Here is a 56880-nt window from a genome sequence, read left to right as displayed (position 1 = left end):
GAGTGCAAGGCGGCGTTCACCGACGGGTGGTGGAAGGCGGTGGAACGCACCGGCTGGGGCCCCGTTCCCATGGAGGTCCGTCCGACGCTGTGTGGGGACTGTGACCTGCCATTCGAGTCGGACCTGGAGCAGGCGCGGGGTGTGAGCCGTCGGCAGGAGCAGCACGACCAGGAGCAGGACCAGGACGTGCCCAGGCCGAAGTCGGGCGGATGATTCTCACGCCTCCGCTCCTGATCCGAGGCGACGTCAGGCCGGGCGCAACCTCAAAGTCCGGCGGACGGTTAGCCGGGGGAGGGCGAGGAGGGAGCGCTCGCCGCGGCCGCCAGTCGGCCGCCGCGCGGCGACCTGGATCCGCTCCCTGCCCACGGGACCGGCTCCCAGCCCGGTTGGCTCCTGGCTCTGTGAGGACCTGCCCGAATCGATCGAGAGGGCGACGTCCTGCCTGGACCGCAGGACTGCGACCCCATGGAACCCGCCGGTGTGATGGTCGACGGCACTGCCGGCTTGGACGGAGAGACGCGCAGCAAGCTGGCCGGCGTGCCGTGTGAGGTCCAGGACGCCCCGTGGCTCACCCCGGGCGAGTGACCTCAGCGAGGCGTCCGTTCCGGCCGGTGCCGGAAAGACGACTTCGTGTCCGTCGGTAAGAAGGTGACCGGGACCCACGAGCATCAGGCCGGGGTCTACAGCGACAGCGCGGTCAGCCCGTGTGGAACACCGGCGGCATGCCGGCCCGCCGTTCAGCAGGGCTCGCCACTCAGTCCACTCCGTTCCGAATGTCGGAGGCGGTTTCGTCACCTCAAACCCACCGGATCTACGGGGCACACGTGAAGATCGGCGAGCTTCGGTTCCCGCAGGAGGGTACGTTGCTGGGGCATTGAAGGCGCTGCGCGTGGAAGGTGGTCTTCATGCGGCAGGAGAGGAGTAATGCGTTGGACTGGAAACTGACCGAGGAATTCGAGACGCCCGGCGGCGTGGTGCGCTGGGGTTCGATGGGTACGGGCGACCCGTTGGTATTGGTGCATGGCACGCCGTACTCCTCCTTCCTGTGGCGTGACATCGCTCCCGCGCTCGCCCGTAACCGCACCGTCTACTTCTTCGACCATCTCGGCTTCGGCCAGTCGGATCAGCACGAGGATCAAGACCTGAGCCTCGCGGCTCACGCGAGGAACTTTGCTCAGCTCCTCGACCAATGGGGACTGTCCTGCCCCAGTGTTGTGGCTCATGACATCGGCGGGGCAGTGGCGCTGCGGACCTTGCTCCTGGAGAAGCGGAGCTACCGGGACTTGACCCTCTTTGATGCGGTGAGCGGCGGAGAGTGGGAGCGTGGGCTCTTTCGGCTCTTCCTGGAGCACAAGGAGGTTTTTAGCGCGCTTCCTGACTACGCCCATGAAGCGCTCGTCGCAAGCCATCTGCGACACGCAACGCGCGCAGGCTTTCGGCCGGGCATCCTCGACGCGTTCCTCTCACCGTGGCGGGGAGAGGCAGGGCAGGCCGCGTTCTATCGTCAGTACACCCAGATCAGGCAGACGGACACAGCCGCCTACGAGCATCTTCTGGCAAGTGTGTCCATCCCGGTGCAGATCGTCTGGGGCTGCGAGGACCGTATCCTCCCTCCGGAGTACGCCGAGTGGCTGCACGAACGCATTCCGCATGCCGAACTGCACTGGATCGAGGGTGCCGGTCACCTTCTACAGGAAGACGCCCCAGGCCAACTGCTGGCCTGCCTCGCACCCGGAGTCGCCTCGGCCTGAACCACGAGATGGCAAGGCTCCAGTCCGCCTATCCGGCGTGTGTCACGGTTCTCGCTGCTCGCGGAGCGCAGGTGCCGGCCGACAGGCATCCGTCGGGACGCGTGGTCGTTCTCGAGGGGGTGGAGGCAGCACCAGGCAGTGTCCGGCGGATCTTGAGCACCCCGGGTGAAGACGGCAATGATGCCGGCCGGACGTTGCCTGGCTCCGGCATGGTCAGGCAACACCGGGTCCGGCGACAATGTAGGCACTTTCGGACCGGGCGTTATTCGCGTTCCGGGACTCTTGCGGTCTGAGCGGAGCGACACCATGGCATGGGTAGTAGGAACGGGCGCGCTCCTGGGGCTGCTGGCGATCGCAGCGGGAACCGTCACGCTGCGAACAGGGTGGATCATGCCCCCGGCGCGCCGCCACGTCACCAGGCCTCAACTCCACGGTCTCGGAGCCCTGCTCACGGGCACTTCCGTCGTACTGCAGAGCCTCTTCTACTTTCGAGTCCTGCCGAACGTTTCGTGGGAAGCTCGTTTCCTCGGTGGAAACGCCCTCCTGGTCTCGGGGCTGCTCCTGATTGCCCTCAGCCAGCTGCTACCGCTCCGCCGAAGCCAGGATCACCCCGATCCCACAGGCGTTTGAAGGGGGTCGGTAGCTCACGGCCGTAGCCACAGTCGGATCGCCGCCATGGTGATGGTGCCGTGGAAGACGAAGGCACTCTTGTCGTATCGGGTGGCGACGGCTCGGGAGTTCTTGAGCTGGTTGATCCTGCGTGCTGTTCGCTTCGACTCGGGTGGCGTGCTGACGCAGCCGGTCGACGGCCGGTGGTACCCGCAGGCGGACTTCGAGCAGCCCCCCGCTTCAGGCGGGCGCTGTCACAGCAGGTCGCTGCGCTGCGACAACTGGCTTTCTCAGTCCCGTTGGCCCCGTGCAGAGGTGGCAAGGTGGGCCGCGAATGCTGGCCGGCCGACATCGGTAACTACGGACGCGGAACACTCCGGCGAGTTTGTTGGGGCCGGTGCTCCACGTCCCGCAACTCGGTTGTCCCGAAAGCGTGTTGGTCGACGGACCGGGTACCGGTGAGACATGACTCGACTCGGCTTGGCCGTCTCGGAGCTCGCCCGGAACAGCAGGCCCGATGGGCCTCCGATGGTCCACATGGGCATTCCTGGCAGTGAGCCTTTTCCATCCTCACTTCGAGCTGGTCAGATGCAGGGTGAGGGCGGCCCGGACGAGTGCGGTGATGAGCGTGGTCGAGCACCGGAGCTTGCGGAGGAGTCTCCAGGATTTGAGGGTGGCTATGGCCTGTTCGACGAGTGCGCGGATCTGCGCGTGGGATCCTCGGCGACGTCCTCGACGTGAGCTGGGCGCTGAAGAGCGACGGCACGGTCAACACCACGTCGCTGAAGAACTTCCCCCGCCGCTCCCAGTACGAGGCCGCCGTGGTCGGCAAACAGGTCGTCGCCACGGCCTACGCCGAGCGCGCCGCGTACTCCTACTTCACCGGCTACTCCACCGGCGGCCGCCAGGGTTACGCGGAGGCGCAGCGCCACCCCGACGGCATCCTCGCCGACGCGCCCGCGGTCAACTGGGACGTACGGGAGGTGCTCAGGCCGACAGACCCTTCAGCGGCAGTCCCACCAACCCGTACGCCACCACCGCGAAGGCCGCCCCGACCGCGGGCGTCGTCCGGCGTTCACGCCACGAGCGGCCCAGGCAGGGGAGTACGGCGAGGAGCAAGGGTTCTCCGGCCCTGCCCCATCGGATCTGACCCACTCCGCCACCCACTTCGCGAAGGACGAGGCCCCGTGACCCGCAACTGAGTACCGAAGCATACGAACCTCCTTGGCCAGTAAGTCAGTTGCCCGCCGTGCCCGGCGCGTACCGCACCCGCCTCGGCACGGCCGGCGACCGGCCCATGACGGAGTTGCCGGGTGCACGGAACGGCGCGATGCTGGTGGCACAGGCCATTTCGAGAATTCCGCGACGCGCGATCGAAGGCCCGGCCGACCGCAGGGGATACGCACCGCGCCGACGCCCGACCGCACCCGTCGCGGATCTCGCCCGGTCGGCACCGACACCCAAGAACCGGTGGGTCATCACCGACACCCAAAAAGGGGTGTGCGTCATGATCGACGTCCGAACCCATGTCGTCGCCCTGTCGCAGCAGCTCGACACCCTCGCGGCCGCCCCCGTCGCCCCGGCACTCGACGCGGCCCGCAACCAGCTCATCGACGACTGCGCCGACCACCCCGCACACGCGCGACTCGGCGCCCTGCTCGACCACGTCCTCGCCCACGCCACATCCGACGGCACCGAGGCCGAACTGCTCGAGGAAGCGGCCAAGATGTGGACGGACGGCCTCGCCCTCTACGCCGAGATCGGCAGAATCCGCGGCGAGATCGAGACGGCCCTGTCCGACCCGTCGAGCCCCGAAGCCGCGTCGAGGTTCTGCGAGGCCACCCTGAACCTCCGCCACGCCACGAGCGATGCGAAGGGCACGTTCCTCCGGATGGACGGACTCGGCAAACGCCTGCGGACCATGGCCCACATCCCGCGCCACCCCCGCCAGCAGGACGAACCCGTGTCCCAGTGGGGATGGGGAGACATCTTCCTCGCCCGCCGGACCGACGCGCTCGTACGTACCGCGTTCGCCGAGGCCCGTACGGGAGACACCCGCGCCCTGGCCTTCGGCATCCTGTCCGGCTACGCGGCGAACGCCACGGGCTCCGTCTACCTCACCCAGGTCGTCGGCGGACCCCGCCGCTCCCACCGGCTCCGGGACCGCATAGCCCGCAACACCGTCGGATCGTGGTGCGGCGAGCGGTATCCGGAGGTACGGAGCTGTCGCGGGATCGCGGACTCCCTGCGCTTCGACAACGCACCGGAGGCGACTCTGCCGGGCGAGACGGCGGACTTCCTCACGAGGACGCTGGGGGAGACGTACGACCTGTCGCAGCTGAGCCCGGTGCCCGATCCGGCCCTGGGCTACGGGCGCCTGATCAGGCAGCTCGAACTCCTCGACACCTTCGTCCAGCCGCCCCCGCCGGCCCTGCCGCCCGCCTCGTTCGTCACGAAGCTCTTCGCCGACCCCGCGCACCCGCCGCAGCCGGCCGTCACCCCGGAGACGGCCACACCCCCGTACGCCCACGGGCCCGGGGTGAAACCGACCACCTACCACGGGTACGGCGGCGGGCAGGTGGGGCCGCCGACCGCGACGGACAGCACCGCCGACAGCGAGAGCGCCTGCGGCAGCTTCTGCCTGGCCGTGCTGGCGTTCCTCTGCTTCGCCGTACTGCTCGGAGGCCCGTGCTGGGACGAGTGGGGCAAGGAGAAGAGCTGCACGTTCTGGGACAAGCACGTGGCGGAGAACTGGCGGAACGCGTTCACCACCGATCTCAGCCAGGCCGAGAAGGACGCGCTGGCCTCGCAGAGCCAACCCCTCACCGGAAGCGGCTTCGCGGCGGCCGCCAGGGTGCCCCAACTCGACGAGCTGGTCTCCCAGTTGTTCGACCTGCACGTACGCCTGTGGGAGGCACTCGGCAAGGCGGGCGCCTACCTGTCCGGCTGCGGCCTCATCTACCCGGAGGGGCGGTTGGGCTTCCCGCTCTACCACCAGTTCCTCGCCGTACCGGGCGACACCCTGCAGCCGCACCGCCCCGAGAGGGACGACGTCCGCACGTTCTACCGGTATCCGCGGACCGAGATGGAGCACCCGGTCGACTACACGAAGACCGTTCCCGTGGGCGCCGACCCGGGCATCGTCCTCACGGCCACCGGCCCCGACTGCGTACGCAGGTGGGAGGACGTCGCCCGGGGCACGCCCGGCGACACGAACCTCGACCTCGACGCGGACCGGGGCACGGCCCACCCGTGCTGGTCCACCCGCGGTTCGATCGACGACGACCCGGTGGGCGTCGGCATCCTCGCCTACCAGGACCTGTGAGGACCCAGCCATGGACACCGATCGAGGCCGGAAGCAGCAGCCGCACGAGGGGGGCAACGACCGCCCCTACCTCTACATCCACAGCTACCCGCCGCCCGACCTGCCCGATGCGGGCGAGGACCACGGCGAGCGCCCGGTCCCCAACGGCGTCTGCTGGTACCTCTGTTCGGGAATCCAGCCGCTGACCGCGTTCCAGCCAGGACAGGACCTGACCGCCCAGGTGGCCATCGGCAACTGGCAGGGCGGGAACAGCCCCTCGATGGCGTACGTCGGCCTGTGGTGGTCCAAGCCGGTGAGCGGGCCCGTCATCCCCGACCCGTCGAAGTTCATGGGGTTCTCCCCGGTCCCGGTGCCCCCGCACGGCGGCCGGGCCGAGACCACCCCCCTCACCGCGCGGATCCCGGCGAGCTCGGGCAACCACATCTGCCTCCTGGCCAAGGTCTGGCACCCGCTGGACAACGTCGCCGCCGGAGGCCTCGCGGACCCCGTCAACGACCGCCACTGGGCCCAGCACAACCTGGCCGTCCTGCCGGCCGCCCCCGCCGCGCCGGAGCCCTTCGCGTTCCTCGCGACCAACCCGACGGACGACGACGCCACATATCAGATCGGCGTCCGCCCGATGCCCCCGGAGCTGTGGGGCAACATCCCCAACGACGAGCGCCTGCGCCCGGTAGAGGCCTCCGCCTGGCTGTCCCTGAAGGACACCGCCACCGGGGAAGAGGCCCAGGCCCAGAACGAACTGACCCGCACACTTACTCTGAGCCCGATGGAGCAGCGCCACATGGAACTGCTGCTCGTCGTCACCGACGAGGTGGGCAGCGAGGCCTTCGCACCCTTCCAGATCGCCCAGTACCGCGACGAACGGCCGGTCGGCGGCATCGCCGTGATCGTACGAGGCCAGGCGGGGCTCCCCTAGGATCGGCCCCCGGACTCGTACATGAGAGGGGGTGCGGGAGTGACGACCGAAGTGACGCCCGAACTGGCCGAGGCGATCCAACGCGGCTACGACCGGCGCGACCGGGCGGACATGGCCCCGACGATCGCCTACTTCCAGACGCTGCTCGCCGAACACCCGGACCACCCGGTCCTCGTGTACGAGGTGGGCGGCGCCTACGACACCGCCGGCCAGGAGGAGACCGCCCGCGGCTACTACGAGCGCGCGCTCGCTCTCGGCCTCGACGGCGACGTCCTGCGCCGGTGCCTGTGCCAGTACGCCAGCACCCTCAGATGGCTGGGCGAGCTGGACGCGTCGCTGGTAGTGCTCGACCGCGCCCGCAAGGAGTTCCCCGACTCCGATTCCGTACGCGTCTTCCGCGCCCTGACGCTCAACGACGCCCACCGGTCCGACGAGGCCGTAGCCGAGTTGCTCACCGTCGTCACCACCCACGCCGAGGCCACCGACCTCGGCCGCTGGGCACCCGGCCTGCACGGCCTCGCCCAGTGGCTCGCCGACGGCCGCCCCGAGGAGGAGGAAGAGTAGGAAGTGCCGGGCCGACGCGGCCCCCTACGGCAGGCGGATCAGAGCTGGGAGAGCTCGTCGATCAGGTCGTCCAGGCCCAGGGTGCCCTGAGAGAGGGCGGCCATGTGCCAGGCTCTCAGGTCGAAGGCATTGCCCCGGCGCTCTCCTTCGCCCTTTCCCAGCCGAGCAGCCACGCCCGTTCTGCTGGGGCCGCGCCGATTGCCGCGATCCGTCTTTTTCGCGTACCTTCGCGGATGACTCCAGCACCAGCGTCCGCCACAATCTGGCCCGCGCCGTCGCCGAACTCGCCGCAGGTCAGCACCATTCCGATCAGCGTTCGACAGTCCAGCGGTGGCGCCCCAGCCGCTGCGAGGATTCGACCCTCTTGCGGGCGACGCGGTGGGTGATGCCGCGCTCGCGTAACCATCGTCGCAGGTGGGCGTAGTCGTAGCCCTTGTCGGCGCGGAGTTTGCCGGGCTTGCGCCGTCGCCGGCCGCGGCGCGAGCGGATCGGTGGGATGCCCTGCACGAGCGGGATCAGGGCCTGGCTGTCGTGCAGGTTGGCTCCGGAAACGCCGACGAATATGGGCAGACCGGTTCGTTCCGTGATCAGGTGGATCTTCTATCCGTTAGCGAGGGATGACTCGCCGACGGAATGCTGGTACGCACCTGCGCGATAACGTCGGGACCTGGGCACGACTGCGTCTGTCAGTCCTGGGGGATTACGGCGACCGGGGCGGGGGAGTGGTGCAGTACGGCGTGGGTGACGTGGCCGATGCGTGGTTCGTGCGGCCAGTAACGGTTGGTTCGTCGGCCGACGGCGATCAGTGAGGCACGGGCGCCGGCGTCGATGAGGTGACGCGCCGGTGATCCGATTTCGTAGCGTACGGCCAAGGCTATTCGGGGGTACTTCGCCTTCCAGGGCGCGAGCTGGGACTGCAGCATGTCTACCCCTTCCGCTGTGATGTCGGTGCGCCACCGCAGGTCTCCGCCGATGCCCTGTACGTACCCGGCCGGTGGGTTCCAGCAGTGCTGGATCTCCACACCGGCCGAGCGGACGGCTGCCGCCTCGAAGGCGAAGCGCAGCACGCCGTCCGTGGTGGGGCCGAAGTCGATGCCGGCGACGACGGGAGCAACGGCAACCTGTTCCGCAGTGCCGCGGGCTCGTGCCGCGTGTTCCGCGGAGGTGCCAGGCGTGGCCGGGCCCGGTCGGACGAGGACGACAGGCCCGTGGGCGTGGGCGGCCGTTGCCATGGCGACCGAGCCCAGGAGAAAGCCCTTGAGCGCTCCGAGTCCGGCGGTGCCGAGGGCGAGGACTTCGGCATCTGCGGCGGCCCGGCAGAGCATCTCGGGTGGTGGGCCGGTAAGCCGGTCGGCTTCTATCGTCAGTTGTGGATACTGCTGGGCCAGCCGTGCCGCTGTTTCCCCGGGCAGCCGCCGCGAGCGCTGCTCAGGGGTTTCCGTGCCCGAGAGACGAGCGTGGGAGTAGGGCTGCCATTCCCAGGCGCTCACCAGGCGCAGCGGGCGCCGTCTCAGGGCGGCCTCGCGGGCGCCCCAGTCGGCAGCCGCGTCGCTAGCCGGTGTTCCGTTCAGTCCGACGGTCACTGGGCGATTCACGACGCACCTCCGTGAACGTTCATACGGCCGGGTAGTCCACGATCGCGGGCAGATGACTGTCGCGCATGGGCCGATGGGGGCCTCTCCGAGGCCATCCGACCCCAGTGCCCGGCTGCCGGGTGGTAGCGACGCCCCCGGTTGTCGGGACGTCGGCTCTCCCGACCAGCCGGTCACAGGCGTCGCTCCCGTCGCGATAGGGGCCCGAGAGGGCGCGTCAAGGGCCCGACCGGCCCTTCCAGGCCCCTTGCGGCGGTGTGACCGTTACAGGAGGAGCCTCTGCTGTGATGGAAGGTGGTGGGCCTGATGCGGTTGCCTTTGGTAGTCGGTGTCGATGGCTCGGACCCCAGTCTCGAAGCGCTCGACTGGGCTGTTGACGAGGCCGTCCGGCACGGTCTCCCGCTCCGTGTCGTGCACGCCTCCCTCTGGGAGCGCTACGAGGGAGTGGTGCCGGCCTGGACCGTCGAGCGCCCCACTGGCCAGGTGCTCGCGGAAAACATTGTCGCCGTCGCGGCCGAGCGGGCCCGTCGCCGTGCCCCGGACCTCGAAATCACCGCAGAAGTCCTGGCCGAGGACGCGGCGGGTGCGCTGCTGCGCGAGGGAACGCAGGCGGCAGCTGTCGTCGTCGGCTCCCGGGGACGCAGCGGGTTCAGTGACCTTCTCCTCGGGTCGGTCGGTCTCATCGTGGCGGCACGGTCGTACGGCCCGGTGGTCGTGGTGCGGGGAGACCGTTACGCCTTGGAATCGAGGCACGGTCGCGTGCTGCTCGGAGTCGCGGAGCACGACGTGGACTCGCCCACCCTTCACTTCGCGTTCCGCGAGGCGGCCGCAAGGGACGCCGAACTCGATGCAGTCTGCGTCTGGCGCCGGCCGTCACACGAACCCGCGCAGCACCCGCTCATGTCCGGCGGCGGGGCGGGTTGCTACGAGACGAGGGCCGCTGAACTGCTCGACCGGACACTTGAGCCCATGACGCGTGCCTACCCAGGGGTCCGGCTGCGCAGCAGCACGGCTGAGGGTCTGCCCCACCGGGTACTGACGCAACGGTCTGCCGCGGTCGACCTGCTCGTCGTCGGAGCGCGACGCCGGGAAGGGGTTGTAGGGCTGGAGCTGGGCCGGGTGGCCCACCGCTCGCTGCACCACGCCTCGTGCCCGGTCGCCGTCGTTCCGCACAGGGCTCCGGCGACAGACGCCGAAACGGGAGCGGAAGGAGACGCATGATGAGGGCGACCCGTGAGGGGCACGGAGCGGGAGATCTGGGGCGTCGCGCGGCCGCCCGGCGCGCCCAGCTCGGTCTGTCCCTGGAGGAAGTGGCAGACCGGGCGGGCTCCACGCCGAGCTACCTCGCCTACGTGGAGGAGCAGGTGCCTTCTCCGGGACCTGCTTTCCTCGTCCGGCTCGCGGATGCACTGGAGACGACCGTGCAGGACCTTGCCGGGTTCAATACGGACCTGCCGCAGGGCGGGTCGGCACCGGGCCACCACCCGCGGATGGAGGAACTCGACGAGGCCGAGTGCTGGGCACTGCTCGACGGCCACGGTGTCGGCCGTATCGCGATGGCGGGGACCGAAGGCCCCGTCGTCTTCCCCGTGAACTACCAAGTCGCAGACGAGCGGATCGTGTTCGTGACCGCCGCCGAGTCGGGACTCGCGCAGGCGTCATCGGCCGGCACCGAAGTCGCCTTTGAGCTGGACCGGCTGGACGAGGCATTCAGCCAGGGGTGGAGCGTCCTGGCCGTCGGCTCGACCCGTACGCTCCCGGCCGGGCCCGAGTCCGAACACGTGCGGAGCATCATGATCTCCGGACCCTGGGCAGGGGACAGTCGTACGACAGTGGTGACGCTCTCTCCGCGACGGCTCACCGGGAGGCGGATCCTGGTTCCCGGCGCGCCCGGTACTGCCACGTCCGCCCAGAGTACGGACGGAGGCTGACGGCTGGCCCAAGACAGCGGCCGAGGCCCTCGGACTCGGGGTCCGAGGGCCTCGGCGTGTCGTCGTGCCGTGTCGATCACGTGAGCGGCACGATCACGACCGGAGCGGGGCTGTGGTGGATGACGGCTTGGGCGACGTGCCCGAGGTGCGGTCCCAGCGGCAGCCGGCGGGAGCGACGGCCGACGACGACCAGTTCGGCGTCGCGGGACGCCTCCACCATCTGGAGTGCGGGCGACCCCACAACCGCCTTGGCGGTGGCCTCCACCTCCGGGTACCGCCGGTGCCACGGCTCCATCAGGTCAAGCAGCGTACGGGTCAGGTGCTCGCTCTGGTCCACGCCGAGCGCCGGGTCCATGAGCGCGGCATAGCCGTACGAGGCCGGCAGGGTCCAGCTGTGCAGGAACCGCAGGTCCAGCTTCCGGCGAGCGGCCTCCTCGAAGGCGAAGGCGAACAGCGCATCGGGCGCGCGGTCGACGTCGACGCCCACGAGCATGCCGCCCGGCGGAGCGATCCGTTCGTCCTGCGCCCGCACCAGCACGACCGGGTTCAGAGCGGCACCGACGATGGCGAGCGAGACCGAACCCGCGAGGAAGCCGGCCGTCCTGCCGAGCCCCCGCGATCCGAGGACCGTGAGGTCCGACGCGTTCGCGGCAGCCGTCAGCTCCTCGGCCGCCCGCCCCTTGCTCTGCGCGACGGAGACCTCCATACCTGCATGCTCGGCGCGCAGGCGGTCTGCGGTTGCCCGGAGCAGTCCCCCGGCACGTTCGGCCGCCTCGGTGAGCTGCGCCAGCGGGATCTCCGGGTTGGCGGGCAGTTCCTCGATGTGTATCAGGGCGAGCGGCACCTGCCGCACCCTGGCCTCCTCGGCCGCCCACTCCACGGCGGCGAGGCTCTCATCGGAACCATCGAGTCCGGCGATGACCTGTGCTGTCATGACGCACCTCCTCGTGCGGGGCCACACAACTCAGCCTGCCTGCCCCTCCGCCCGGCCAGCAGGGCCGAGCAGGTCTCGATCGGGCCCGAACGGCCCATCCCCGCCGATCCACGGCGCTGCGAACGTGGAACCTGCCGTTACCCAGAACCGACAGGCGGCCCCGGGGCGCACCGTCGAGGAGAAGCCATGAGCAGCGCGATATCCGCTCGTACGGGTCGACTCCGTGGGCCGGCCACAGACGTCGTAGTGGGCGTCGACCCCCGCAGGCCGTCCGTGCCCGCCCTGTTCTGGGCCGCCGACGAAGCCGCCCGGAGGGGCGTCCGGATCCGCCTGGTGGCAGCGGTGCAGGGCGGCCCCCACCTCATGGGCGACGGCCTCCCCGGGCACAGCGCCCGGCGCGCCCGCGCCGCGTCGGCCCTCGCCAACGCCGAGGACTTCGTACGTGAACTCCACCCCGACCTGTCACCGGCGACCGAACTGATCGAGGGGCCGCCGGTCACCGTGCTGTCCGAACGGGCGGCGGACGCGGCCCTCCTCGTGCTCGGCGCACGCCGCCCGCACCGACCCGCCGAGGCCCTCACCGAGGGCTTGGTGGTGCCGTCGCTGGCGGGGCGCGCGGACTGCCCCGTCGTTGTCGTACGGGCCCCGGAGCACACACAGGTCCATCCCCGTGTGGTCGCCGTCGCGGCGGACGACACCCCCGAGGGCCGGGCCGCCGTCGCCTTCGCCGTGCGGGAGGCGCAGCTGCGCCGGGTCCGCCTCAGGGCCGTACGAGTACTGCCGCCCTCCGCATCGGCTCGCGGTGACGAGGGCGCAGCCCGGCGGAGGCTCTCCGATTGCGAACGGACCTGGAAGGAGCGTCACCCCGGGCTCGACGTCGTTGCGGAAGTCCTGAACGGGCGGCCGGTAGAACAGCTCGTACTCGTCTCGCAGTCCGCTCTCGCGCTGGTCGTGGGCCGTCCACCGGGCGGCCCCGGTACCGCTGAGCGGATCGATCCGGTGATCCAGGGCCTTCTGCGCCACGCGGAGTGTCCGGTCATCACCGTACCGACGCCGCTGGGGGCCGACCGGCCCCCGACCGAGCCGGCACCGGGGTTGCTCAGCCCCTCGTGAATGAGCCGTCCGGCCCCCCGCCCGACCCCGCACGGTCGCTTGCCCGGCCAGGGGCCCGTGGAACGCTGGAGGTGCAGGGCACGGAACCATCCCGTCCCGTGCCCGATCCGCAGGCCGGGAGCCCTCGGCCGGAACAAGGGGCAGTGCCATGGCCGAACACAGGACAGGACACAGCAGACACCGGTTCGCTCCGGACTTCGACGACTGGTTCGGCAGGGGATTCCCGGGACTGCCCGGCTGGCGTCCTGGCAGCGCACCGCACTCCATCCCGGTCGAGGTCACCCAGCGGGACGGCGTGTACGTGCTGCGCGCCGAACTGCCCGGGATGGCACCCGAGGACATCCACGTCAGCGTGGATGACAACCTCGTCACCGTGAGCGCGGAGCACGACGAGACGGACCAGGACAAGGAGCACTCGGAGTTCCGCTACGGGTCGTTCCGCCGCACCGTCCGCCTTCCCGACGCGGTCCCGGCGGACCGCATCGACGCCACCTACACGGACGGCCTCCTGACCGTCCGTGTCCCGATGCGGGGCCTGGAGCAGAAGCCCGGACAGACCGTTCCTGTCAGGCGCGGCGATACGGAGGACACGAGAGGGGCAAAGTGACGGCGGACCCGTGCTGACCACCCGCGCGAGCGGGTGACGACGATGAACGGCCATTCCAGCGGACATGCCGCACCGGGATCTCAGGATGCCGGCGCCCCGCCGTCGTACGACCCCAGGGAGCCGCTGCCGCGGCTGCGGCACGAACTGGCCACCGGCCCCGAGGGCCTTTCGGCCCGGGAAGCGGCCCGTCGTCTCGCCGTCCACGGGCCCCAACGAGGTGCGTAGCCGACAGCAGTCCTCGTTCGTGCGAGAAGTAGCTGGGCAGCTCACCCATCCCCTGGCCCTGCTCCTATGGGCAGCCGCCGCGCTCGCCTTCCTCGCGGACCTCGCGGTCCTCGGCTGGGCGATCCTCGCGGTCGTCGCCGTCAACGCGACCTTCGCCCTCCTCCAGGAGCGCCAGGCAGAGCGGGCGGTCGAAACCCTCGCCCGGTACCTCCCCGAACGCGCACTCGCCGTACGGGATGGCCGTCCGCTGACCGTTGAGGCCCGCGACCTGGTCCCGGGCGACGTGATCGTCCTGGACAAGGGCGACAAGATTCCTGCCGACGCGCGAGTGATCGAGGGAGGCGTCGAAGTCGACCTGTCGATGCTGACCGGAGAATCCGTGCCCGCCGAACGGATGGCCGCCGAAGCACCTCATGTCGGTGGTCCAGGCCGACGACACCAGCCGGATCATCGTCAAGGGGGCACCGGAGGCCGTCGTCGACCGCCTGAAACCCGGCTCGCCCGTGGAAGAGCCACGGGCGGCGGCGCGACGCTACGCCGAGCAGGGGATGCGCGTACTCGCGGTGGCCGTGCGCGAGCTCGCCCCCGGCGCCGATCCGCCCACCGACCGCCGGGACGCGGAGTCGGGGCTCACCCTGCTCGGCCTCGTGGCGCTGTACGACCCGCCGCGCCCAGAAGTGAGGGCCGCCGTCGGCCGCTGCCACGAGGCGGGGATCAAGGTGCACGTGGTGACGGGCGACAACGGGGCCACGGCTGCCGCGGTCGCACGCGAGGCGGGCATCGGAGTGCCGGAACTGAAGGTGGTCGACGCGTCGGAGTCCCTCGGGGACGACAAACTTGACCGGGTGCTGAACGACGGCTCCGAAGTCGTCTTCGCCCAGTTCATCGTCTACATCTTCACCCACGCCACCCCGGAGATCATCCCCTTCCTCGTGCTCGCGCTGACGGCGGGCGCCGTGCCCCTGCCGCTGACCGTTCTCCAGATCCTCGCCATCGACCTCGGCACCGACACCCTTCCCGCGCTCGCCCTCGGCCGGGAGCGTTCCGAGCCCGGTGTCATGGAGCGCCCTCCGAGACCACGGGGGCAGAAAGTGATCTCCCGCGACATGCTCGTGCGCAGATGGGGCTTCCTAGGTTCGACGTCGGCCGTTCTCGTCATGGCGGGCTTCTTCTACGTCCTGTGGCGCTCGGGCTGGCAGCCGGGCGACCCCACCGGGCCCGGCAGCGCCCCGCACCGCGCCTACGTGACAGCTACGACCGCCACCTTCGCCGGCATCGTCGCCTGCCAGATCGGCACAGCCTTCGCCGCCCGGACGGACCACGCGGCACTTCGCGCGATCGGTGTCTTCTCGAACCCGCTCCTGCTTGCCGGAATCGCCCTCGGGCTCGTATTCACCGCTGCTCTCGTCTACGCGCCTCCGCTCCAGCACCTCTTCGGCACCGCCGCGCTCCCGCTGGACGCGGTGCTCCTGCCGGCTTCTTTCCCGCTCCTTGTCTGGGGCACCGACGAGTTGCGGCCCGCCCGGCGACGCCGCAGAGGTGCGGGATGCCGGTGATCTGGGCGGGGCCCGAGCGGACCCGGACCGGGGCCGACCGGCCCATGCGCCGCCGGGGACGACGGCCGAACCTGGAAGAGGGGACACCCCGTACGCCATGCAGGAGGAAGGTGGACAGCATGAGGGCCGCTGTCTTTCAGGGACCGGGCCGCATCGCCTGGCAGGACGTACCCGACCCGGACATCGTGGACCAGAGCGACGTCGTGGTGCGGGTCGACCTCGTCACCATCTGCGGAACGGACCTGCACATACTCAAGGGCGACGTCCCCGAGGTGACGCCGGGCCGGGTCCTGGGCCATGAAGCGGTCGGCACGGTTGTCGAGGCAGGCCGGGATGTCCGTACGGTACGGCCCGGCGACCGGGTCCTCATCTCGTGCATCACCGCCTGCGGGCGCTGCCGGTACTGCCGGGAAGGCCGTTACGGACAGTGCCGCGGCGGAGGCGGCTGGATCCTCGGGCACACCATCGACGGGACACAGGCCGAGTACGTCCGGGTCCCCTTCGCCGACCTGTCCGTCCACCCGCTCCCGACCGCCGTGGACAGCGCGGACGCCGTCCTGCTCGCCGACATCTTCCCCACGTCCTACGAGGTGGGCGTCCTCAACGGCTGCGTGTGACCCGCCGACGCGGTCGTCGTGGTGGGTGCAGGGCCGATCGGCCTTGCCGCGATCACCACCGCCCGCCTGTACAGCCCGGGCAGGATCGTCGCCGTCGACTTCGCCGCCTCGCGGCTGGACGCCGCGCGGGCGCTCGGTGCCGACGCCACCGTGGGCGCCGATGAGGAGCCGGAACAACTCGTCGCCGACCTGACGGACGGGCACGGCGCCGATGTCGTCATGGAGGCGGTGGGCGTGCCGGAGGCGTTCGAGAGCTGCACCCGCATGGTCCGGCCGGGCGGCCACGTCGCCAACATCGGGGTGCACGGAAAGCCTGCGACACTCCACCTCGAAGACCTGTGGATCAAGGACGTCACGCTCACCACCGGCCTGGTGGACACCGCGTCCACCCCCATGCTGCTGCGCATGCTGGCGGCCGGCCGACTGCCGACAGCGCAGCTGGTCACCCACCGGTTCGAACTCGGGCAGATGGAGGAGGCGTACGACGTGTTCGGTCGCGCGGCCGATACCGGAGCCATCAAGGTCGTACTCGGCGCCCCGCAGCACACAGCCGTGCAAGTCCCGACAACTCCGGCCGCCGCGTGAAAATCCCTCAGGCACCCGGGGCGGTGAAGCGCGAGACCGACGGTGTGCTGCGTGACGCGGCGGCCGTGCATGCCGCAGCGCGGACGACCGCGCTCGGCGTCTGCCTCGGCGCGAACCCGGAGGCCGAGGCGTCCTGCGACGGGGAACGCGAGTGCCGCCGCTTCGTGGACGGCCGCTCCCGCTATGAGGGAGCCGATGCTTTCCTGCGCCACCGAGGCATCCGCCTGCCGCCCAGCGGGCCCGTCCTCGTCGTGGACGGCGATGACACCGCCCGCCTCGCGCTGCCCAGGCAACCGGACCGCGCGCTCCTCCTCCATGCGGCGAGCCGGTTCGGGGCCCGCCTTCACGACACCGCCGTGGTGGAGGACGCGCCGGCCGGCGTACAGGCACGGCGGCGCGGAGGCTTCGAGCGCGTCATCGGCCCGGACCGCGGGCGCGACGCGCGCGGCTCGGTCGCCTTGCGCCGGGAGGGCGCCGACCTGGCCGTCTCCGACCTCCTGGTCCTAGTGCTGAACATGTGGGGCGAGCCACGATGAGCGCCGGGTGGACCTGGGGCTACGACCGCTACGAACCAGAATCCGAGCGGCTGGTCGAGGCACTGTGCGCACTCGGCAACGGCAGGTTCGCCACCCGGGGCTCCGCACCCGAATGCCCCGCCGGACCCGTCCACTACCCGGGCACCTACCTCGCCGGCTGCTACGACCGGCGCAGCTCGGCCGTCGCCGGCCGCACGGTGACCAACGAGGACATGGTCAACCTGCCCAACTGGACCCTGTTGCGCTACCGCTGCCTCCCGGACGACGGACCGCCCGGCCCTTGGCTGACGCCCGACTCTGCGGACCTGCGCCACTATCACGTGCGGCTGGACCTGCGCGCCGGGACGCTCACCCGGCAGCTGTTCTTCCGGGATGCCGAGGGACGCTCATTGCGCGTCGTCCATACACGGCTCGTGCACATGGGGGACCCGTGCCTGGCCGCCCAGCGCAGCACCTTCCGGGCCTACGGGTGGAGCGGCACCATCGAGGTGGAGTCCGTCCTCGACGGAGCGGTCACCAACGCCGGGGTGGAGCGGTACCGGAATCTGGACGGCCGCCATCTCACCGGCCACCGAAGCGGGTTCGAACCCGGCGGCACCGCCTGGCTGACCTGCCGCACCCGCGACCCTGGCACCCGCTTCGCCCTGGCGGTCCGTACGGTCACCACTCCTCCGGCGCCCGCCGCGCAGACGGCCACACGCACCGCCCCTGTCCAGACCTACCGCTTGCCCGTCGCCCGGCGCCACGCGGTGAGCGTCGTGAAGACCCTGGCGCTGCGCACCTCCGCCGACCGCCCGGCCGGTGACCCACGCGCGGAGGCGTGCGCCGCAGTCGCCGATGTCGCGTTTTCCCGCCTCCTGGCCACGCACAAGGCGGCTTGGCGGCGTCTCTGGGAGCAGGGTGAGCTGCACGTACCCGGCGAAGCCGGCCGTATTCTGCACCTGCACGTCTTCCACGTACTCCAGACGCTCTCCCCGCACACCGCCGACCTCGACGTCGGCGTCCCCGCGAGGGGACTGCACGGCGAGGCGTACCGGGGTCATGTCTTCTGGGACGAGCTTTTCGTCCTGCCCTACCTGAACCTGCACTTTCCCGAGGTGGCGAGGGCGCTGCTCATGTACCGCCGCCGTCGGCTTCCCGCCGCGCGCACGGCCGCCCGCGACCTCGGGGGCCACGGTGCCGTGTTCCCTTGGCAGAGTGCCGGTTCGGGTCGCGAGGAGACCCAGGAGTTGCACCTCAATCCACGTTCCGGGCGGTGGCTGCCCGATCGCTCGCGTCTCCAGCGGCACGTCGGCTCGGCCGTCGCCTACGACGTCTGGCGGTATGCGCGGACCACCGGCGACCGCGCCTTCCTCCACTCGGCAGGTGCCGAGATCCTCTTGGACGTGGCTCGGTACTGGGCGGAGATCGCTCAGTACGACACGGACGTCCGCAGATATCGCATCCGAGGAGTGGTCGGTCCTGACGAATACCACGATGCCTACCCAGGCACGGACGGGCCGGGCATCGACGACAATACGTATACGAACGCCACCGCTGCCTGGGTCCTCGTCCGGGGCCTCGACCTCTTGAACGAACTGCCTACCGCGCGCCGTAGGGAACTGGCTGAGCAACTGTCTCTCGGCAGCGAGGAGCTGGCGCGGTGGGAGGACGTCTCACGCCACTTGTACATCCCGTTCCACCGTGGAGTGATCAGCCAGTTTCAGGGCTACGGCGACCTGGCGGAACTCGACTGGGAGGGCTACCGCGCCCGGTATGGCGACATCCGCCGTCTCGACCGCATCCTGGAGGCCGAGGGCGACACCGTCAATCGCTACCAGGCCACCAAACAGGCCGACACCCTCATGCTCGGCTACCTCTTCCGGCCCCGGGAACTGCACGAGCTGTTTGCCCGGCTCGGCTACCGACTGGATGACGACTCCTGGCGTGCGACCGAGGCGTACTACCTGCGCCGCACCAGCCACGGTTCGACGCTCAGCAGCCTCGTGCACGGCTGGCTGAGCACGCGGAACATGGGTGCGGATGCCTGGCGCTACTGCGAGGAGGCCCTGCTCGGGGACGTGGCCGACCTGCAGGGCGGCACGACCGGCGAGGGCATCCACCTAGGGGCCATGGCGGGCACGGTCGACCTCGTCGAGCGCGGCATCACCGGCTTGGAGGCCGGTCACGAAGGGCTGCAGATCAAGCCCGTCCCCTTGGCGCAGATCCCCCGCTTCTCGTTCACGATCTGCTACCGCGGCCACCGGGGGATCCGGGTCCGCGTCCTGCCCGGGCGGCTCGCTGTCCGCGTACCCAAGTCGCCCCGGAGCCCGGTCCCCGTTCTGCTGCCGGACGGGCGGGAGGTCAGTGTCACACCGGGGGAGGAGCGCTGGTTCCGGCTGTGAGCCGGTATCTGGGCGACGCGGCAGCGCTCGGCAGACCGCCTCAGACGAAGACGAGGACGTCGCAGACCGGCCGCCGCGGTGTGGCCCGGCCGTGCGGCCCGTACCCCAGGCGCAGCAGCATCTGGACGGAGCCCGTAGTGGAACGGGGATCGCGCGACAGCGCCCGCAGCTCCGGCCACTCCAGCGGCTGGGACATGAGCGACGTGGACAGGCCGTCTGCCGTGGCACGCAACAGGACTCGGTGAAGGGCCTGCCCCGCTGCAAGCCAATCACGCGGAGTGTCGTCCCGCGTACCGAGCAGGGCGATCTGGGGGTGCTTCTCAAACCGGGCAGAGGCTCGGTAAGGCCCCGAATGCTGAGGCTCGAAGTCCCGCACCGGCGAGGTGACGTCGAACTGCCGAGGCCCGAAGGCGTACGCGGGTATCCCCTGCGTGCTCCCGTCGTCGTCCGTTTGGGTACGCGTCCACCCAGCGACCTCCGCGCGCATGTGAGGGTCGGCGGCCTCCAAACGCTCGGAGTCGCGTACGAGCTCCATGAGAGCGTCGATGAACCAGTCCCCTGGGACATCCAGGCGGCAGCCTTCACGAGCCGCTGCGGCCCTCAGCCCCGCCATGATCTCGGCCGGGATCCGCTCGTCCGTGAACGGGAAACGGCTGGTGTGCCGCTCCCGGAGCGCCGGATAAAGCGCGGCCACCTCTTCGTCTCCGGCGTGATCCGACCCCCCGGGACGGAGGCGTACGTCGGCCAAGTGCCAAGGGTCGCGGGGAGCGGGCAGCAGTTCCACCTCCGCCTCCAGGTGCTGGTGCGCGGCGGCCACACGCAGACCGAACAGGGCCGCACCGCAGCCCAGGTGCAGTGCGCGGTGGACCGGATCGGCGTGCGGCATCTCCCGCGACTGGTCACCGTAGAGCTCGACGGTGTCAGTGACCGTTCGGTGGCGGAATTTCCACGGCTGCGCGTTGTGCATGGACGGGGCGCAGGTCGCGTCTTCGATCAGCGACGCCACGAGGGTACGGGTGAGAGCAAGGTATGTCACGGTTTGTCCTGTCCGCCGGCCACGGTGCCAGGTCGGCCTGTGCGCGAAGGGAGCACGGATGCCCCTATCACCACGGTCTCTGAATCGCCGGCGGACGGCGAGGGCCGTACGGTCCATGCTCCGGGCCGGTCGGGCTCGAGAGCCGATGGACTTCGGGACGTTCGGCCCCCGGCCGGCCCCTGGGAGGCCCCTTCGAGTGCCGCCTCCGAAGTGCCAAAGTGGAAGGAGACCGAAGCAAGGCGGCCGCGTCCTTGGGACAGGAGCGGATCATGAGCAGCACGACGGAACACGACGAGATCGCCGTCGGCATCGACCCGTCGAGGGACTGGCGTCTTACCGCGACCTGGGCGGCCGACGAGGCCCACCGGCGCCATCTGGCCTTGCGGCTGGTAGTGGCCGTGCCCCCACAGCACGACACCCATCACGTCGACGACACCCCACGCCACATGGTCCGGGGACTGGAGGGAAAGCATGCCGTGAGCGCGGCGGCGGACTGGGTCCGAGAGCGTCGGCCGCACCTCAAGATCGCCACTTCGGTGGTCGACGGCTTCCCGGCGCAGGTCATGACGCGTGTCTCGCAGGACGCGGTCATGGTCGTACTCGGCTCCCGGCATCTCAGCCGGGCCGAGGAGTACCTCAGCGCGGGCGCACTCGTCGTCCCCGTCACCGCCCAGGCCCGTTGCCCGGTCGTGGTGGTGGGCGAGGCCGGGCACAGCACGCAGGAGCCGCCCTTCCTCGTCGTGGGCGTCGACGGCAGCACGTCCTCTCTGGCGGCCCTCGCATTCGCCTTCGAGGAAGCGGACCTCAGGCAGGCTGGGCTGCGTGCCATCGCGGTGTGGCAGCCACCCGTCTTCTCCCTCCGTTCGAGTGACACCATGTTCGAGGCCGAGCGCAGGCAGCTCTCGGAGATCACCGCCGGCTGGGCCGAGGAGTACCCCGGCGTCCGCCTGACCCACGAAGTCCGCATCGGCTCACCCGTCGAGATTCTGGCGGAAGCCGGCGAGCACGCCCTGGCCCTGATCGTCGGCCGCCGCGGCCGGGGCGGCTACACCGGCATGCGCGTCGGCTCCGCCGTCCACGGGCTCCTGCACCGAGCCCACTGCCCGGTCATCACCGTCCCTCCCCAGTGACCCCGTACGGCCAAACGCGTCATCACCGCTTGCGGTACGTGAGGACGGCGCGCGCCAGCGGAGCTACGGTGAAGCGGGGGATCGGAAACGACGTACGCCGAACCCCCAGCCGCCGGAGGTGCCGATGGGGCCGGAGGAGAGCCGACGCGGCGGAGCACGGTCTCCGCGCCTGGGACTCGACGAACTCCTGGGTGAACTCCAGGTGCGGCTGGACGAGGTCCGCAGCACCCGGGAGAAGCTGGGCGAACTGCTGAAGGCCGTCATGTCCGTCGGCCAGGACCTCGACCTCACCCAGGTCCTGCGCACGATCGTGGAGTCCGCCGTGACGCTGGTCGACGCGGAATACGGCGCCCTCGGCGTCATCGGCGACGACCAGCGGCTCTCCCGATTCCTCACCTCCGGCATCGACGACGAACTCCACGAGCGGATCGGCGCACTGCCCTCCGGCCACGGCATCCTCGGGGAGCTCATCCGGCACCCCGAACCGCTGCGCCTGGCCGAGCTGGCCGACCACCCCGCCTCGTACGGCTTTCCGCCCCACCATCCACCGATGCACTCGTTCCTCGGTGTACCGATCCGGGTGCGGGACGAGGTGTTCGGCAACCTCTACCTGACCGAGAAGCGCGGTGGCGGCAGTTTTGACGACCAGGACGAGGCCGTGGTGACGACACTGGCCGTCGCCGCCGGCATCGCGATCGAGAACGCCCGGCTCTACGAGGAGGCGCGCCTGCGCCAGCTCTGGCTGGCCGCCGGTGCCGATTTCACCGGCGCGCTGCTTTCCGGATCCGGGGAGCAGGAAGTCCTCGACGGCATGCTCGACCGAGCCGTGGACATCGTTGACGCCGACATGGGCGTGTACTACCTCGTCGGGCCGGACGGTTCACTGCGCGGGTCGATGGCGAGCGGTGACGGTGCCGACCGGCACCGGGGTGTCGTGCTGCCCATCATCGACGGGACCGTGGCGGCCGCGGCACTTGCCGCAGGCGGGCTCGTCATCCTCGCGGACATCGAAAGGGACGGGCGGATCGCGGCCCAGACCGAGCGCTGGCAAGGTTTCGGCCCGGCGGTCGCCGCGACAGTGGGTACAAAGGACCGCCTGAGCGGCGTACTCATCCTCCTGCGACGCCAAGGCCGGCCCGAGTTCACCGCCACCGAGACCGCTGCGCTGCCCGCATTCACCGGATCCGCCGCCCTGGCCCTGGAACTGGCCGAACGACGCCGCGACGCCGAACAGATGAGTCTCCTGGAGGATCGCGATCGCATCGCCCGAGACCTGCACGACCTCGCGATCCAGCGCCTCTTCGCCACCGGCATGACGCTCCAGAGCGCCCGCCGATTCGTCGAACACCCGGTGGCCAGAGATCGCGTGGTCCGGGCCATCGACGACCTCGACATCACCATCAAAATCATCCGATCGACCATCTTCGGTCTCCGCGAGCACTCCGAGCCCGCGAACGCCCCCAAGCTCAGGAGCCGGGTCCTCGGCGCGGTCGACGCCGCCGCACCGACGCTGGGCTTCGCCCCCTCGCTGCGCATGGAGGGCCTGCTCGACACCGATGTTCCGGCAGCAATGGGCGACGAGGTGATCGCGGTGGTGACCGAAGCGCTGACCAACGTGGCGCGTCACGCGAGAGCCAGGACGGCGGAAGTGGCGGTCGTCGCGCAGCCCGACACCCTGACCGTCACGGTCAGTGACGACGGGCTGGGCATGCGGAACGACGGCAAGCGCAGCGGTCTTCGAAACCTGAGCGAGCGCGCGGAACGACTGGGGGGAGGCCTCGACGCTCGCACCCGGCCGCCACCCGACCGCGGGACGACACTCACCTGGTGGGTCCCGCTGAAAGAGGAAAGCTGAGAGCTACATGGAGTCGGATCCGTTCTCGTGCACGTGCGCGGCGATCACCGCCACTTGGACGCGCCGCTCCACGCCCAGCTTTCCCAATAGCCGAGAGATGTGATTCTTGACGGTCTTCTCCGAAAGATAGAGCCGCTGCGCGATCTGCCGATTGGTAAGCCCTTCGCCGATCAGGTCCAGCACCGCGAGTTCCCGCTCCGACAGCCCCGCCAGACGCTCATCCTCAGGGGATCTCCCCGTCTCGGGGCCGCGCAGTGAACGCATCAGCCTTGCCGTGGTGGCCGGATCGAGCATCGACTGCCCCGTCGCCACCGTCCGGATCGCCGCCAGCAAGTCGGACCCGTTGATCTGCTTCAGCACGTACCCCGCCGCACCCGCCATGATGGCGTCGAGCAGCGCCTCCTCGTCGTCGAACGAGGTGAGCATCAGACAAGCCAGTCCCGGCATCGCGGAGCGCAGGTCCCGGCACACCCCGATCCCGTCACCATCGGGCAGGCGCACATCGAGGACGGCCACATCAGGCCGCAGAGCGGGACCCCTGGCCACCGCCTGCTGCACCGTTGCCGCCTCTCCCACCACCTCCATGTCGGGCTCGTCGTCGATCAGGTCGCGCAGTCCCCGGCGGACGACCTCGTGGTCATCCACGAGGAAGACTCCAGTAAGCGCTTCGGGTGCTGGACCGGACATGGCGGCCTCTCTGCTCGGCGGACACATACCTGCCCCCACCCAGAAATTGTCCTGCACCAGGCGCCTCGCGCCCACTGCAGAGACCTGCTACGGCAGGCTGACGGGTCGCCTCGGGCGTTGATCCACTTCGCTGTCGAATCCACGCAGCGTGCATCGAGCACGGCATCATCCACCTGCAGAACTGGCGGCACTGGCCCGCCGCCTTACGAGTTGGTGCGTGGTAGTGGGTGAGGCGTGTTGGTCTGTTGGAGGACCGCTGGTTCAGGCTTGAGCGCTGCGGTCGGAGATGAGGCCGGCGATGGCGCGGCAGGTGTCGGCCAGGCGGTCGCGGCGGTGGGTCCTGGGGGTCAGTTGTGTCAGCGTCCGAAGACGCAGGCCAGGACGGTCGGGGACCGCGCACCCCGCTCGGCAAGAAGCGTGCGTATCTCCGCGATCGCACGAGTGATGGTGGAACGGTCGACACCGAACAGCAGGCCCAGCACCGAATGCGGAAGGTCATGCCGCAGATGGATCAATGTGGCAACCAGCCGGTCCACCGACCACCACGCACACCACCACGAGGCAAGAACGACTCCAGTGCCCATCGGCGGGTGATCAACGGTGTTCTCTACCGGGTGCGGACCGGTGTGCAGTGGCGGGATCTGCCCGAGCGGTTCGGGCCGTGGGAGACGGTCTATGAACGGCATCGTCGCTGGTCGGCCGATGGGGCCTGGCAGATGCTGCTGTCCCGCATCCAGGCGGCCGAGGACGCGGCGGGCGGGATCGACTGGGATGTGTCGGTGGACTCGACGGCTGTGCGAGCCCACCGGCACGCCGCCGGCGCGAGGAAGGTATCCCCGGCCGCCGTTCCTCCAAAGGGGGCCGAGCGGGGGACGAAGCAGGTCGATGCGGTGCTGCGGAAACTGGCCGTCCGGCTGGACGGGGTGGTCAGATCGGCGAGTGTCTGGGACGTTCCCGCGGAGGATTCACCACCAAGATCCACCTCGCCGCCGACGGGCGACGCCGGCCCCTCGCGTTCGTCCTGACACCCGGACACTACGGGGACGGACCCCGACTCGAACGGGTCCTGGAGCAGGTGTCGGTGCCCCGCACCGGGAGTCGGCCGGCCTCAGAACGTGATCCGGGAAGCAGCCCCTAGTTGACGCTGATCGCGGACCAGGCGGCGGCGACGGCCGCGCGCTCGGTGCTGCCGGCCCCGTAGAGGTCGGTAGCTGCCTGGAGGGTCGCGGTACGGGCTGTCGCGTAGTCGGTGGACGAGGTCATGTATGTGGTGAGTGCCTTGTACCAGATCTGGACGGCCTTGTCCTGGCCGATTCCGGTGACGGTGGAACCGTTGGCGGTGGGGGAGTTGTACGTGACGCCGCCGATCGTCTTGGTGCCGCTGCCCTCGGACAGCAGGTAGAAGAAGTGGTTGGCCGGCCCGGACGAGTAGTGGACATCAAGGCGGCCCACGGACTTCGACCAGTAGTCGGCCGAGCTGCCGTCCTTGCTGGGCTTGTCCATGTAGCGCAGCGGGGTGCCGTTGCCGTTGATGTCGATCTTCTCGCCGATGAGGTAGTCGCCGGGGTCGCTGCTGTTCGCGGCGTAGAACTCGACTGCGGTGCCGAACATGTCGCTGGTCGCTTCGTTCAGGCCACCGGATTCCCGGCTGTACTTCAGCCCGGCGGTGGACGCGGTCAGGCCGTGGCTCATTTCGTGACCGGCGACGTCCAGCGAGGTGAGAGGTTTGGTGTTGCCCGTGCCGTCACCATAGGTCATGCAGAAGCAGTTGTCCGACCAGAACGCGTTGACGTAGGCGTTGCCGTAGTGGACCCGGGAGTACGCGGCCTTGCCGTCACCGGCGATGCCGTTGCGCCCCAGTTTGTTCTTGTAGAAGTCCCAGGTCATGGCCGCGCCGTAGTGGGCGTCCACGGCAGCGGTCTGCCGGTTGGTCGCCAGCCCGTTGCCCCAGACGTCGTCGGCGTCGGTGAAGAGTGTGCCGGTCCCGGTGGAGCCGCCGTTCAGGTCGTAGGTGCTGTGCCCGCCGCGGGTGGCGTCGGTCAGGGAGAAGGAGGTTCCTGACCCGGTCGTGCCCAGGGGGACGCTTCCGCTGTACTGGCTGGTGCCCGATCCCGTCTCGACTGCCTCGTAGGAGTAGAGCTCCTTGCCATTGGCGGCATCGGAGATGATGTGGCGTTCACTCGGGGTTCCGTCGTGCTGAGTGCCGGTGACGACCGTCTCGTATGCGAGTGCGGGCTTTCCCGTGGCGGCCCAGATGACCTTCCGGGCATCGGATCCCGCGCTCGGAGCGGCTGTCGTGGGTGTCGTGGTCGGGACGGATATCTTCGCTTCCGTGGCCCGGGAGACGCCCTTGAGGGTTCCGTTTTTCGCAGTGTGGGTGATCAGGTCGCCGCCGAGAACGGGCAGTCCGGCGTAGGTGCGTTCGTAGCGGGTGTGGACGGTTCCGTCCGCGTCCTTGATCACATCGCGGGCGACGAGCTTCTCCTTGCCGCCCAGTTGGATCTTTTTGGCGACAGAAGCGGCTTCGGCCTGAGCTTCTTTGATGGCCGCCGCGCGCTGGGAGGCGCTGATCGGCAGAGCGGTGGCGCCCGGCGCCGGGTCCGGTGCCGCGCCTGCCGAGTTTGCCTGTACTCCGACGACGACCATGGCGGCGGACGCGGCGATGGCAGCGGTACGCAGAGCGATTCTCACGCGGTCTCCTTGACTTGGCACACACGAGGTGAGCGAGGTTCCGCAGAGAATGGCACCGGCCAGCACCTGCTTGACAGTGACAGGTCAAACTCTTGACCGGATCTTGTCCTGAGGGAGTGGTCCGCTGTCCGCTATGCGGTCGTCCAGACCGAGGTGCGACGTTCATGGGGACCGGGAAGCAGCCTGTCGTACTGACCCTCTCAACCCTCGAGCCGCTGCTCTCCCTGTGGGCCCTGCCGACATGGAGCGGGCGCAGAAGATGCCTGGGCGACGATTGAAGGCAGGCGGCCGGCCGCCGTGGCTGCCCCGACGAGGCTGGTGGCCCTGCTGGTCGGCTGGGGCCGGGGTGACCGCCCCAATCCCTCGTCGTCGCAGGTGTTCGCGGATGGCCCGGGAGGAGTACGCCTTTTCGTCCTCTTTGCACGTGCCTTTGCCGGACCGCATGGCAGTCGGACAGGTTCTTCAAAGGTTCTTCATCGTTCCGCTCCTACGTTCGCCCTGCCCGCCGTGCCTGCGGCCGGGCCCGACAGGGAGAGCGGGAGAACGATGAGGGAGAACTGGGTACGGCCGGCCGTCGCGGCCTCGGTCATGGTCTTCGTACTGGCCGGCTGCGGCGGAGGCGACGGCGGCGCGGAGGTGCCGACGGCCGGTGGCGGGAAGGTGTCGGCCACGGCCGAGGGGGGAAAGGCCACGGACGACGTGGCCGCGTACGTGCAGGCGCAGCGCGCGTACGTGAAGTGCCTGCGAGAACACGGCGTGGATGCCCCGGACCCCGACGCGAAGGGCACGATTGACTTCGGCGAGGGCGACCAGCGACATGCGCTGAAGCAGGACCCGAAGTTCGGGGCCGCCCAGGAGAAGTGCGCCGCGTACGTCTCCGCCGTGCCCGAGAGCATCGAGAAGGGCAACCAGCCCAAGCTGTCGGCCGCCCAGATCAAGGTGAAGCGCGAGTACGCAGCCTGCATGCAGAAGAACGGTGCCGCCGACTTCCCCGACCCCGGTCCCGACGGCCTCGGCCAGGGCGAGTGGGACCAGAGCGCGGCCGGAGCGAAGCGGGCCGCCCGGATGTGCGGGCCGATCGTCGGGGTCCCCGAGAGCGCGGGTCCGGGCGAGGGCTGAGCGGTGGAGAACGAAACAGACTTCGATGAGGAGCGTGGGCCTCGCGGACGGCGGACATTTCTCGTCGTCGCCGGTGTGGCCGTCGTGGCGGCGGTCGCGGTGACCGGGGCTCTCGGGTTCGGCGGCGGCCGGGACGAGGAACCGAAAGCCCCTCCCAGGGCCAGATCGACCGTCCCCATCACCCGGGCGACGCTGACCGAACGCACCACGGTGGACGGCGCCTTGGGATACGGTCCCGAGATCCCGCTGCCGGTCAAGGCGACGGGCACGGTGACCTGGCTGCCCGTGTCCGGCACGACCGCGGAGCGCGGGGACACGCTGCTGCGCGTCGATGACCGCCCGACGGTGCTGCTCTACGGGGCGCTGCCTATGTACCGCGACCTCGCCCTGACCCCGGCCGCCCCGGAGGACGACGAGGCAGAAGGGGCCGACAAGGCTGAAGGGTCAGAAGAATCCGGCAAGGACGCGCACCCGGCCGCCCACGAACCCGTACGGGGCATGGACGTTATGCAGTTCGAGACGAACCTCGCCGCCCTCGGCTACACGGGCTTCACGGTGGACGAGACGTTCACGGAGGGCACCGCCGCGGCGGTCGAGCGCTGGCAGAAGTCGCTCGGCCTGCCGCAGACCGGCACGGTCGGCGCCGGGGACGTCATCTACACCGCCGGGCGGATACGGATCGGCCGGCCCGGCGTCCGGCTGGGCGCCGCCGTCGGAGAGGGCGCGCTCACCTACACCGGCACGACCCGCAAGGTCGTCGTCAACGCCTCTGCGTCCGAGGCTTCCTGGGCCGTGCGCGGCGCAGACGTCACGATCCGGCTGCCCGACGAGACCCCTGTGAAGGGGCGGGTGGCATCCGTGGGGAAACAGGCTGACGAGGCCGCGGGGGGCGGCGGCACGGACGAGCGGGCGGCGACCGTGCCGGTGACCCTCACCATCAAGGACCAGAAGACCGTGGGGAAATGGGAGAGCGGGCCCGTGACCGTCGAGTACGTGGGGCGGCGGGCCGAGAACGTGCTGACCGTCCCGGTCGCCGCCCTGGTCGCCCTCGCGGAGGGTGGCCACGGCCTGGAGAAGGCGGACGGCACTTTCGTTGCGGTGAAGACCGGGCTGTTCGCGGACGGGGACGTGGAGGTGAGCGGTCCGGCGGTCCGCGAGGGCTTGAAGGTGAGGATTCCGGAATGAGCGGGGAGTGCTCGGCGGTCGTGGAATTCGATGCCGTCTCCAAGACGTATCCCGGCGGGGTCCACGCCGTCCGTGACGTCAGCCTGCGGATCGGACCCAGGGAGCTGGTCGCCGTCGTCGGCCCTTCGGGCTCCGGCAAGTCGAGCATGCTGCATCTGATGGGGAGCCTGGACCGGCCGTCCTCGGGCCGTGTGCTGATCGACGGCCACGACGTGGCGAAGCTGTCCGACCGGGAGGTCTCGGCGCTCCGGGCGACCAGGATCGGCTTCGTCTTTCAGCAGTTCCACCTGTCCGTCGGTGTCCCGGTGCTCGACGCGGTCGGGGACGGCCTGCTCTACGCGGGGGTGCCGCTGCGCCGACGCAGGGCCCGGGCAGCCGCCGCGCTCGCCCGGGTGGGGCTCAGCCACCGCGTCCACCACCTTCCGCATCAGCTCTCCGGCGGTGAGCGGCAGCGGGTCGCGGTCGCCCGCGCGGTGGTCGGCGACCCCGCGGTGCTGCTGGCCGACGAGCCGACCGGGAACCTCGACTCCGCTTCGGGGGCAGCAGTGCTGGACCTGCTGCACGGGCTGCACGCGGCGGGCACCACGGTCGTCGTCATCACCCATGACCAGGAGATCGCGGCCGGGCTCCCCCGCCGCCTCGACATGCGGGACGGCCGGCTGACCGGTGACGTCACCCGCGGCTCGACGATCGGAGCACCCCGATGACGGAGCGCACGCATACTCCCGGGCCGGCCCGGGAAGAGGCCGGGGTGCCCTTGCCGTTCCCACCCCGGCCGGTGCGGAACCGCCGGCGGCGTCCGTTCCGCCTGCGCCCCGCTCGCCTGCGCCTCGCCGACGTCGTACGACTCGGCTCCACCGGGCTGCGCACCCGCCCCCTCCGCGTCTTCCTCTCCGCCCTCGGGATCGCCATCGGAGTCGCCGCCATGATCGCGGTGGTCGGCATCTCCGGCTCCGGCCAGGCCGAGGTGGACCGCAGGCTCGACGCGCTCGGGACCAATCTGCTGCGGGTCGCCCCCGGTGAGTCCCTGTCCGGCGAGAAGGCCGAACTCCCCGAGGAGTCCGTAGCGATGATCCGCCGTATCCCGCCGGTCCAGCAGGTCGCCGCCACGGGCGAGACCAACGCGCACGTCTACCGCAACGAGCGCATCGCCATCGGGCGCACAGGTTCGCTGAGCGTCCTGGCGGCGGACACCGGCCTGCTGCCGGCCGTCGGCGGGCGCCTCCGCGAGGGCCGCTGGCTGGACTCCGCCACCGAGGAGTACCCGGCGGTCGTGCTCGGGGCGACGGCCGCCCAGCGGCTGGACGTGTACCGGCCGGGCATCCGGGTCTGGATCGGCGGCCGTTGGTTCTCGCTGATCGGTGTCCTGGACCCGGTGCCGCTCGCCCCGGAGCTCAACAGCGCCGCCCTGGTCGGCCGGCCGGCCGCGCGGACCTACCTCCGCTACGACGGCCACCCCTCCACGGTCTACGTACGAGCGGAGGACAGCCGGGTGACCGCGGTGCGGGACGTGCTCCCGGCCACGGCGTACCCCGAGAAGCCGGGCGAGGTGCGCATCTCGCGGCCCTCGGACGCGCTCGCCGCCCGCGAGGCCACCGAATCCGCGCTGACCGGGCTGCTGCTGGGCCTCGGCGGGGTCGCCCTACTGGTCGGCGGGGTCGGCGTCGGCAACACCATGGTGATCTCCGTACTGGAACGGCGTACGGAAATAGGGCTGCGCCGCGCGCTCGGCGCGACCCGGGCGCAGATCCGCACGCAGTTCGTGATGGAGTCACTGCTGCTGTCGCTCATCGGCGGACTCGCCGGCACGGTCCTGGGGACGCTGATCACCTCGGGGTATGCCCTCAGCCGCGACTGGCCTACGGTCGTGCCCGCGTGGGCGAGCGCCGCGGGCATCGGGTCGACCCTGGTCATCGGCGCGGCCGCCGGGTTGTATCCGGCGGTACGGGCCAGCAGACTGGCACCTACCCAGGCGCTGGCCGGCACCTGACAGGAGGGGGCAGGGTGAGCTTCCGGATCAGGGCCCTCGGCCTGCTGATGCTGATCGCGATGACCGCCACCGTGGCTACCGCCTGGCTGACCCTGCGCCAGGCCAACCGCCAGGTGCGCGAAACCGTCACTGCCGGACAGCAGGACACCGCACGGATCGCCGGGGAGCTGCGCGGGTACGGCCTGGCGCACGCCACCTGGGACGGGCTCGCGCCGACGGTGGCGGCGCTCGCGAAGGAGACCGGGCAGCGTATCCGGGTGGTCACGGAGGCCGATGCGCTGCTCGCCGACTCCGACACTCTGGCCGGCCGCTCACCGCGCACGGTGAGCCGCCGGCCGCCGGTGCTGGTCGACGCCCGTCCCACGCTGCGGCTCGTCGCCGGACAGGTGCGGCGGGCCTCTATGAAGCAGACCGCGTCCGCCGTCGCCGCCTACCGTTCGTACGCCGCCGACGCGGCCTGCCTGACCCGCGCGGGGGCCGAGACCGTCACCGGGACCGGTGCCTTCGGTGTGCCGACGGTGCGTGCGGAACACAGGCCCGCCCAGTGCCCGAAGCCCACGGACGCGTACGACCCGCTGACCTCCCGGGACCTTGACGCACTGCGGCCGTGCGAGTCCGACGAACGGTTCCCCGACTGCTTGCAGCGGGTCTTCGACGAGCGTGTCGCCTCCGAGGCCCCGCCCCGCCTCGAAGTCGGGCTCGGCTTCCGAGACGAGTCGCCGCCCACCCTGGCCACCGCGCCCATCGCGGCCGTCGCGGCGGGCGTGACCCTCGTCGTCATCCTGGGCGGGCTGCTGCTGAGCAGGGCCGTCCTGCGCCCCGTACGAGCCCTGACGCACGCCGCGAAGAGGCTGGGGGAAGGCGACCTGGGGCGACGGGTGCCCGCGTCAGGACGGGACGAGATCGCGCAGCTCGGCGGGGCCTTCAACCGCATGGCCGACTCGCTCCAGGCGAGCGAGGAGCACCAGCGCCGCCTCACCAGCGACATCGCGCACGAGCTGCGCACCCCACTAGCCAATCTGCGGGGCTATCTGGAGGCCCTGCGCGACGGGGTCCTCGAACCGACCCCCGAACTCCTCGAATCCCTCCACGAGGAGGCGCTGTTGCAGCAGCGGATCGTGGACGACCTGCGGGACCTCGCGCTGGCCGAGGCGGGCGCGCTGGCCTACCACCGCAGCGACGTAGATCTTCGCGAGCTCCTGGAGACGAGCCACCGCGCCTACATCCCCCAGGCCGGGGCCGCCGGTCTCGTGATGGCCCTGGAGGCGCCGCGTCCGGTGTACGCACGGGCCGACCCGGACCGGCTGCGCCAAGTCGTCGGCAACCTCGTCCGTAACGCGCTGCGCGCCACCGCCCCGGGGGGAACCGTGACCCTGGCCCTCCTCGGAGACGGCGACAGGGCCGTCCTGGAGGTACGCGACACGGGCACGGGGATAGCGGCCGAGGACCTGCCGCGGCTCTTCGACCGCTTCTGGCGGGCGGACGAATCGCGGAACCGGGCCACCGGAGGCACCGGTCTCGGCCTTTCGATCGCCCGCCAGATCGTCGCCGACCACGGGGGCGCCATCGAGGTGCGCAGCACGTTCGGGGAGGGGACGACGTTCGCGGTCGCCCTTCCCCGGGCACGGGGAGGTCAACCCCCGGCAGGGGGTGACGCGGAGACGGGACCGTCCGTGAGCCGGTAGCCCCTCCCGTACACCGTCTCCACCGGGCTGCCGTCCGGGCCCGTCCCCAGCTTCCGCCGCATGTTCATCACATGAGCGTCGACGGTCCTCTCCAACACGTCCCGGTCGAAACCGAAGACCCGCTCGATGATCTGGGCACGGGTGAAGACCCGGCCCGGCTCCCGCGCGAGCGTCTCCAGGATCGCGAACTCCTTCGCTGTCAGCTCCACCGGCCGGCCCGCCACCCGGACCTCGAACCGCGCGGTGTCGAGCTCCACCTCGCCGACCCGCAGCACGGCGGGCCCGTCGCCCCCGCCGGACCTTCCCGAGCGGCGCAACAGCGCTCGGACCCGGGCGGCCAGCTCACGCGGGCTGTACGGCTTGGTGAGGTAGTCGTCGGCGCCGAGGTCGAGGCCGAGGAGCATGTCCTCCTCGGCCACCCGTGCGGTGAGCAGCAGGATCGGCACATCGGACTCGGTGCGCAGGATGCGGCACACGTCGAGGCCGTCGACCAGGGGGAGCATCACGTCGAGGACGATGAGGTCGGGCCGGGCCGAGCGCGCCCGTTCCAGCGCCGCCCGTCCGTCCGCGACCACATGGACCGCGTGTCCTTCTCTTTCGAGATAGACCCGGATCAGACGGGACTGCTTCGTATCGTCCTCGGCGACCAGAATGCGAGCGCTCACGTTCCCCCTCCACGGCCTCCTGCCGGTGCTCGAACGGTAGTACAGAATGACCGTGCGCATCCGGTACGGAGGGAGGGTCCCGGATACGCGGACGGGCGCCGGAAGACCGCGAGGTCTTCCGGCGCCCGTCCTGGTGCGTGTGCTGTCGTGCGGGGTGCCCGGGTCAGGCGCGGCTGGAAGAACTCTCCTTGCGAATCGCACACCGCTTCTCCCGCCTCGAGCCTAGACGCCGGATACGGGACTACGTGCGAGGACTGCTCGGGCCCGTGGGGCACAAGAACTCCTGGCAGCTGGCCGAGTTCGCCGGGCATCCCACCCCTGACGGTCTCCCAGCACCTCTTGGCGAAGAGCCGCTGGGAGGCCCGGCGTTGTACCCGTCGCCGAAGCCCGGCACCTGTCCGGCGCCGCTCCCACGCCCGGCAGTACCCCGGCTGCCGGGGGAACCCGTGGCGCACCGCACGCGGCCGCCGCCGGGGCTGAGTGGTGGCCTCCACCACCCGACCGGTGCACGGGGGGGAGTGGAGACCACGGTAGAGCGCATCGGGTGGTCCACTCGGTGCGCTCCACTCGGTGGGCAGTGCGGGACATCCCGGCATCCGGAGCGCCCGGTGAGGGACATCAGGCGCCCCGGTGCACCCGACGACGATGCGGCGCACTGAGCCATCGTCAACTTGAAATAGCAGGTCAAAGGGCTGGTGCGGCCGGTCCTCGGGGTACTTGTGCCGGTCGTGAGCGGAGCCCACTGAGAAGATCAAGTCAGCGGTCGACTTCGAGGCTCGTCAGGACGAGCAGGGCCCGCAGGAGGCGAGTGGCGCGGGCGGGGTCGGTGCGGAGCTTGGTGAGGATCCGCCAGTTCTTGAGGTGGGCGAAGCCGTGCTCGATTGGTGCGCGTCCGACGGCAAGGACCACGTGCAGAGCTGCTTCGTCCAGCGTGTTCCCGCATGCCAGGCCGGTGCCGGCCCCCACTGCGTCACCCACCCACCCCGCCGCCCCGCAGAACAGCCCGGGCCCCCGAGCGCCGTCACCGCGGGGCAGCTCCTGCCCGGCATCGCGGGGAGTGAACCCTGTTCTGTCACGACCTCAGCACAGGGGAACGGTGCCGGGCCCTGACCGACCCCTACGGCGACGCCGCTCCAGAAATCACGGGCTCTCCGGTCGCAGCGCGGTGATCAGTTCGAGGAGGCGGGTCACCGTCGGGTCGGCGTCGAAGCGGTGGATTGCGTAGACGGAGGTGTCCAGGTGGCCGGTCCCGCCGCGCAGGGGAAGGAGGGCGACGCCGGCGCTGGTCAGGTGCCGCAGCCCCACCGGGACCAGGCTGACGCACAGGTCGGCGGCGACCCAGCGGAACAGGCCGGTGAGGTCGTCGGCGGTGGCTACCTCTCGTGGAGTGAACCCGGCTTGCCGACAGGCGGTGTGGACTTGCTCGGCGAGGATGGGGAGGGAAGCCGGGTCGGGCAGTACGAAGTCTTCCCAGGCCAATTCCGCCAGCTCGATCCCGTCGACGGAGTCGGCGAGGCGGTGGTCGTGGTGGACGGCGGCGGCGATGGGCTCAAAGGTGATGACCCGGCTGACGAGATCGTCGGCGAGTCGGCGCGGATCCCGCACGAGCCCGAGGTCGAGGGTGCCGACGCGGACCCGGTCGGCGACGCCCGCCGACGAGCCGTGCTGTAGGTGTACGCGCAGTCCTCTCACGTCGATCAAGAACTTCCTCATCGCCGAGGCGAAAAAGACACCACGGGGCAAGCTCCGGCGCCGTATTGCCCGGCTGATGAGTGAGGACGCGGCCTACCGCAAGCTGAGAGGGTTTCCGCCGCGCTGGGTACTGGTCGTCCGGCCCAGCAGTCGGAGGCCCCGTACGCGGCCCTCGACTCGAGTGTCCTGCCGGATGCGCTGACCGACCATGGGAACGCGAAGCTGTTCGCCCGCCTCTACGCCGATCAGTTCCGCTATGTGGTCGGCATGGGCTGGCACTCGTGGGACGCCGGGACATTGCTGCGCATCGCAGGCGCTCGGAGTCGACGGCCGGTGTGAAGGCCATGCTCTTCCAGGCTCAGGCGGCCCCTGGCATGCGCCTGGACCCTCAGGTTCTGGACGGCGACATCTACGCTCTGTGCACGCCGGGCGGGGTCGTGGACCTGCGTACGGGGAAGCTCAGCGACCCGAACCCGCTGAGCGACATGCCTCGCGCGCGACCCAGGTCGCCCCCAGGACCGGGACGATCCCGCGGTGGCAGCGGTTCCTCGGCCAGATCTTCGGCGAGGACGAGAGGGACGAGCGGGCCTGGAGACCACTACCTTCCTGCACCTGCTGCTCGGTTACTCCATCACCGGTGACGTCGGCGCCCAGGTCCTGCCCTTCCTCTACGGCACGGGGCCAACGGCAAGTCGGTCCTGCTCGAAGTCATCCCCCAGATCCTCGGCGACTACGCGAACGCCGCCCCGCCAGGCTTCCTGATGGAGAAGGGGAAGTTCGCCGAGCACAGCACGGAGCTCACCGAACTGCACGGCCGATGGATCGTGGTGTGCAGCGAGCTGAAACAGAACGACAAGTTCAACGAGTCGAGGGTCAAGTTCCTGACCGGCGGCGACCGCATCACCGCTCGCCGCATGCGGCAGGACTTCATGACCTTCGCCCCGCCGCACAAGCTGTGGCTGCTGGGCAACCACCGTCCCGAAGTCGGCACCGGCGGGCACGCGTTCTGGCGCCGTATCCGCCTCATCGCCTCCGAGCGCACCGTCCCGAACGAGCTGAAGATCGACAACCTCGCAGCCCAGCTCGTCCAGGACGAGGGCTCCGGCATCCTGCAGTGGTTGGTCGACGGCGCCCGCCGCCACCTCAGCGCCCGCGACCCGCTGACCGGCCCCGGCTCCGTACGCATGGCGACTGCCGCGTACGAGACGACTGAGGTCCACATCGGCCGCTTCCTCACCGAACGCTGCACCCGCGGCACCGACGGCCGCCCTAACCCGGATCTGCGGGTCGAGCAGAAACTGCTCTACGAGGTCTACGGTCGTTGGTGCTCGGAGGAGATGATCCGCCCCTCCACGAGCCGGGCCTTCGCCGCCCGCATCCGCCAGGAACTCGGCCTGTCCTCACCGGCGGACATGATCAAGAACAATGCGGCCAAGCTCTACCCCGGCCTCGCTCTCCTTCCTGAGGACAACGACGGGGAGGGAACACCGTGATGCCGAGGACTGGCAGCCCGAGGCCGCGGGAAGAACGACAGCACGATGGAGTGCGCCTTCCACAGCATCTTCGCTCGTCTCACCAACGGCGGGCAGTATGAACGCAGCATCTGCCGGCGGGCACCGGGCCGCAGACCACCAGGAGGCGACATGAGCGCGATGCCACGGGAAGGCGATCTCGCCCAGGAAGCCGAAATCGTCTGGCTGGAAGGCATCGAGGACCTCGACTACGTCCGCCAGGCCCCCGACAAGGTCACCACCCGCCGGGGCAAGCCCCGCTACGAACGCGACGGGCGGCTCGTCGGCTACACCAACCTCGTCCCGAAGGCGCGGGCGTTGCCGGACGGCGGCCTGTTCGTCCGCCGTACGTTCTTCCTCCTGCCGCACGACCGCCCCAACCAGCCCGGCGACCCGGACGGCCCGTACGCGGTCGGCTCTCCCCTGGAAGCCGTCGATCCCCGCACCGTCGACGTGGGTAAGCCTGGTGCCAAAACGCCCCGCTCGCAGGCCACCGCAGAGATACAGACAGCTTCCTCCTGAGCCGGAGTCGTGGCTCCCGACGCATCGTTCCGTCATGCGGGGACGATCCGATACGGCGCTAACTTCCGCCGGTGCAGGCTGATCTTCGGATCTGTCCGGATCGGCTCCCTGCCCCGACCACAGGCGGCAGCGGTCTGACGGGCCCGCCACGGCGGTCTATACCGCCATCTCCTCGGGAGAACGACGGGTGATCTTCTTGCCCGCTTCGGTCTCCACCAAGATCGCCGCACCGATCCAGTTGTCGCCATCCGGGTATTCCCAGTTGGCCGCATCTTCGAGGACCGCTTGAAGCTGACCGCGAGGCACCAACTCCCCAGGCTGGAAGCCCTTCTCCCCTGACGGCGACGTCCACGGGGCGACTCGACGAACCTCGATCCATCCACGATCGATGAGAGTGAGCAAGATCCCTGCCAGCTCATTCACAGGCCGGGACTGATCGGCATCGTCGAGGTCTCCCCAGACACCAGCCAGGATGTCGATCTCATACGAATTGACCATGAACGCTTCCTCGGACTTGGTCAATGCCTGCCACTCACGCTCGCTCATTCACCGATCATCGCAGGACACCCCGGTGATCGTTTCCGGTCAGAGCACTAGGAAGCCCCCCCCCGGGGTACCGAGCCAGGGGGCGAGGCACGGTCCAGGGAAGAGTGGGCCCCGGGGGCGTCGGCTTGTGTCGTGTCGACAAGAAGGGCTCAGACTGTAGGACCTGATAACCCGTTGACTCAGCCGACTGCACCCGGCAGCATGGGTTTCAGCACAAAGCGCTTGAGCGCTAGAACCCCCTCCTCTGGCCTAGGTCGTCCGACTCCCGGGCGGCCGGTCTAGGTCACAGGAGGATCAAATGAATACAGCGGGTAACAGCAACCAGTTCCAGCCGGAGCGCCAGGAAGCTCCTTGCGATGCGAGTAGCGCCAACGTACGCAAGGAGTTGGAACATGTGAGGCCGGAGTATTCCGGCCATCCACAGTCACCATGTAATGAACGACCCATACGTGTGCAGCGTTGGCTGCCGGTCTTTCAGATCTCGTATTATGTTGCCAGTTTTATTTATTTGATCCTTTGTTTCCTTGGCTTTGATGATATCGCGGCAGAATTTCTGATGGAGTATCTCTCTAAGTGATCGCAGCCCCGTCTCGACGTTGTCTGTCGAGGCGGGGCTGTTTCGCTGTCAGGCCCCGGTGGGCCTCGTTGCGCCATTCCACGGGCAAGCCCCCAGCGGCCTGTCAGCGGATCAGTGATCTCCCCTTCCGTGCTTCGCGCCCTAAGGCTGAATCCCGGCGGCCCGTGACCTAGGGCTGCGGATCAGGCTCGCGCTGCTCCGCGCCACCCGCGACATCGGCGACGAGATCCGCGACAACATCCAGCGCGGACTGGCTGCGGCGTCCGTCAGTATCCGGGTCGACAACGCCCCGCCCCTCCACCCGCAGAGCCACGGTGGCTCGTCGGGGTGCGGACGAAGCGGCGAAGCGATGACTTACTGCACTGAGAGCCGTGAGAAACGGTCATCCTCGCCACGACCACCCTTACAGCGCCGTGAGGATGTCGTGGGTACCGATGCGGTGCCAGACGATGTGCTGCTCGCCCGGGACTATCGGCGTCCCATAGGACCAGGTCGCGCGCCCGTCTCCGTCCCAGGCGAGCTCGAAGACGCCGGGCACGCGGCGTACGCCCTTGAAGCGGAGGCCGGCGCGGAAGCGTCCTCCGGCGCGCAGGTCCTCGATGAAGGCCGCCACGGTCTGGCGGAACTTGCGGCGCTGGTCCGGGGTGAGGCGGTTCAGGTCGGTGGTGAAGCGCGGCAGGGTCTCGTACGTGGGCACGGTGAACCTCCAGGACGCACGAAGCCCCCGGCCGGAGTCGGCCGGGGGCGGTGGTGGCTGTTCGTGTTGAAGGGCGTCGATGACGCGATGCACTCAGCGGTGGTGGATGGGGCGCGTTGGTTGTCCTGTGCGAGTGATTCCTGCGAAACGCTGGGCCGGTGGCCTGCGACTCGCAGGAATCACCTGGCGGTCGGTGCGGACTCCGTGCAGATTGGCCTTGCGAATTCGACGGGAGGGCGAGGAGCGGATGGAACCAGGCGGGCTGCGGGCAGACGGCAAGGGTGGAGACGGCGACGACGTTCACGAGCGCTGGTTGAGGCTGCTCAACCGTTCCGCTGGGGATCCTGGCTACCGAGATGAGTGGTTCGACGAGCAGTGCGGCGGATGCAGGTTCTGGGTCGCGCTGAGCGGCGAGCTGGGCCTGGACTGGGGAGCGTGCGCCTGCGCCGGCTCGCCGTTCGACGGGCAGGTGCGTTTCGAGCATGACGGCTGCGAGCGCTTCGCCGTCCGAGCCGACGGCACGTTCGGCTGAGGTCGTTCCGGGGTCAGACGCTTCGCAAGGTTCCGGCGGACTACGAAACGTGTCTCGCAACCTGATCCGGAACTCGCAGGGTTCACCTACACAGGACAGGTGGCGCTGGATGGCGTCGTTCGGGCCGTGGTGTGCGTGCTGCCGGAGAGCGATGACATGCGCGTTCGGCCTCGGCCGCTTCCCGCCCAGCGGGCCCCGGTGAAGAGAGTTCGGCTGCTGTTCCCGCCTGGCGGGACGTCCCGCTGGCAGCCTTTTCTTGCAGGTAGGGCCGTGTGGCGTGGTCTCCATGACAGTGGATATCAGGGTGATCCGGGCCGGTCAGATGTACCGCTACTACCTGCGCGAGACCGTCGTCGGCGACGGCCGGCGCCCGGCTCGCACATCTCTGCGCGTCGCCCAGGAGCAAGCCGGGGTCCCGGTCGGGCGATGGATGGGACGGGGACTTGCCGTGCTCGGACTGGCGCCGGGTGAGGAGGTCACCGAGGCGCAGCTGCGGAACCTGTTCGGCGAGCGGGGCCGGCACCCGGACGCGGACCGGATCGAGGCCGACCGGCTTGCCAAGGGGCACTCCCCGAAGGAGGCGTTCAAAGCCGGCGCTCTCGGCCGCCGGGTGATGGTCACGGGCGTGGACTTCGTGTTCCGGCCGCAGCCGACGATCTACCTCCTGTGGGCGTTCGGGGATGAGGAGACGCGGCGGGTGATCGAGGCCGCGCACGAGCGGGCGATCGAGCGGGTGCTGGAGTGGATCGAGGACGAGGTGGCGGTCGAGACGAGCAACTGGCGGGTCTACGACGGCCAGACCCTGAACGCCCCGCGCGCGACCTCGCTGCGCGGAGCATGCTCCTGCGGATGGCGCGGCACCACCCTGCACCCCATCGACTGGCAGCAGGTCGCCGCCGAGGGCCCGGAGTGGTACGACACCAGCGGGCCGCACGCGGACTGGAAGCAGCACATGACGGACGTTGAGCACCGCAGCGTCCCGGTCCCCGAAGACGTCTCAGATCTCCATACCCGCCTGCTGGAGCGCCTGGACGTCCTGGCCGTCGACGCGCCCTTGGCCGCTCTCCGGCTCGTCGCCCTCCTGGAGTCCTCGATCGCCGAGGCCGGCGCGGTCGCCGCGTATGCGGCCCGGGGCGACGACCAGTCCTGGGAGACGATCGCCACGAGCCTCGGCCTCACTGAGTCCGAGGCCCGTACGCGGCTCCACCGCTACGCACGCAGCTACTTACCGAGACGCCGTTCATCTGGGCGGCGTGCAGGGGCAGTCTCTGGTCCCAGGCCTATGTGAGGGTCAGCGGGCGAGGGTGACGTGGACGGGCCGGTTCGGGCAGGAAGCGGTGCCCTGAACGAGGGTGTTGTGTTCGCTGTCGTCGATGGTGAGTTGCCAGCGGAGCTTGGTGGCGATCCAGTCGGTGAGGTACTGGCAGTGGTAGGGCTCGTACGGAGGCATCCACTGGGCCGGGTCCTGGTCGGCCTTCGATCTGTTCGTTGCGGCGGTGACCGCGATCAGGGAGCGGTCCCTCGAGGTCGTTCGCGTACGCCTCACGCTCGGCCGGCGTCCAGCTGGAGGCGCCGGAGTCCCAGCTTTCGGCGAGCGGCACGAGGTGGTCGATGTCCAGGGCGCCGGGGGAGTCGACGTAGGTGTTGCTGTACGGGCTGTACCACTGCCCGCCGGACAGCTTGCACCGCGCACCCTGCTCCGGAGCGACGACCGCCTCGGCCAGGAGGACCTCGTTGCGGGTGTTGCAGCCGTCCTTGTCCGCATCTACCTAGTGCTTGAACTTGCTCCGCTCGTAGCCGGTGCGGCTCTCGTCCGCGACGGGCAGCGCCTGCAGGGCGTCGGCCAGGGGCAGGGTCAGGACGCTGCCCTTCTCGCCCAGGGCAAGGCCCACGGCCCCGGCCCTCGGTGGCGGGGCCGCACGTCGGTCCATGGGTCCTCCGAGTGCCGTATCGGCCAGGGCATGAGCATGCCCGTTTCTGTCCGCGGTAGGTCGACGACAGGGGAGTTATCGAGAGCCAGGAGAAGCCAATCGGGCCAGCCGACGGTGTGGGCGGCCTCGGCGGCGATGCCGCCTGCTGTTCCACCAGCAGACGCGGACCTGACTTCGGCACGACCGATGTGAACGCCGAGCCCCGCCGCGATTCTCGACGCTTTGCTGCCTACCGCGCACGAGCTCGCAGACCGACCCCCTCTCCTCGGCCGGGCTGGGTGGCGGTAGCGCTCGTAGCAGGAACAGGGTCTGTAGCATGCGTGACGGGGATAGTGCATCAGTATCTGCGGCACTCGGCCTGCCAACTAGCTCATGGGGGACGGTACTTGGCTACGGATATATATCGTCGGCGCCTGCTTTCTGAGGTCGCTGCGTTGGCGACTGTCTACCTTCACGACGTTGGCTCGGGAGCCGCTTCTGTCTGGTGCAGCGGGACCCTCGTGGCACCCGGCTTGATTCTCACTTCAGCCGACGTACTACGGCCTCATGTCGCTGATCATGCGGACCGGCTCGTGGGTGTTTCGGGTCCTGGGTTCAAGGGCAGAGCGCCTGTGTTGGCCAGCATTGAGGACTGGTCGCCCGACAACGTCTTTGCGCTGCTACGAGTGACCGATCCAACGGCGTTCGGGCACCACTGTGCTTGGCTCAGCGACACTCCGTGGCCTTTTGGCAGTGGAGAATGCTTCCATCTCGGGTTTATGGCCTGGAAGGGAGACGCCTCCCTCCGTGAGACCTTAATCGATGCCATCGCCGGGTTCGGCACGGAAATGAGGCTGATGGGCACTGGGGAGGCGACGATGCCCGAGACCCTTGCTGGCGGACCCGTCGTTGCTTCTGATATCGGCGCAGTAGTGGGAATGATCGTACCGGCGCTACGAGGCCGGGATATGGCCGTTCCGATCACGGCATTACGGAGGCACGGCACGGTCTATCGGGATCTGATTGCCGCGCATGACCGGCTGCACGGGAGTCGCCGGCCCGCTGATCAAGGTCCCGATTGGTGTGACGTCCAGCAGGAATTTTTCCATGATTCGGATCGTGACCACGATTGGTCGCCGGTCGATCGACGGGCTGCACTTGGTCTCCTGGCCGACCTTCCTCACCCTGCGAACGGTTCAGTTGTCAGCGACCTCATCGATACAGTGGCGTTCGACTGGAGGATGTTCCCGTCAGAGGAAGGGGAGTTGTTGTGCTGGCGCGATGGGCACGGCGTACTGGCCAGACGCAGGGCCCCTGCGGCGGCTATCCTGCAGTATTTGGCCCTGATCGCTGAGTTGCTCATCAGCGATGGAGTGGACGCGGGACGCCTCTACTCGTGGGTGTGTGACAGGCGTGAACACCTTAGCCCGTTTGAGCGACGGCAGGTGTCACTGCCCGCTCCTCGTCGGTCCCCGATGGCCTGCTGGGCCTCAGGGGGCGCTGTCCTTGTCGGCGTCGGCAGCTACGCTCATCTCTCCGACGTCCCGTCGATTCAGAATAATCTCGATGATCTTCAGCAGGTCCTGCGGTCAACAGAGTTCGGGATCTGCGAGGAGAATCTGCGCGTCATCCGTGACCCACACGACCGCGAGTCCATCCATGAAGCGATTGAGGAGGTGGCTACCAGTATCGGTCCCGCCGGAGCCTTTCTCTTCTACTATGCGGGACACGGGCGCTCGCATCCCTCGAGCGGACAATTCCTGCTCTCGCTGGCGGGCACAAGGGGAGACAAGCCGTACTCGTACTGGAGCTTCGACGATTTGCGGCACAGTCTCCGGGAGATTCCTGTAGCTCAGAGACTCGTCATCCTGGACAGTTGCTACAGCGGCTCCGCGCTGGACCATCTCTCGGGGTTCCCGGCTTCGTCCGTGGCAGTCCCCGGGTCCTACGTCATGACCTCGTCCGGCGCCACGCAACCGTCGCTGGTCCCGGCGGGTGCACGCCACACCGCGTTCACCGGGCTCGTCCTGGCTGCGCTGCGCGACGGGGTTCCGGGCGCAGGGCCTGTCCTCTCCGCGGACACTCTCTATGAGGCTGTGCAGGCAGAGTGCCGCGCGCGCCAGCTACCGCTCCCCGCTCGCCAAATCCGGAATGACGGCGCCCGGATTCCCCTGTGCCACAACCCTGCGTATCTGTCCGCCGTGCCGACCGACCACCCTCATGAGGAGCTATGAGCCATCACGTCATACTGACCAGCGGTATGGGAGAAGGCCTTCCCGATGGTCTACGACTCTTCCTCCTGCGAGACCCGGGCCTGCAGGGCTTGGCCACCGCTCGCTGGCAGCCCGCCGCGCCCCCTCGCCCCAACGAACTGGGTCAGGCCCTCGATATCCTTACGCTGGCTATTACTGGAACGCTGGCACTGCCCGCGGCCGTTGAGACAGTCCGCCGCTGGTGCACTTCGACCAGTGCAACCGAGACGTCCGTCACTATGACCGTCGGCGACGTGTCTGTCACCGTCACAGGTGGCACGACCGAGACGGAGGCAGCAGCTGCCGCAGCAGCGCTCGACGCAGCACTACGAGCGCAAGGGCATGTCCCAGAGAATCGCTCTTGAGGACCTGCGAGTTGGCCGCCCTGCCGTGCGTGGTCCAACTCGGCATTCAGCACCGCACGAGGACCGGGCAGGCTGGTGCGACGAGCATAGAAGGCGGTCCGGGAGACCTTCATCAGCCGGTGCCGCTTCTTCAGCGCCCAGAACGCGTTCTCGTATGCCTGCCGTAGCCGTACGCGGAGGCGCTCCTCCTTTGTGGCATAGGCCACTTCGCAGCTTTGCTCTCTTTGCGCAAACTTATGTAGGGGTGGGTTCAGGAGAGAGGCTTGCTGTTGGTGAGGCTGGCGCTCGGTGGCGCGAGGTGGCTATTGCCGCTGCGTAAGCAGTTGGGAACACCTGTATGTCACCAAGGTTTCGCTCTCGGTGACATTCTTCGGGTTGCCACTGCACACCGGCGCGTTACGCGTCGTCGTTGTGATGAAGGCGCACTCCGGCGCACTCCCGGGCACACACACCAGCCGCAGCCCGGACCTTCACAGGAGAGGGGCCAACGTCTGTGACGACCCAACTCGCAAGTGACCTGATCATCCTCGCCCTGACGGCCCGCGTCTTCGGCGCCGACGCCATCGCCCTGCTCCGCCGCCTGGCCGCCGCGGGCGTACGCGCTGGCGTCAGCGAGATGACCCGCCACGAGCGTGAGGGCGGCCGGTGACCAAGAACCGCACCCGCGACACCTCCGGCGCTCCCTCCATGACCTCGTCCGCCCGCCCGGACCTGTCCTTCACGGCGTTTCACCGCATGAACCGGCCCAGCTACGTCCGCTTCGCCGAGACCTACCTCCACCACCGCCAGGACGCCGAAGAAGCCATCGACAGCACCTTCGAGCACCTGCTGCGCACCTGGGACCAGGTCCTGCTCTCGGAGAACCCCGCCGCCTACGCCTGGACTGTGATGCGCAACAAGGTCATCGACCTTGTCCGCGCCCGCACGCGTCGCCCCCCGCTGATCGACGAGGCGGCCTTCGACACCGTCGCCCTGCGCGACGCCATCGACCCCATGGGCCAGATTACCGAATCCCTGGCCCTCTTCCGCGCCCTGCGCCAGCTCACCGACCGGCAGCGGGACGTCATGGTGATGACTTACCTCCAGGGCATGAAAGCCCCCGAGGTCGCCGACGTACTGGGCATGAGCAGTGCCACCGTCCGCTCGCCGCCGGAGCCGGCGACCCCGCCTCCTCCTACTGCCTCTACCTCCACCACCGCGCCCTCGGCGAACACGCCCCCGCCCGCTGGTGGCACGAACAGGCAGAACTCCTGCAGAACACACCCTCCACCGACGCCCCCCTTACCCCGGCCGAAACCGCCGCCGAGGCGGAACCCGACGTCGTCCCCCGCGCGGTCACCGCAGCACTCAAGGATGTATCCGCCACAGACGCGGACCTCCTGCGCATCCTCGGCGCCCTCAAGACCAGTCGCACTCCCGTACCGGCCGCCGTCGGAGCCATCATCGACTACGCCCCCGCCGCAGTCGGCTACGTCGACGACTTCGAGCTCCCACTGACCGACCCCGACTTCACCGACCACATCCGCACCCTCATCGCCACCGACAACGCCCCCGCCCGCATCCGCAACCGGCTCCAACCGCGCCCCAAGGTGTCGCGACCTCTGATCGCTGCCGCCCACCGACCCAACACGTGGGCATGGGGATGAACAAGGCGCGCCGGAACTGCCCGGCGAGGACGTCAATCGCGGTCTGACCCGGCGGTGGTCAACGGTCACGGCCGCCGAAAGCGTTCTCGAGTAGAGCGGTGGCTTCAGCGCTACGTCCGGCGTTTGTGTAGGAGTCGGCGAGGTTGTGGCGGGCGGTGAGGGTGTCGGGGTGGTTGGGGCCGAGGATTCGTGCGCGGTCGGCGAGGACGCTTTCGTATAGAGCGGTGGCTTCGGTGATGCGTCCGACGTCTGTGTAGGAGGTGGCGAGGCTGTGGCGGGCACGCAGGGTGTCGGGGTGGTCGGGTCCCAGGAGCCGTTCGTAGTCGGCGAGGACGCCCTCTTGGAGCGTGGTGGCTTCGGTGGTGCGTCCGGCGTCGGCGTAGGAGATGGCGAGGTTGAGGCGGGCACGGAGGGTGTCGGGGTGGTCGGGTCCCAGGAGCCGTTCGTAGTCGGCGAGGACGCCCTCTTCGAGGGTGGTGGCTTCGGTGGTGCGTCCGGCGTCTGTGTAGGAGATGGCGAGGTTGGCGCGGGCGTTGATGGTGTCGGGGTGGTCGGGTCCCAGGAGCCGTTCGAAGTCGGCGAGGACGCCCTCTTGGAGCGTGGTCGCCTCGCTGGTACGTCCCGCGTGCGCATAGGAAATGGCGAGGTTGTGGCGGGCGTTGATGGTGTCGGGGTGGTCGGGTCCCAGGAGTCGTTCGCGGTCGGCGAGGACCCCTTCTTGGAGAGTTATGGCCTCCGCGGTGCGTCCGGCCTCCGCATAAGAGGCAGCGAGGTGGCTGCGGGCGGTGAGGGTGTGGGGGTGGTCGCGTCTCAGAAGGCGTTCGCGGTCGGCGAGGACCTGTTCGTGTAGAACGGTTGCCTCCCCCGTGCGTCCGGCGTGCGTGTAGGAGATGGCGAGGCTGTGGCGGGCGTTGATGGTGTCGGGGTGGTCGGGTCCCAGGAGTCGTTCGCGGTCGGCGAGGACCCCTTCCTTGGGGGCGGTGGCTTCCGCGGTGCGCCCAGCGTCCGTGTAGGAGATAGCGAGGTTGTGGCGGGTGCTGATGGTGTCGGGGTGGTCGGGTCCCAGGAGTCGTTCGCGGTCGGCGAGGACCCCTTCCTTGAGGGCGGTGGCTTCCGCGGTGCGCCCGGCCTCCGCATAGGAGATGGCGAGGCTGTGGCGGGCGGTGATGGTGTCGGGGTGGTGGGATCCCAGGAGTCGTTCGCTGTCGGCGAGGATGCCCTCTTGGAGGGTTACGGCCTTCGTGGTGCGTCCGGCCTCCGCGTAGGAGATGGCGAGGTTGTGGCGGGCCCTGAGGGTGTCGGGGTGGTCAGGTCCAAGTACCTGCTCGCTAGTAGTGGCGAGCCGTTCCGCATACGTGACGGTCGCGGCTATGAGGCCCGCATCGTGCAGGCTGGCGCAGACGCGGGACAAGAGCCCGTGACCGTCTGGCTGCCAGAGGTGGTCTCCGGTGTGCTGCTGGAGGTGCTCGGCGTTGGCACGCAGGGCTGCGGCTAGATCAGGCGCGACCTGGTCGACGCTGGGCCAGATGTCCAGAAGAGCTTTGGCGGTCGTGCGTGCGAGGTGGGGCAGGGTTTCTTCGGGTGTGTTTTCGCGTACGGCGCGGGCGGTGAGTGCGTGGACGCGGACGGTGTTGGGGTGTTGGCTGCGGTCGCTGCTGATCAGCGCGTAGCGGTGCAGGACCCGCAGCACCGCGTCGGCCTGTTCCGCACTGACCGGTTCACGGCTTTCATCGGCGGCCATGCTGCTGTCGGAGGGCTCGGACTGTTGGCCGAGGTAGGCGAGGACGGTGGGTGTGTTCCATAGCTCGTGGGGGTGTCCTGCCGGGCCGAGCAGCGCGGCGAGTCGCAGCACTGGTCGGGCGAGGCCGGCGGGATGGGTGCGCTGGGCTGCGTCCAGGGAGAGCAGGAGCGTGGCCGCGACCTGCTGCCCGTAACCCTCTGCGTCAGCGCCCTCGGGCAGCAACTGGTCCAGGCGCCGGTCATGGTCTTTGAAAAGGGCCAGGTACTCGGTGACGGTGATGTCCTGGTTGAGCATGTACGCCGCGGCATGGCCCAGGGCCAGCGGCAGGTACCCGAGCGCGACGGCGAGGTCCTCGACGCTGTCGGACAGGAGATGCGCTGCGCCGTCGTCGGTGAGCCGCCCGTGAAGGTAAGCGGCGGCCTCGCCCGGGGTGTAGACATCGACCGGAACGCGGCGGCGCCCATTCCCTGTGAGAGTGGCGTCGTGCAGTCGGGTGGAAGCCAGCACCCACCCTGTGCCCGTCCTGCTCGCCGGCCACCATGGCGCCATCGCGGCTGGGTCGGTGATGTCGTCCAGCACGACGAGCCATCGCCGGTCGGTGGTCGCCAGCCATGACAAGAACGCCTGAGCGTCGTCCTCGGGGTCCTCGCCGCTTGCTCCGGGGGCTGAGACGAGGCGCGCGGCCTGCGCATAACGGGTGATGACCTGCTTGGTATCGGCCGCATGCGCCCACAGGACGAGATCGGTTCCGTCGCGGAGAGCTTCGCTCGCGTACTTGGCTGCGATCTGCGACTTGCCCACGCCGCCGCCGCCGGAGAGGACCTGCGTCAGCACCGCCGATTCACCGGCCATCCGCGCAGTGTCGATCTGTTCACGCAACCCCACACGCGGCTGGAACGCGGTCGCGAGCGCAGGAATCCCACCGATCTCCACCGGCCAGGACACGTCCTTCGCCGGGGCCGGCAGAAAGTACTGTCGGTTGTCGACGACCTGGCTGTTATCACCGATCGCGTTGTGCGAGACGTCGCCCCCTGCTCCCACACCCCCGCCCCCGACGATTACCTGCCCGGGCCCGCCAGGATCCGGCCGGGATGCAGAGAGGGCGTTCGGGGCGGCCGTTGCCGCAGGCACGCCATCCTTGTTTCGGCGGCGTGGCCACAGGGGGGTCATCGGCGTTCGCTGTCGTCGCCGAGGGTGTTGTCACGCACATCCCCGCCGGCCGCGAGCCCGTCACGCCCCGCACGGACATCCCCGCCACCCGCAGACTGTGCCCCGGGGGTGCTCGACGGCCCCACCACAAGGGAACGGTCCCCGATCGCATTCCCGGCCACGTTCCCGCCAGCAGCGATCCCCCCGCGGCCCGCACGCACCCGACGGCCAACCGGGGAGCTCCCCCCTCCCGGGGAACGGACGAGGGCCACCACGGCCACGACGAAGCCGGCGAGCCCGACAACAGCACCAGTCACACTCGCGGTCCGGTCAGCCATGTCAGGGTTCACCAGCAGCGCCACAATCAGCCCCGCCGACACCGCCCCAGCCACTACAGCGACCACCCAGACGACAACCCGTGTCGTTCCCGAAACTGCCATAGCCCCGCCCCTGATTCCGTCCAACGCCCCTTCACTGAAAGGGGATACAACGATACGCCGAGCGGTCAGAGTCAGCCCAGCATCGAGGCCCCTTCCCGCCCGTGTCTGCGGCAGCGAACCCCGGTCCTCGCCAGGCGTACCCGGCCCACCGTTCAGGTCGCCGCCCAGTCGAGCCCCAGGTCGGCCAGGGCGGCGCGCTGTTCCGGGGTGAGCTTGTCCCGCCTCGCCTTGGTGTTGGAGAGCCATACCCCCAGTTTCACCGTCACCGTCTCGGAGTCGACCACGACGTCCACCACCGCCCCGCGCGGTACGGGCCGCTGCCCTTCCTCCAACCACTGCTCCAGGGCTGCCAGGCCGCGCTGGAACGCGGCCTGGGCCTTGCTCCCGGGCTTCTTCGGGCCTTTGAGCGCGGCGGCCAGCCCGGGACGGAGCTCCGCCGGGGCCGCGGCCGCGACGGGGAGGGTCGCGCCCCGCACGCCCAGCGCCTCCAGCCGCGCGCGCTGCTCGGGCAGGAGCTGGGCCCAGGTGCCGGGTTCCTGCTGGCGCCACCGCCAGGTGCCGATGTCGTCGCCCTCGAACGTGACGCCGGGTGCGATGTAGGGCAGGACGCCGTCGGCGTCGACCAGGTCGGCGAGCACCCGGTAGTGCCGCTGCCAGTTCAGAGACCAGGGGCAGTTCCAGTCCTTGTCGATCGCGGCGAGCTGCGCCGCCCGCTCCGTAGCCCGGTCAGGGTCCTTACCGAGGCCGCTCTTGCCGCCCTTGCGGCGGAGGTTGGCCATGATCTGGCCGATGGGGACGGCCCCGGGGCCGGTGGGGTCGTCCCAAACGGCGTCCTGCCGGGGTGCGAGGTGGCCGGTGGCGCGCCGGTAGGAGCGGAGCGCGGCGAGTTTGTTCTCCCACGCGTCCTCGCCGGGCTCTCAGAGCATCCCGGCTTCCGGCGCGTCCAGCAGCACCTTGCGCCGGTCCTCCAGCTCCCCGGCCCGCAGCGCCTTCCGCTGCTGGTGCACCCCCCGCCCCAGCGGGAAGTCCTTCGTGACGCCGACCTCGACCTCGGTGTCGTACGGGACGGCGAAGACGCCGGTGATCTCGTTCTCTGCCCGCCAGCGGATCAGGGCTTGGTAGCCCTCCAGCCACACCAGGGATTCCGGGCGGTAGACGCGGGTCCGCAGGAATGCGGAGATGGTGGCTGCGTCTCGGGGGCTGGAGAAGTGCAGCAACGCTGACTCGGCTGCCGCGTCAGTGCTGCCGCCATCGTGCTCCTGGCCCTCGCCGTCGACGTCGCTCTCGCCCCCGGCGCCGACGATCCGTCCGTCCTCGTCGCGCTGGACGTGGATCTGCCGCTGGCCGCTGGTGAGGGCGCGGGAGGCGAGCTGCTCGACGAGGTGGGCGTCGTGCGAGCGCAGGCCCTGGAGCACAGCGACCAGTCCGGCATACGAAGAAGAGGCGACCATGGCCTTCGGATCCTCCTCGGGCTCTAGGAACACCGGGACGATGATCCGGGCCACCTTGGTGGAGCCGTCGCGGTTCAACCTGAGCGCTCGGCCGATGTTCTGCACGATCTCCACCTGGGAGCCGCGGGTGTCGGCGAAGCAGATCGAGTCGACTCCCCGTGTGCCGGTGATGTCGACCCCCTCACCGAGGACGCGGCAGCTGGCGAGGAAGGCGCGGTGGACCCGGTGGCCGGTGGCGTCGATACCGTTGGCGAACTGCCGCAGCACTTCACGCCGCTCGGTGACGAGGTGGTCGCCGCACAGCCACGCCGACCAGACCCGGTCTGGGGTACGTGGCGGCCGGCCTCCAGCGGAGACGTCCAGGGCAAGGGGCTGAACGCCGCCACACGGCCGCCACTGTCCTGGCCGCCTTCCGCGAGAGCGCCCCGGTCTCCTCCCGTCTGGAGACGGTCGGTCTGAAGATGTCCTGCGCCCTGGCCCGCAGTGGCACCGAGGACCGGTTCGTCACCGCGGTCCTCGCCGAAACTGACCGACGACGGCACCTTGACCCTCGTCAACTACGGCCATACCGCACCACTGGTGCTGCCCGCACCCGGCGGAGTGACGGAAGCGGCCCCCGACCACCCCGGCATGCCCCTCGGCCTGGGCGCACTGCGCAACATCAGGCCCGGTCGGTACGGCCGCACCCTCGCCCCCGGGGATCGGATGCTCTTCCGCACCGACGGCCTTGACGAGGCTCGCGATACCGCCGGGCGATTCTACCCCCTGGCCACCCGCACCGGCCTCCTCAGGACCGGCACCCTGGCCACCGGATGGAACAGCTCCGTACCGACGTGCACCGGCACCCCGCACCGGCCGCCCGGGCGGACGACTCCGCGCTGCTCCTGCTCGAATCCACCGGAGCACCCCGCTTCTCAGCCGACGTGCGGCCCGGGCCGCTACCCGCAGCCGCCCGGCAGGGATGCGAGAAATGCGTCGTCGTCGACTGTCCGATACGTCCTAGCGGCAATGAGTGAGGAGGCCGTCGATCGGGAGGGGAGGGGTGTCAGCCTTGGCGGCTTGGGAGCATGGCCAGAGCTCGGGATCGCTGTGCGACGAGCTCGTCGTAGGTGCCGTGGCGCTCGGCCCAGCGGTGCACGAGGACGCCCTTCACGAGGATTTCGTGGGGGGTGGGGTCCTGCGAGAGCAGGTGCATGACCTCGGTGGCGAAGTCGTTGAGCGGCAGCGCGTGCGGGTTCACCTTTTCCTGTCCTGCCGTGGCGACGGCCGGGGGGACGAGCTCGACGACGCCAACACCGGTGCCGTCGAGTTGCGCGCGCAGTGCCTCGGAGTAGGCGTGCACCGCGGCCTTCGAGGCGGCGTAGCTGGGCATGGGCGGGAACGGCAGGAAAGCGATGCCGGAGGTGACGGTCATGAAGGTGCCGGTACCCCGCCGGACCAGATGGGGGGTGAAGGCGTCGACGACTCGGATCGTGCCGAGCAGGTTGGTGTCGATCGTCGTCGCTGCCGCCTCGAAGTGCGCGGGGTCGCGCAGGTCCTCCAGCAGCATGACTCCCGACATGGTCACCACGGTGTCCAGCTCGGGGTACCGGGCGAGCGCGGCGTCACGGGCAGCTGCGACGGAAGCACTGTCGGTGACGTCGATGCTGATCGTGCCGAAGTCTTCTCCGGCAAGTTCCGAGAGTGCCTTAGGGCTGCGACCGCCAACGGCCACGGTGCTGCCTGCCGCAGCGAACCGCCGGGCCAGCTCTCGCCCGATACCCGAGGTTCCGCCGACGATGAGAACGGTGCGGTTGGAGAGATCCATGAGGTCTTCCCTTCAGTCCAGGGCGCCGCCGGCGTTCAGGCCCGCGGCGCAGGCCGGGCGGCTCTCTGTCTCGTTCAGAACAGTGCTATCGCAGTCTTGACGGCATTCGCCGGGTGTGGCAGGGCCCCCGTCTTCCCTGGTCCTGCCAGGGCCCCCTCTGGGACACGCGCACCGCGTTACGGTGTCGGTATGAAGGAAGAGGAATCCGGCAACCGGCTCGGCAGCTACCTTCGCGCCAGGCGTGAGCTGGTCTCCCCGGCGCAGGCAGGACTCCCGCCCGGGGGCAGCCGCCGCGTGCCCGGCCTGCGCCGTGAGGAAGTCGCCCTGCTCGCCGGAATCAGTCCCGACTACTACCTTCGCCTGGAACGGGGCCGTGACAAGAACCCCTCACCACAGGTCCTTGAATCACTCGCGCGGGTCCTGCAGCTCGACGGCATCGAGCGGACGTACCTGCTCGGCCTCGCGGCGGCACGCCCCAGGGCGCCGCGGCGCAAGCGGCCCGAGCACGTACCGGCGCGCGTACGCGAACTGCTCGCCCACCTTCATATCCCCGCGTTCGTCGAAGGGCGCGCGTTCGATGTCCTGGCCTCCAACCCCATGGCGGTCGCGCTCTCCCCCCGCCTGCAGCCCGGCCAGAATCGGCTTCGTTCTCTCCTCCTTGATCCTGAGGAACAAGCCTTCCACCAGGACTGGACGAAAGCCACCGCCGATTTCATCGCCGCCCTTCGCACCACCATCGGGGACGACACCGACAACCCCCGGTTCACCGAACTCGTCGGAGAACTCGCACTGTCCAGTCAGCGGTTCCGTACCCTGTGGGCCCGCCATGACGTCCGCAGTCTCGAGGGAGGCACGACCACCGTCCACCACCCCGTTGTCGGTGAACTACGGCTCCACCGCGACAAACTCGCCATCGGCGACGTCATCCTCGTCGTCTACTACCCCGACAAGGACAGCGACAGCGACGAGAAACTGCAGCTCCTTGCCGTACTCTCACACACCGAGTCCGTCGGTACTGCACACGACAGACCGGCGGACGCCCCGCGCCCGAAGACACGCTGACGACTACCGTGTCTGCGGGGCCAGGAAGGTCTGGCGTGAGCTGCACCGCCAAGGCCACATCGTGGCCCGGTGCACGGTCGAACGCCCCATGCGCGAGCTTGGCGTCACCGGTGCCCGTCCGCGGAAAGAAGATCATCACCACGATCCCGGACAGCTCAGCCTGGTCGGCGTCCGCGTCCAGGAGCCACCTGCCGTGCCGGATGCACACCCGGGATCAGAGCGGCATGTACCGCACTACCGGTAGGTCTGCCCCCCTGCGCCGCGCCGTGCACAGACGGCAGCCGTACGCCACCGGTCCGGCGGCCGCACCTCCGATCCGCCCCACCGCCGCCGGAGCCCCGTCCTGTTTGGCGGGCAGCCTGGCATCCTCCAGATTCCAGGACGGCAATCCCCGTGCCAGCACGTGTTCGTCGACGCCGCACAGCTGGGCCAGCAGCCGCCTGCCCCCGGCGTTCAGCAGCACTTCGGCATCGGCCCGAGGAGCCCCGCCCTCATGTCTGGGCTGCTGGCTGCGCCACTTCCAGCCGGGCCGCAGCGACGCTGTCTCCAGCCCGTAGGAGGCGGCGACACGGCCGATCAATGAGGCCGTGGTCTCCTGCGCCAGGGGAGCAGTACGAAGAATTCCAGCAGGAGAGGGACGACCTTCTGGGATGCCAGGAACACGGATCATGTCGGGCCTCAGGCTTTCCTGTTGGCATATGCGTTGCGTGCGGACTGCAGCAGCGGGCAGCGCCCGCCCTCCCGGTCGAGGACGCAGGATCGGCTGGTGAGCACCCGCAACCACCAAGATCGTTTTTGCACAATTGTGCAAGTGGGCTGGGCCCCGGGTTTTGGCGCTGGACGACTTTTCCGCGTGGAGGTACATACGGCATGCCGGTCTTCTACCGTGCCCAGGCCATGCCGAGGTCGGAGAGTGCGGCGAGCTGTCCGGCATCCAGCCGATCGCGTCGGGCGCGGGTGTTGGAGAGCCATACGCCGAGCCGGATGGGTACCGGCTCCTTCTGTCCGTCGACGGTGATCTCGACGACGGCTCCGCGGGGGACGGGCCGCTGTCCTTCCTGCTCCCTCCACTGGGCCAGGGCGGTGAGGCCGCGCTGGAACGCCTGCTGCGCTTTGCTTCCCGCCTTCCTTGGCCCTGGCCCCTTTGTTGTGCGGGGTGCCGTCGGGTCGGGAGACGGGGCCTCGGGGCCCTTAATGCCGAGCTTGGTGAGCCGGTCGCGTTGTTCGGGCGTCAGCTGCGCCCAGGTGGCCGGCTGCTTCTGCTGCTGGAGCCACCGTCCGATGTCGTCGCCCTCGAAGACGACACCTGGTTCGATGGTCGGCAGGTGGCCGTCGGCGTCGACGAGGTCGGCGAGTACGCGGTAGTGCCGCTGCCAGTCCAGCGGCCAAGGGCAGTTCCAGTCCTTGTCGATCGCGGCGAGCTGCGCCGCCCGCTTCGCGGCCCGGTCGGGGTCCTTGCCGAGCCCGTTTTTCGTGCCCTTGCGGCGGAGGTTGGCCATGATCTGGCCGATGGCCACGGTCCCGGAGCCGGCCGGGTCGTCCCAGACCGCGTCCTGCCGGGGCGCGAGGTGTCCGGTGGCGAGCCGGTAGGAGCGGAGCGCGGCGAGCTTGGCCTCCCAGGCTTCCTCGCCGGGCTCCCAGACCATCCCGGCCTCCGGCGCGTCGAGGAGTTCCTTGCGGTGAGGATCGAGCTCCCCGGCCCGCCGGGATTTTCGCTGTTGGTGCACCCAGCGACCAAGGGGGAACGACTTCGTCACGCCGACTTCGGCCTCGACGTCGTAGGGAACGGCGTGCACGCCGGTGATGTCGTTCTCTGCCCGCCAGCGGATCAGGGCTTGGTAGCCCTCCAGCCACACCAGCGACTCCGGCCGGTAGACCCGGGTCCGCAGGAACGCCGCGACCGTCGCCGCGTCGCGGGGGGTGGAGAAGTGCAGCAACGCGGACTCGGCGGCGGCTTCAACGCCGTCGCCGTGCTCCTGGTCCTCACTGTCGGCGTCGCCGGCCCCGACGATCCGCCCCTCTTCGTCACGCCGGACGTGCACCTTGCGCGTGCCGCTCGTGAGCGCCCGGGAGGCCAGCTGGTCGACGAGGTGGGCGTCGTGCGAGCGCAAGCCCTGGAGGACGGCTACAAGGGGGCGGAAGCTGGCAGAGGCGACCATGTCGGTGGGGTCCTCGCCGGGCTCCAGGAAGATCGGGACGATGATCCTGGCGACCTTGGTGGAGCCGTCGCGGTTGAGGCGGAGGGCCCGGCCGATGTTCTGGACGATCTCGACCTGGGAGCCGCGGGTATCGGCGAAGCAGATCGAGTCGACTCCCCGTTCGCCGGTGATGTCGACGCCTTCGCCGAGGACGCGGCAGCTGGCGAGGAAGGCGCGGTGGGCCCGGTGCCCGGTGGCGTCGATGCCGTTGGCGAACTGACGCAGCACTTCACGCCGCTCGGTGATGAGGTGGTCGCCGCACAGCCATGCCGACCAGACCCGGTCCGGGGGTACGTGGCGGCCGGCCTCCAGCTCGTAGAACTCCGCGTCGATCGAGGACGCGGGGAGCTTGTCGGCGGCGGCCAGATCGGCGTCGGAGGCATCGTTGAGGTACAGCTCGGCTGCGGTCTGCGGGAGCTTGTCCGCGAACGCTTTGGCTTCTTCGACCTTCTGGTGGAAGGTCATGACGGTGCGGAGGTTGTATGCGGCGGCGTGCTCCAGGAGCGCGGTCTGCAACAAGGCGAGGCGCCGGCCGCGCCGCGCTTCTTCCGTCTCGCCGACGGCGGGGGAGGGGTCGCGGATTTCCAGGACGTCGATCTCGAACCCCGCAAGGATTTCGCGCTCGATGGCCTCCGACAGTCCGAGCTCGGCGAGCCAGGCGCCGTAGGTGCCCTCCGGGTCGTCCGACATCGTCGCGATCTCCACCTCCTGACCGTCCGCGCCCTTCTGCGGCCGGGGTGCGGCGAGGATGCGCGGGGTCGCGGTGAGGTAGAGCCGGAAGTCCGCCGGGATTCGGTGGTTGTCGTGGATCGCCGCCCACGGACGGCCCAGGTCGCCCGCGGTTGAGTGGGCCTCGTCCACGATCGCGAGGCCGAATCCGTCCATGCGCTGCCCATACAGGCGCTCCCCGCCTGCCAGGGCAGCCTCCAGCGGTCCGCGGACCTTGCGCTGGGCCTCCTCGGGTGCATCGATGTCCTCGCGGTCCACGAGAGAGGCGTACGTGGCGAACACGACCACGGGCCCGCGCCCGGCCCACAGGGCGAGCTGGACCGGGTTCGTCGTCGTCCGCACCCCGAGCGCGCCCAGCACCGGGTCGTTGTCCAGCGAGCACACCGCGACCATCGGCGCCCGGTGGCCCACCGCCCGCCACGCCTGGGCGGTCTGGGCGAGCAGGTCCAGAGTCGGCACGGTCACGAGAATCCGTCCGCCCGCGAACGACTCCAGCGCGCACGTGGCGGCCGTGATCGTCTTGCCCGACCCGGTCGCGGACACCAGTGTGCCCCGCGCCCCCTCGGCGGGAACTGACGATCTTGCAAAGAATTGGACCCATTCTCGGATAGCTGTTTTCTGGGTCACCTGATGTTCCCGGAGACTGATCACAGCATTCGATCCTTTCCTTTTCTGATGGTTGGCATTTGGTTTTCAGTGGTCGGTGTTTTGTTTTCAGTGCTGGGTTATGCCTGGTGGTGGTGGGTTGGTTGGTCGTTTGCTGAA

General features: G+C 69.6%; 41 protein-coding genes and 16 pseudogenes (1 of these 57 only partly in view). 36 read left to right on the top strand and 21 right to left on the bottom strand.

Annotated elements, in window-relative coordinates; genetic code table 11:
• Both ACZ6C6_RS12730 and ACZ6C6_RS12725 read left to right on the top strand, forming a co-directional pair.
• On the top strand, positions 1-213 hold the 3' portion of the coding sequence (locus ACZ6C6_RS12730; RefSeq protein WP_469201956.1) for a hypothetical protein. The gene continues 30 nt to the left of window position 1, outside the view; only the last 213 of its 243 coding nucleotides appear in the window; its start codon lies beyond the left edge, outside the window; it ends in the stop codon at positions 211-213.
• A gap of 716 nt (positions 214-929) precedes the next feature.
• Complete coding sequence (locus tag ACZ6C6_RS12725; RefSeq protein WP_469201954.1) at positions 930-1751, top strand: alpha/beta fold hydrolase; 822 nt, start codon at positions 930-932, stop codon at positions 1749-1751.
• 644 nt (positions 1752-2395) lie between these two features.
• Here ACZ6C6_RS12725 and ACZ6C6_RS12720 read toward each other — a convergent pair.
• A pseudogene (locus tag ACZ6C6_RS12720) lies at positions 2396-2512 on the bottom strand (IS5/IS1182 family transposase); the annotation flags it as partial.
• Positions 2513-2930: 418 nt separating this feature from the next.
• Positions 2931-3077, bottom strand: a pseudogene (locus ACZ6C6_RS12715) (IS5/IS1182 family transposase); the annotation flags it as partial.
• 2 nt (positions 3078-3079) lie between these two features.
• Here ACZ6C6_RS12715 and ACZ6C6_RS12710 point away from each other — a divergent pair.
• The 4 genes and pseudogenes from ACZ6C6_RS12710 to ACZ6C6_RS12695 form a co-directional block, all read left to right on the top strand.
• A pseudogene (locus ACZ6C6_RS12710) lies at positions 3080-3346 on the top strand (tannase/feruloyl esterase family alpha/beta hydrolase); the annotation flags it as partial.
• Positions 3347-3867: 521 nt separating this feature from the next.
• On the top strand, positions 3868-5685 hold the full coding sequence (locus tag ACZ6C6_RS12705) for a hypothetical protein (protein WP_469201952.1): 1818 nt from the start codon (positions 3868-3870) through the stop codon (positions 5683-5685).
• 10 nt (positions 5686-5695) lie between these two features.
• Entirely contained in the window at positions 5696-6601 is a 906-nt protein-coding gene (locus ACZ6C6_RS12700) for a hypothetical protein (RefSeq protein WP_469201950.1), read from the top strand.
• A gap of 39 nt (positions 6602-6640) precedes the next feature.
• Complete coding sequence (locus ACZ6C6_RS12695; RefSeq protein WP_469201948.1) at positions 6641-7165, top strand: tetratricopeptide repeat protein; 525 nt, start codon at positions 6641-6643, stop codon at positions 7163-7165.
• Between the two features lie 38 nt (positions 7166-7203).
• Here ACZ6C6_RS12695 and ACZ6C6_RS12690 read toward each other — a convergent pair.
• From ACZ6C6_RS12690 to ACZ6C6_RS12680, 3 genes and pseudogenes are all read right to left on the bottom strand, one after another.
• Positions 7204-7367: pseudogene (locus tag ACZ6C6_RS12690) on the bottom strand (DUF885 family protein); the annotation flags it as partial.
• Between the two features lie 110 nt (positions 7368-7477).
• A pseudogene (locus tag ACZ6C6_RS12685) lies at positions 7478-7765 on the bottom strand (transposase); the annotation flags it as partial.
• A gap of 86 nt (positions 7766-7851) precedes the next feature.
• Complete coding sequence (locus tag ACZ6C6_RS12680; RefSeq protein ID WP_469201946.1) at positions 7852-8760, bottom strand: universal stress protein; 909 nt, start codon at positions 8758-8760, stop codon at positions 7852-7854.
• A gap of 303 nt (positions 8761-9063) precedes the next feature.
• On the opposite strand from ACZ6C6_RS12680, the gene ACZ6C6_RS12675 reads away from it, so the two are divergent.
• Entirely contained in the window at positions 9064-9978 is a 915-nt protein-coding gene (locus tag ACZ6C6_RS12675; protein WP_469201944.1) for a universal stress protein, read from the top strand.
• Positions 9978-10688, top strand: coding sequence for a helix-turn-helix domain-containing protein (locus tag ACZ6C6_RS12670; protein WP_469202678.1), 711 nt, complete (start codon positions 9978-9980; stop codon positions 10686-10688). The genes ACZ6C6_RS12675 and ACZ6C6_RS12670 overlap by 1 nt, the downstream gene beginning before the upstream one ends.
• Before the next feature lie 76 nt (positions 10689-10764).
• Here the strand turns inward: ACZ6C6_RS12670 and ACZ6C6_RS12665 are convergent, their stop codons facing one another.
• The gene (locus ACZ6C6_RS12665) at positions 10765-11622 is read right to left on the bottom strand and encodes a universal stress protein (RefSeq protein ID WP_469201942.1); all 858 of its coding nucleotides are present in this window, start codon (positions 11620-11622) and stop codon (positions 10765-10767) included.
• Positions 11623-11868: 246 nt separating this feature from the next.
• On the opposite strand from ACZ6C6_RS12665, the gene ACZ6C6_RS12660 reads away from it, so the two are divergent.
• The 7 genes and pseudogenes from ACZ6C6_RS12660 to ACZ6C6_RS12630 all read left to right on the top strand — a co-directional run bounded on the left by ACZ6C6_RS12660 (position 11869) and on the right by ACZ6C6_RS12630 (position 19245).
• A complete protein-coding gene (locus ACZ6C6_RS12660) occupies positions 11869-12735 on the top strand; it encodes a universal stress protein (protein ID WP_469201940.1) in 867 nt (288 codons plus the stop codon).
• Positions 12736-12883: 148 nt separating this feature from the next.
• On the top strand, positions 12884-13342 hold the full coding sequence (locus tag ACZ6C6_RS12655; protein WP_469201938.1) for an Hsp20/alpha crystallin family protein: 459 nt from the start codon (positions 12884-12886) through the stop codon (positions 13340-13342).
• 64 nt (positions 13343-13406) lie between these two features.
• A pseudogene (locus ACZ6C6_RS12650) lies at positions 13407-13910 on the top strand (P-type ATPase actuator domain-containing protein); the annotation flags it as partial.
• Between the two features lie 70 nt (positions 13911-13980).
• Positions 13981-15123, top strand: coding sequence for a cation transporting ATPase C-terminal domain-containing protein (locus tag ACZ6C6_RS12645; RefSeq protein WP_469201936.1), 1143 nt, complete (start codon positions 13981-13983; stop codon positions 15121-15123).
• Between the two features lie 119 nt (positions 15124-15242).
• Positions 15243-16325 (top strand): annotated as a pseudogene (locus tag ACZ6C6_RS12640) (alcohol dehydrogenase catalytic domain-containing protein).
• Positions 16322-16861: an HAD family hydrolase gene (locus ACZ6C6_RS12635; RefSeq protein ID WP_469201934.1), complete on the top strand. Its 540-nt coding sequence runs from the start codon at positions 16322-16324 to the stop codon at positions 16859-16861. Before ACZ6C6_RS12640 ends, ACZ6C6_RS12635 begins: the two are co-directional and overlap by 4 nt.
• Positions 16858-19245 carry a glycoside hydrolase family 65 protein gene (locus ACZ6C6_RS12630; protein WP_469201932.1) on the top strand — a complete coding sequence of 796 codons (2388 nt, stop codon included), beginning with the start codon at positions 16858-16860 and terminating at the stop codon, positions 19243-19245. Before ACZ6C6_RS12635 ends, ACZ6C6_RS12630 begins: the two co-directional genes overlap by 4 nt.
• 40 nt (positions 19246-19285) lie before the next feature.
• Here ACZ6C6_RS12630 and ACZ6C6_RS12625 read toward each other — a convergent pair whose 3' ends face one another.
• The gene (locus ACZ6C6_RS12625) at positions 19286-20251 is read right to left on the bottom strand and encodes an Acg family FMN-binding oxidoreductase (protein ID WP_469201930.1); all 966 of its coding nucleotides are present in this window, start codon (positions 20249-20251) and stop codon (positions 19286-19288) included.
• A 299-nt stretch (positions 20252-20550) separates the two neighbouring features.
• Here ACZ6C6_RS12625 and ACZ6C6_RS12620 point away from each other — a divergent pair, with 299 nt between their 5' ends.
• A complete protein-coding gene (locus ACZ6C6_RS12620; protein WP_469201928.1) occupies positions 20551-21411 on the top strand; it encodes a universal stress protein in 861 nt (286 codons plus the stop codon).
• A 124-nt stretch (positions 21412-21535) separates the two neighbouring features.
• Complete coding sequence (locus ACZ6C6_RS12615) at positions 21536-23266, top strand: sensor histidine kinase (protein ID WP_469201926.1); 1731 nt, start codon at positions 21536-21538, stop codon at positions 23264-23266.
• A 3-nt stretch (positions 23267-23269) separates the two neighbouring features.
• On the opposite strand, the gene ACZ6C6_RS12610 is transcribed toward ACZ6C6_RS12615, so the two are convergent.
• Positions 23270-23953, bottom strand: coding sequence for a response regulator (locus tag ACZ6C6_RS12610; RefSeq protein WP_469201924.1), 684 nt, complete (start codon positions 23951-23953; stop codon positions 23270-23272).
• A 348-nt stretch (positions 23954-24301) separates the two neighbouring features.
• Positions 24302-24489, bottom strand: a pseudogene (locus ACZ6C6_RS12605) (helix-turn-helix domain-containing protein); the annotation flags it as partial.
• 45 nt (positions 24490-24534) lie between these two features.
• Here ACZ6C6_RS12605 and ACZ6C6_RS12600 point away from each other — a divergent pair.
• Positions 24535-25073 (top strand): annotated as a pseudogene (locus ACZ6C6_RS12600) (IS5 family transposase); the annotation flags it as partial.
• A 14-nt stretch (positions 25074-25087) separates the two neighbouring features.
• On the opposite strand, the gene ACZ6C6_RS12595 reads toward ACZ6C6_RS12600, so the two are convergent.
• Both ACZ6C6_RS12595 and ACZ6C6_RS12590 read right to left on the bottom strand, forming a co-directional pair.
• Positions 25088-26599, bottom strand: a complete 1512-nt coding sequence (locus tag ACZ6C6_RS12595; protein ID WP_469202676.1) for a M4 family metallopeptidase — start codon at positions 26597-26599, stop codon at positions 25088-25090.
• 315 nt (positions 26600-26914) lie between these two features.
• Positions 26915-27055 (bottom strand): annotated as a pseudogene (locus tag ACZ6C6_RS12590) (IS5/IS1182 family transposase); the annotation flags it as partial.
• A gap of 135 nt (positions 27056-27190) precedes the next feature.
• Between ACZ6C6_RS12590 and ACZ6C6_RS12585 the strand changes: the two are divergent.
• From ACZ6C6_RS12585 to ACZ6C6_RS12565, 5 genes are read left to right on the top strand one after another with little or no spacing between them, the layout of a single operon-like run.
• Positions 27191-27763, top strand: coding sequence for a hypothetical protein (locus ACZ6C6_RS12585; RefSeq protein WP_469201922.1), 573 nt, complete (start codon positions 27191-27193; stop codon positions 27761-27763).
• Positions 27764-27766: 3 nt separating this feature from the next.
• Entirely contained in the window at positions 27767-28948 is a 1182-nt protein-coding gene (locus tag ACZ6C6_RS12580) for a peptidoglycan-binding protein (protein ID WP_469201920.1), read from the top strand.
• Positions 28945-29655, top strand: a complete 711-nt coding sequence (locus tag ACZ6C6_RS12575; RefSeq protein WP_469201918.1) for an ABC transporter ATP-binding protein — start codon at positions 28945-28947, stop codon at positions 29653-29655. Before ACZ6C6_RS12580 ends, ACZ6C6_RS12575 begins: the two co-directional genes overlap by 4 nt.
• Positions 29652-30938 (top strand): ABC transporter permease, encoded by a 1287-nt coding sequence (locus ACZ6C6_RS12570; protein WP_469201916.1) that lies wholly within the window; start codon positions 29652-29654, stop codon positions 30936-30938. Before ACZ6C6_RS12575 ends, ACZ6C6_RS12570 begins: the two co-directional genes overlap by 4 nt.
• A 14-nt stretch (positions 30939-30952) precedes the next feature.
• On the top strand, positions 30953-32623 hold the full coding sequence (locus ACZ6C6_RS12565; RefSeq protein WP_469201914.1) for a sensor histidine kinase: 1671 nt from the start codon (positions 30953-30955) through the stop codon (positions 32621-32623).
• Here the strand turns inward: ACZ6C6_RS12565 and ACZ6C6_RS12560 are convergent.
• Positions 32572-33288 carry a response regulator transcription factor gene (locus ACZ6C6_RS12560; RefSeq protein ID WP_469201912.1) on the bottom strand — a complete coding sequence of 239 codons (717 nt, stop codon included), beginning with the start codon at positions 33286-33288 and terminating at the stop codon, positions 32572-32574. The genes ACZ6C6_RS12565 and ACZ6C6_RS12560 overlap by 52 nt on opposite strands.
• Positions 33289-33425: 137 nt before the next feature.
• Between ACZ6C6_RS12560 and ACZ6C6_RS12555 the strand changes: the two are divergent.
• Positions 33426-33648 (top strand): annotated as a pseudogene (locus ACZ6C6_RS12555) (hypothetical protein); the annotation flags it as partial.
• A gap of 396 nt (positions 33649-34044) precedes the next feature.
• Here the strand turns inward: ACZ6C6_RS12555 and ACZ6C6_RS12550 are convergent.
• Both ACZ6C6_RS12550 and ACZ6C6_RS12545 read right to left on the bottom strand, forming a co-directional pair.
• Positions 34045-34266 carry a hypothetical protein gene (locus tag ACZ6C6_RS12550; RefSeq protein ID WP_469201910.1) on the bottom strand — a complete coding sequence of 74 codons (222 nt, stop codon included), beginning with the start codon at positions 34264-34266 and terminating at the stop codon, positions 34045-34047.
• 162 nt (positions 34267-34428) lie between these two features.
• Positions 34429-34980 carry a LysR family substrate-binding domain-containing protein gene (locus ACZ6C6_RS12545; protein WP_469202674.1) on the bottom strand — a complete coding sequence of 184 codons (552 nt, stop codon included), beginning with the start codon at positions 34978-34980 and terminating at the stop codon, positions 34429-34431.
• Positions 34981-35103: 123 nt separating this feature from the next.
• On the opposite strand from ACZ6C6_RS12545, the pseudogene ACZ6C6_RS12540 reads away from it, so the two are divergent.
• Positions 35104-36473: pseudogene (locus tag ACZ6C6_RS12540) on the top strand (DNA primase family protein).
• Positions 36474-36623: 150 nt separating this feature from the next.
• Complete coding sequence (locus tag ACZ6C6_RS12535) at positions 36624-37013, top strand: DUF6009 family protein (RefSeq protein ID WP_469201908.1); 390 nt, start codon at positions 36624-36626, stop codon at positions 37011-37013.
• 156 nt (positions 37014-37169) lie between these two features.
• Here ACZ6C6_RS12535 and ACZ6C6_RS12530 read toward each other — a convergent pair whose 3' ends face one another.
• Entirely contained in the window at positions 37170-37559 is a 390-nt protein-coding gene (locus tag ACZ6C6_RS12530) for a hypothetical protein (RefSeq protein ID WP_469201907.1), read from the bottom strand.
• Between the two features lie 298 nt (positions 37560-37857).
• Between ACZ6C6_RS12530 and ACZ6C6_RS12525 the strand changes: the two genes are divergently transcribed.
• Complete coding sequence (locus ACZ6C6_RS12525; RefSeq protein ID WP_469201905.1) at positions 37858-38136, top strand: hypothetical protein; 279 nt, start codon at positions 37858-37860, stop codon at positions 38134-38136.
• 403 nt (positions 38137-38539) lie between these two features.
• On the opposite strand, the gene ACZ6C6_RS12520 is transcribed toward ACZ6C6_RS12525, so the two are convergent.
• Entirely contained in the window at positions 38540-38833 is a 294-nt protein-coding gene (locus tag ACZ6C6_RS12520; RefSeq protein WP_469201903.1) for a hypothetical protein, read from the bottom strand.
• A 247-nt stretch (positions 38834-39080) separates the two neighbouring features.
• On the opposite strand from ACZ6C6_RS12520, the gene ACZ6C6_RS12515 reads away from it, so the two are divergent.
• Together ACZ6C6_RS12515 and ACZ6C6_RS12510 are read left to right on the top strand one after the other, a co-directional pair.
• Positions 39081-39365, top strand: a complete 285-nt coding sequence (locus tag ACZ6C6_RS12515) for a DUF3027 domain-containing protein (RefSeq protein ID WP_469201901.1) — start codon at positions 39081-39083, stop codon at positions 39363-39365.
• A 286-nt stretch (positions 39366-39651) separates the two neighbouring features.
• Positions 39652-40653 carry a relaxase domain-containing protein gene (locus ACZ6C6_RS12510; RefSeq protein WP_469201899.1) on the top strand — a complete coding sequence of 334 codons (1002 nt, stop codon included), beginning with the start codon at positions 39652-39654 and terminating at the stop codon, positions 40651-40653.
• Between the two features lie 3 nt (positions 40654-40656).
• Here the strand turns inward: ACZ6C6_RS12510 and ACZ6C6_RS12505 are convergent.
• Positions 40657-41296, bottom strand: a pseudogene (locus tag ACZ6C6_RS12505) (HNH endonuclease family protein).
• Positions 41297-41910: 614 nt separating this feature from the next.
• Between ACZ6C6_RS12505 and ACZ6C6_RS12500 the strand changes: the two are divergent.
• From ACZ6C6_RS12500 to ACZ6C6_RS12485, 4 genes are all read left to right on the top strand, one after another.
• Positions 41911-43509, top strand: coding sequence for a caspase family protein (locus tag ACZ6C6_RS12500; RefSeq protein WP_469201897.1), 1599 nt, complete (start codon positions 41911-41913; stop codon positions 43507-43509).
• Positions 43506-43892, top strand: a complete 387-nt coding sequence (locus ACZ6C6_RS12495; RefSeq protein ID WP_469201895.1) for an effector-associated constant component EACC1 — start codon at positions 43506-43508, stop codon at positions 43890-43892. The genes ACZ6C6_RS12500 and ACZ6C6_RS12495 overlap by 4 nt, the downstream gene beginning before the upstream one ends.
• Positions 43893-44385: 493 nt before the next feature.
• Positions 44386-44541: a hypothetical protein gene (locus ACZ6C6_RS12490; protein ID WP_469201893.1), complete on the top strand. Its 156-nt coding sequence runs from the start codon at positions 44386-44388 to the stop codon at positions 44539-44541.
• Complete coding sequence (locus tag ACZ6C6_RS12485; protein ID WP_469201891.1) at positions 44538-45389, top strand: sigma-70 family RNA polymerase sigma factor; 852 nt, start codon at positions 44538-44540, stop codon at positions 45387-45389. Before ACZ6C6_RS12490 ends, ACZ6C6_RS12485 begins: the two co-directional genes overlap by 4 nt.
• A gap of 207 nt (positions 45390-45596) precedes the next feature.
• Here the strand turns inward: ACZ6C6_RS12485 and ACZ6C6_RS12480 are convergent, their stop codons facing one another.
• On the bottom strand, positions 45597-48131 hold the full coding sequence (locus ACZ6C6_RS12480; protein ID WP_469201889.1) for a tetratricopeptide repeat protein: 2535 nt from the start codon (positions 48129-48131) through the stop codon (positions 45597-45599).
• Positions 48132-49020: 889 nt separating this feature from the next.
• Positions 49021-50705, bottom strand: a pseudogene (locus ACZ6C6_RS12475) (helicase associated domain-containing protein); the annotation flags it as partial.
• Between the two features lie 97 nt (positions 50706-50802).
• On the opposite strand from ACZ6C6_RS12475, the pseudogene ACZ6C6_RS12470 reads away from it, so the two are divergent.
• Positions 50803-51102, top strand: a pseudogene (locus ACZ6C6_RS12470) (SpoIIE family protein phosphatase); the annotation flags it as partial.
• A gap of 262 nt (positions 51103-51364) precedes the next feature.
• On the opposite strand, the gene ACZ6C6_RS12465 reads toward ACZ6C6_RS12470, so the two are convergent.
• Positions 51365-52126: an SDR family oxidoreductase gene (locus tag ACZ6C6_RS12465; RefSeq protein WP_469201887.1), complete on the bottom strand. Its 762-nt coding sequence runs from the start codon at positions 52124-52126 to the stop codon at positions 51365-51367.
• 189 nt (positions 52127-52315) lie between these two features.
• On the opposite strand from ACZ6C6_RS12465, the gene ACZ6C6_RS12460 reads away from it, so the two are divergent.
• Positions 52316-53188 carry a helix-turn-helix transcriptional regulator gene (locus tag ACZ6C6_RS12460; RefSeq protein ID WP_469201882.1) on the top strand — a complete coding sequence of 291 codons (873 nt, stop codon included), beginning with the start codon at positions 52316-52318 and terminating at the stop codon, positions 53186-53188.
• Between the two features lie 16 nt (positions 53189-53204).
• Positions 53205-53349 (top strand): annotated as a pseudogene (locus tag ACZ6C6_RS12455) (IS3 family transposase); the annotation flags it as partial.
• Between the two features lie 720 nt (positions 53350-54069).
• On the opposite strand, the gene ACZ6C6_RS12450 reads toward ACZ6C6_RS12455, so the two are convergent.
• Positions 54070-56766 carry a helicase associated domain-containing protein gene (locus ACZ6C6_RS12450; protein WP_469201879.1) on the bottom strand — a complete coding sequence of 899 codons (2697 nt, stop codon included), beginning with the start codon at positions 56764-56766 and terminating at the stop codon, positions 54070-54072.
• Positions 56767-56880 lie beyond the last annotated feature (114 nt).

It is taken from the genome of Streptomyces sp. NPDC041814 (genome assembly GCF_055590565.1).
This window is presented reverse-complemented; position numbering and strand designations above follow the sequence as displayed.

What these genes read in the sequence shown, in the direction of transcription:
- ACZ6C6_RS12705 (WP_469201952.1), top strand. Translation starts at nt 3,868, where the DNA reads ATGATCGACGTCCGAACCCATGTCGTCGCCCTGTCGCAGCAGCTCGAC.
- ACZ6C6_RS12700 (WP_469201950.1), top strand. Translation starts at nt 5,696, where the DNA reads ATGGACACCGATCGAGGCCGGAAGCAGCAGCCGCACGAGGGGGGCAAC.
- ACZ6C6_RS12675 (WP_469201944.1), top strand. Translation starts at nt 9,064, where the DNA reads ATGCGGTTGCCTTTGGTAGTCGGTGTCGATGGCTCGGACCCCAGTCTC.
- ACZ6C6_RS12670 (WP_469202678.1), top strand. Translation starts at nt 9,978, where the DNA reads ATGAGGGCGACCCGTGAGGGGCACGGAGCGGGAGATCTGGGGCGTCGC.
- ACZ6C6_RS12665 (WP_469201942.1), bottom strand. Translation starts at nt 11,622, where the DNA reads ATGACAGCACAGGTCATCGCCGGACTCGATGGTTCCGATGAGAGCCTC.
- ACZ6C6_RS12655 (WP_469201938.1), top strand. Translation starts at nt 12,884, where the DNA reads ATGGCCGAACACAGGACAGGACACAGCAGACACCGGTTCGCTCCGGAC.
- ACZ6C6_RS12645 (WP_469201936.1), top strand. Translation starts at nt 13,981, where the DNA reads ATGTCGGTGGTCCAGGCCGACGACACCAGCCGGATCATCGTCAAGGGG.
- ACZ6C6_RS12630 (WP_469201932.1), top strand. Translation starts at nt 16,858, where the DNA reads ATGAGCGCCGGGTGGACCTGGGGCTACGACCGCTACGAACCAGAATCC.
- ACZ6C6_RS12620 (WP_469201928.1), top strand. Translation starts at nt 20,551, where the DNA reads ATGAGCAGCACGACGGAACACGACGAGATCGCCGTCGGCATCGACCCG.
- ACZ6C6_RS12615 (WP_469201926.1), top strand. Translation starts at nt 21,536, where the DNA reads ATGGGGCCGGAGGAGAGCCGACGCGGCGGAGCACGGTCTCCGCGCCTG.
- ACZ6C6_RS12610 (WP_469201924.1), bottom strand. Translation starts at nt 23,953, where the DNA reads ATGTCCGGTCCAGCACCCGAAGCGCTTACTGGAGTCTTCCTCGTGGAT.
- ACZ6C6_RS12595 (WP_469202676.1), bottom strand. Translation starts at nt 26,599, where the DNA reads ATGGTCGTCGTCGGAGTACAGGCAAACTCGGCAGGCGCGGCACCGGAC.
- ACZ6C6_RS12585 (WP_469201922.1), top strand. Translation starts at nt 27,191, where the DNA reads ATGAGGGAGAACTGGGTACGGCCGGCCGTCGCGGCCTCGGTCATGGTC.
- ACZ6C6_RS12575 (WP_469201918.1), top strand. Translation starts at nt 28,945, where the DNA reads ATGAGCGGGGAGTGCTCGGCGGTCGTGGAATTCGATGCCGTCTCCAAG.
- ACZ6C6_RS12570 (WP_469201916.1), top strand. Translation starts at nt 29,652, where the DNA reads ATGACGGAGCGCACGCATACTCCCGGGCCGGCCCGGGAAGAGGCCGGG.
- ACZ6C6_RS12535 (WP_469201908.1), top strand. Translation starts at nt 36,624, where the DNA reads ATGAGCGCGATGCCACGGGAAGGCGATCTCGCCCAGGAAGCCGAAATC.
- ACZ6C6_RS12530 (WP_469201907.1), bottom strand. Translation starts at nt 37,559, where the DNA reads ATGAGCGAGCGTGAGTGGCAGGCATTGACCAAGTCCGAGGAAGCGTTC.
- ACZ6C6_RS12525 (WP_469201905.1), top strand. Translation starts at nt 37,858, where the DNA reads ATGAATACAGCGGGTAACAGCAACCAGTTCCAGCCGGAGCGCCAGGAA.
- ACZ6C6_RS12515 (WP_469201901.1), top strand. Translation starts at nt 39,081, where the DNA reads ATGGAACCAGGCGGGCTGCGGGCAGACGGCAAGGGTGGAGACGGCGAC.
- ACZ6C6_RS12510 (WP_469201899.1), top strand. Translation starts at nt 39,652, where the DNA reads ATGACAGTGGATATCAGGGTGATCCGGGCCGGTCAGATGTACCGCTAC.
- ACZ6C6_RS12495 (WP_469201895.1), top strand. Translation starts at nt 43,506, where the DNA reads ATGAGCCATCACGTCATACTGACCAGCGGTATGGGAGAAGGCCTTCCC.
- ACZ6C6_RS12480 (WP_469201889.1), bottom strand. Translation starts at nt 48,131, where the DNA reads ATGGCCGGTGAATCGGCGGTGCTGACGCAGGTCCTCTCCGGCGGCGGC.
- ACZ6C6_RS12465 (WP_469201887.1), bottom strand. Translation starts at nt 52,126, where the DNA reads ATGGATCTCTCCAACCGCACCGTTCTCATCGTCGGCGGAACCTCGGGT.
- ACZ6C6_RS12460 (WP_469201882.1), top strand. Translation starts at nt 52,316, where the DNA reads ATGAAGGAAGAGGAATCCGGCAACCGGCTCGGCAGCTACCTTCGCGCC.